The organism is Amycolatopsis jiangsuensis (genome assembly GCF_014204865.1).
Taxonomy (GTDB): Bacteria; Actinomycetota; Actinomycetes; order Mycobacteriales; family Pseudonocardiaceae; genus Amycolatopsis; species Amycolatopsis jiangsuensis.
Genome location: NZ_JACHMG010000001.1, coordinates 7,730,725 through 7,786,534, shown reverse-complemented (window position 1 = coordinate 7,786,534; position 55,810 = coordinate 7,730,725). Strand labels below are relative to the sequence as shown.

The window sequence follows — 55,810 nt, the reverse complement described above, 5'->3', positions numbered from 1 at the left end:
TCCAGACTCCGGCGGCCAGTCCGTAGACGGTGTCGTTGGCCTGACGGGCCAGGTCGTCGAGGTCGCTGAACGGCAGCGCGGCCAGCACGGGGCCGAAGATCTCCTCGCGCACCACCGGGTGGTCCGCGTGCGGCGCCGAGATAACCGTGGGCTCGACGAAATAGCCCGCGCGGTCCATCAGGTGCCCACCGGCGATCGTAGCGCCACCGCCCGCCTCACGGCCCAGACCGAGGTAGTGGCCGACGCGGTCGTGCTGCTCACGCGAAACCACTGGTCCCATCTCGGATTCCGGGTCCATCCCATAGCCGACCTTGATAGACCGCGCGTGCTGCGCGATTCCTTCGACCACACGGTCGAACTGCGACTCGTGCACGTACAGCCGGCTGCCCGCCGAGCACACCTCGCCCTGGTTGTAGAAGATCCCCAGCGAGGCACCCGCAATCGCCGCGTCGACGTCCGCGTCCGCCAGCACGATGTTCGGCGACTTGCCACCCAGCTCCAGTGAAACCCGCTTGAGGTTGCCCGACGCCGCTCGGACAATGGACTTGCCAACCTCGGTCGAGCCCGTGAACGCGATCTTGTCGACGCCTTCGTGTGCGGCCAAATGCGCGCCCGCGGCTTCGCCAAAGCCCGGGACGATGTTCACTACACCGTCCGGGAGACCGGCTTCGTGCAACAGCTCGCCTACCCGCAGCGCCGTGAGCGGTGTCTGCTCCGCCGGCTTGAGCACCACCGTGTTGCCCGTCGCGAGCGCCGGTGCGAGCTTCCAGGCGACCATCAGCAGCGGTACGTTCCACGGGATGATCTGGCCTACGACACCGACCGGCTCGCGCACGGTGTAGGCGTGGAACTCCTGCCCAGGCATGTAGGGCACCGACGGGGCCACCGAAGCCCCGTTGAGCCGCGTCGCGGCGCCCGCCATGTACCAGAACATGTCCGCGGACAACGGGACTTCGACGCCCAGCGCGGCGGTGTAGGGCTTGCCGTTGTCGAGCGACTCAAGCTCGGCGAGCTCCTCGGCGTGCTCGGAGATCAAGTCACCGATGCGGTGAACCAGCCGTCCACGCTCCGACGGGGACATCCGCCCCCACGGGCCGTCGAGCGCGCGGCGCGCCGCGGCGACGGCCAGATCGACGTCGTGTTCCCGGGCTTCGGCGACCTGGGCGAGTACCTCGCCGTTGCCGGGGTCCACGGAGGCGAACGTCTGCCCGCCTGCCGCGTCGACAAAGCGGCCGTCGATGAGCAGTTTGCCCGCCCGGGCCAGAAAACTCCGCGCCGCCGACGTGGGTGACGCAACCGGCTGCGACGTCGTTGTCATGACATTCCTCCTCGATCGGGACAGCACTGTGCCGTCGATCCGAGAAGTCAAGGGCAACCGAGGTTGGTGAAACGTTGGCGGCGGGCGTCAGATCTGGTCGGCCAGTGCCGCGTGGAGCTTCCCCGCGAGCACCGCGTGCTCGGGCGAGCTGGACGGAACGCGGGCACATCCGCGTTCCAGGACCTCGATGTCGTCCGGGAACGCCTCCGCGTAGCGCACGAGTTCAGCTGGGCTGCCCGACACCAGCACCGCGGTGCGCAGCGAGGTCTGCGCCTCGTCGCGCATAGTCCGGAGGAACGGGGCCTCGGAGGTGGCGAACAAGTCGCCGCGCTGCAAAGTCAGCGCTTCCCGCAGTCGCCCCCGGGCGAGGTGCCCGAGCTGGTCGGACAAGTCGCACCGGACGTCGGATTCCAGGCGGTACGGGTGGGACGCCAGAACACCCGGCCCGAGGGTGCGCCGCAGCTTGGACAGTTCGGCTCGCAGCGTGACTGCCGTCACGGGCTGGTCGCCGTAGAGATCGGCGTGCAGCCGGTGCAGGTCGACGCCGTCCGGGCGGAGGGCGAGGACCGTGAGGATCTCGAACTGGCGCGGAGACAACCGCACCTCCCGCCCATTCACCGCCGCGCGCGGATGCCCCAGCACTCTCAGCTCGAGGACAGCGCGCGCCACGGGAGCAGCAGGAAGCTCGGCCAGCCGCAGCTCGATCAGCGCCGCGAGCGTACGAGCCAGCGCCAGCCCTGTACCGGAGCGGTTCCGCCAGGGCGCCGAGATGTCCAGTGCTCCGGTGACGACGCCGGTGCGCGGGTCCTTGACCGGGAACGCCCAGCACGTCCACTCGTGCAGGACCTCGTTGGCGTGCTGTGCGGTGAAGACGTCGGAGGCCCGGCCGGAGCCCAGGGTCAGCGCGACAGCGTTCGTGCCCATGGCACCTTCGCTCCACAGCGTCCCGTCCACGACGTTGAGCCGCCTCGCGGCCTTCGCCATCCGGCCACCGGCGTGGACCGCCACGAGCCGCGCGTCAGGCCCCGCCAGTGCCACCAGGAACCCGGTGTCGTCGGCGACCTCACGCAGCGCCCGCTCCACCGGTTTCCGACAGTCGACAAGAGGGGAAGCGACCGGCGCACCCGTTGTCGCGCAGTCCTGCAGCTCGCCCCCGCGGGCCCGGCGCCAGCTCTCCCCGATCTCCGGCGGCAGCGACGCGTCGGGTTCCGTACCGCCGCCGAAGAACTTGTTCCACACGTCCGTCAATGAGCGGCGCCGCGACCAGAGCTCGTCTGTGGCGCCGTTCTGCACACCGCACCTCCGGTCGGGTGGGCCGGGCCTCCAGCAGTGAGTTCGCCGATCAGCCCGGACCCGCGACACTCCCCTTGCGAACACTACATCAAATGACGATGTTCACGCTGTATAGCAGGTCGAAGACACCGGCACAACGCGCCGAAAGCGGCCTCGAACCGGCGTTTCGCCTCACTCGCGGGATGACCCCGCGTCGATGTCCTGGAGTGCGTCGATGACTCGTTTGAACGCGGCGAGGTCAGCGGTCCCGACGCGTTCCTCGATCCTGGCTTCGATGCCCTCGTACAGATCGGCGACGACGTATCTCGAGGCGAGCCCGAATTTCGTCGGTTTGACGATGCGCATCCGGCGGTCGGTGTCGCTCGTCTCGATGACGACGTACCCGAGCCGCTCGAGCCCCTCGGCCTGCCGGCTGATCGCCTGCTTGCTGACACCGGCCGCGCGCGCGATCTCGACGATCGTGGACCCTTCCGGGCTGATGTTGCGCATGACGTTGCCGGCCCGGGCCGGCGAGATGTCGTAGCCCGCCTGCACGAGACCACGCTCGACGTAGGTGGTGATCGCGACGAACGCGCGTTGGAGCAGGCCGCCGATCGAACCCGGCATCGGGTCCGGTTCGGCCATGCCACCCGCCGCCGGCGGCGGACTCTCCGTTTTGGAAACAGCTGCCACGGCGACAGGGTAGGGACTGCCGTCGGGGGACACCGCACCGTGCGCGGTCACCAGTAGGCTGTGCAACACAGCCAGCACGGCGCCGTGGTGCCGTCGTGCTCGCAGAGGGCGCCGCGGGCGACCTCCGACTGGACGAAGTCGGCGCGCACGCCACGTAACCATTCACGCAGCGTCAGCCGCCGGAGACTCTGTTCCACCGGGCAATGGCCCTCTTGTTCGCGCCGCACCTTGACCTCCACCTCAGCGCCTCACCGGTCCGTCCCGGCACTGACGGGTTCGAACTCGATCGGCAACGTACGCAGCCCGAGGTGGATGCCGCCCTGCGTCGTCCCCGACTCGGGAGTCGCCGCAAGCCCGATGCGCGGCAGCGCGCAGAGCTTCTCGACCAGGAGCACCAGTTCCTGCCGCGCGAGAGCCGCGCCCACGCACTGGTGCACGCCCCAGCCGAAGGCGAGGTGCCCACGTGCGCTGCGGCCGAGATCCACCCGATCGGGTTCGGCGAAGCGGCTGGAATCGTGATTGGCGGCGGCGAACGACAGTAGAACCCGTTCACCTTCGGGGATGGTCCGGCCGCCGATCTCGACCTCGCACGTCGTCACCCGGCCGAGCTGCTGAGCCGGTGACCGCACGCGCAGGCATTCCTCGACAAAGCCCGGAATGAGCTCCGGCTCCGCGCGCAGGAGATCTTGCAATGCCGGATCCGCCGCGAGCGTGTGAATCACGCCGCCGAGCGCGTTCGTGGTGGTCTCGTGGCCGGCGGTGGCGAAGGACTGCAGAACGCGCACGAGCTCGTCGTGCTCGATCGGGCGCCCGTCGACCTCGGCGTCGAGCAACCGGCTCAGCTCGTCGACCACGTCCCCGGAGCGGTGCCGTTCGATCTCGGCTTCGACCAGGTTCCGGATTTCAGCGCGTGCCTCGTGGAGACTCATCGTGGCGATCTTCGTCCACGACGCGGTCGTGAGCGCCGGCAGTTGCGCCACCGTCTGCTCGGAGAAGCCGATCACCTCGGTCAGCACACGCAGCGGGAGCAGCACCGCGATGTCGGCGATTGCGTCCCCACCACCCTGTGCGAAGAACGCGTCGACGAGTTCGTCGACGCAGCCACGCAGGAACGGGCGCAGCTCGCGGACCCGGTCGGGCGTCAGTGCTTGCGTGAAGAGGCGGCGGTACTCGGTGTGCACCGGCGGATCGGTATCGAGAGGAATCGACTGCCCGCCCCCGATGTTGGGCACCCGCACACCTTGCGCCGACGAAAAGGCCTCGGTATCTCGCGCTGCTTTCTTCACGTCGTCGTAGCGCGTCAGGACCCAGAACCCACCGTGCTGGTCGCTGTGGGCGACCGGGCAGGTGTCCCGCATCTTCTCGTAGCGGGACCACACGTTCTCGTAAGTGTTGCTGTGGTGGTCGAAATCGGTGAAATCACCAGGGGAAGCCATCGGAACGACACCTCGTTGTCTCGTCTGGCGTTGTCTCGTCGGGAGTTCAGGGGCCGGCTCAGGAACGCGCGCTCCACGACGCCGGTCCGTCCATCACGGTCTGGCTCAGCCCGCAGTCCACGTTGAGTGCTTGCCCTGTGACCGCGGCGGCGCCGGGCGACAGCAGGTACAGCACGGCGTCCGCAATGTTCTGCGGCTCGGGAATGGATCCGAGCAGGCTCTGCGCTTCGCGGCGGGCTACGGCTCCCGGTGACTGTGTCGAGACCAGCAGCGGGGTCTTCGTCGGCCCCGGATTGACCACGTTCACCCGGATCCCGTCGCGACCCCATTCGGCCGCGAGCTGGTGAGTCAGCGCGATGAGCGCAGCCTTGCTGGGACCGTAAGCGCCTCCACCGGGGTAGGCTGAGGTGCCGCTCAGCGACCCGATGTTCACCATGGCGCTCACAGGGCTCGCCGACAGCCGAGGGTGCACGGCCCGGGCCACGTTCAGCACCCCTTGCACATTCAGCTCGAACACCGCGGCCCAGTCGACGGGGTTGAGTTCCGCCACCGCGGCCGCGCGAAGCATTCCCGCGCAGTTCACCACCTTGTCGACGCGGGCCTCGGCCTCCACGAACGCACTGACCGCCGCCGCGTCGGTCACATCGAGCGTCGCGGCTCGTGCCTTGCCGCCGCGCTCCCCGGCCTCTGCGGCGGTGTCGGCTGCGAGGTCGGCGTCGACATCCGCGACGACGACCTCGCAGCCCGCGGCCGCGAGACTCAGGGACACCGAACGGCCGATCCCCCGGCCGCCACCTGTCACGACGCCGACCTGACCGGCGAACACACCGGTATCGAGCCAGCCGGACCGTCCGTCCATCGGTTCCTCCCTGCTCACGATTCTCCCTCGTTACGGCACGTGCTGATCGATGCGCGGGTGGGAGATCTCGCTTTCGTCCCTGCGCCGCTGCGCTTCGCCCGTGTACTTCGGGCCGACCGAGCGGAAGTCGTCGTCGGTCACCGCGGCGTAGGTGTAGCCGCCGTCCGCGTAGAGCACGGATCCGGTGACGAAGTCCGACCCCGGACCCGCCAGGAACAGGGCAGGCCCGACGAGGTCGTCCTCCCCCGCCAAGCGGCCGAGCGTCATCCGCCGCAGCCGCTCGTTGCGCTCCGCGTCGGTGTACACGGTACTGTCGGTGGCGCCACGGGCCAGGCCCATGCACCGCACGCCGTACGGCCCCAGTGCCTGCGCCACCGACCGGGTGAGCCCGTCGATACCGGCACGGGAAGCGCTCCACGGGATGGCACTTCCGGCGCCCAGCACACCCATGATGGACGTGACATTGATGATTTTGCCGTACCCGCGCCGCGACATCCGCTCACCGACGGACTGACAGGTCAGGAAGTAGCTCTTCAGGCCGACCGCGAGGCTGCGGTCCCACTCCTGCTCGGAGATGTCGAAGATCCTGCCGTGTCCGCCCCACTTGGCAGTATTGATCAAGATGTCGACGTCGCCGATCTCGGCTTCGGCCGTCTCGGCCATCTCGTCGGCCGCGACCGCGGACGTGAGGTCCCATGCCCCGTGTCCCACCTTGCCGGACGTGCGCTTCGCGAGCTCATCGGCGTTGCGGGCCAGGTACTCCGACGAGTCCTCCCAGTCCTGGATATAGACCGAAGCGCCTTCGTCGGCGAACGCCTCCGCCAGCACGCGGCCGAAACTGGCGCCGGCGTGGGTGACGAGGACACCCTTGCCCTCGAACTGTCCCATTTTTTTCCTCCTGTAACGAATCCGGCCGCAAAGACCGGTACGATCAGACTCTTCGACCGTAGGTAAAGGGTGATCAAGAGCCGACAGCGGTCGGGTCCACCGGATTGTTCCAGCGGCCCTTTTCGATGTTGGCGGGCTTTCCCTCGTATGGAGCAGTGATGAACTCGAACAAATGCCCGTCGACGATGTCGCGGATGTAGCACCCGCGACCGCCGTAGAAGCTGTTCACACCGGGGTCCTCGTAGAACATGTCCTCGTAGGGCTGCACGTCATGGCGGCGCAGGCCCTCCAAGAGCACGTCCATCGCCTGCTCGTCGATCAGGAAGCAAAGGTGCTGCGGCGTGATGTGGTCGTTCCAGGCCGAATCCTCGATGTTCATGAACTCGATGTCGGTCTGCCCGGTGCGCACCCTGATGAAGGGGCCCCAGGCGTTCGTCTCGAGACCCAGTAGCTCGGACAGAAAATTCGCGGCCTTCACCTTGTCCTTGGACAGAACAATGGTGTGGTTCAGAGATACTGACACGTCTCCTCCGAATCGACAATGGCGTCGGTGCGTTCGATCGTAAGCAGGCAACATCCACTTCGTCAACCGGTTGACTACCACGGTTTTGCGAGTACCGTGAGATTTCTCCCGCCCGGCGACCGGGCCGGGCCCACCACACCATCAACGAAGAGGGTGACTCGTGGCGTACTCAGTCGAAATCGACGACAAGACCTGCAACGGCTACGGGAACTGCGTCGTCGCCGCACCGGACGTCTTCGACCTCGATCCCGAGACGAACATCGCCGTGCTCCAGCCCGGGCACCCGACGGACGAAGACGACGAGGCCGTCGAAGAAGCCGAAGCCGACTGCCCGGTTCGCGCGATCATCCTCCACCACCGGTGACCACCGAAGACGTGGTGGTCGTCGGCGCATCGGTGGCCGGTGTCCGGTTCGCGCAGACCCTGCGACGGCGGGATTTCCGCGGGCGCATCCGGCTCATGGACGCGGATCCCGGGCTGCCCTACGACAAGCCACCCCTGTCCAAGGAGGTCCTCACCGCGAATGGCAGCGTCGAGCCGGCCTCGCTCGTGGAAGCAGATCAACTGGCGGCGCTGCGCATCGAACTGATTCGCGGATGCCACGCGCAAGCGCTGGACATCGCGGGCCGCACGCTGCGAACCTCGTACGGCACGCTGGCGTTCGGCACGGCGGTGATCGCGACTGGAGCAACGGCCAGACGGCTGGACCTGTTCACCGGAATGGCCGGGGTCCACTACCTGCGCTCACGCACAGATGCGGCGAGCCTGCGGCGCACACTGGAAACCACCCGGCGCCTCGTCGTGGTGGGCGGCGGGTTCATCGGCGGCGAAGTCGCTTCCAGCGCCCGCAAACGCGGGATCGACGTGACCATCGTCGAAGCTGCGCCACGGTTGTTCTCCCGGGTGCTGCCCGTCAAGGTCGCTGACGAAGCCGCCGCACTCCACCAGGCAAACGGCGTGGCACTGCGCTTCGGGACAACCGTGGTCGAAGCCCACGGCAAGGGCCGCGTGGAACATCTCGTCCTATCCGACGGGAGCACGCTCGACGCGGATGCCGTCGTGGTCGGCGTCGGTACGCACCCGGCCACCGGCTGGCTCACCGGGTCGGGACTGCACCTCGACGACGGGGTGGTCTGCGAGCCCGACCTCAGCGCCCGGGGCGCTGAGGGTGTCTTCGCGATCGGCGACGTGGCGCGATGGCACGATCTGGTGACCGGCAGCCACCACCGGCTCGAGCACTGGACCGCCGCACGCGAACAAGCCGCACTCGTGGCGTCCAACCTCGCGTCCGGCAGGAGAAAGCCCTTCAGCACCGTCGGCTACGTCTGGTCCGACCAGCACGGCGTCCACATCCAGCACGCCGGTGGCAGCGGTTCCCGCACCACCGTCGAACGAGCAGGCGGACGAGGCCGGCTCTTCCTCCATCACGACGAGACCGGACCGGTCGGCGCGACCGGTTTCGACGCCCAGCACGCGTTCACCGCCATCCGACTCAAGCTCGCCCAGCGGCTCGCCGCCGCGAACTGACCGCCTCCATCACCGAAGAGGGATCGACCATGTTCAGGCACGTCTTCCTGCTCACCGTCCAGCCGTCCGCCTCCCCCGCCGAGATCGAGCGGCTGATCACCGAACTGCGAGCGCTGCCCGAACGAATCAGCGAAATTCGGCGGTACGAAGTCGTGCCGGACGCCGGGTTTCAGGATGGCAACGCCGCTCTCATGCTCATCGCGGACTTCGATTCGTTCGGCGATTACGAGACTTATCGCGATCATCCCGAGCACCTCGGCCTGATCGCCGAGTGCGTGAAGCCCATCAGCGCCGGCTTCAGCCGCCTGCAGTTCCACCTGGACGACGAGCGTCCGCAACTGCCCTGACCGCGACGACGAAGGCAGCAACGGTGTTCACCACCTACGAATCACTTTACGTCGGCGGGGCCTGGGTCGCCCCATCCTCTCCGGGGATGATCAAAGTCACCTCCCCCAACACCGGCACCTTGATCGGCCGAGTTCCGGAGGCCGTCGAATCCGATGTGGACGCTGCGGTGGCGGCGGCCCGGCAAGCGTTCGACGACCCACTGGGCTGGTCGCGGTGGGAACCGGCCAAGCGCGCGGACGCGATCGAGCGCTTCTGCACTGCCCTTGACGCGCGTACTGACGAAATGGCGGTGCGAGTTTCGGCGCAGAACGGGATGCCGATCGCGATCTCGAGACGGGTCGAGGGCCATCTGCCCCAAGCCATGCTGCGCTACTACGCGGAGCTGCTGCGCACGGGACAGCTCGAGTTCGACAGCGAGCGTGCAGGCGCACTCGGCGGACGGATCAAGGTGTCCCGCCGGCCCGTCGGTGTCGTGGGCGCGATCATCCCGTGGAACGTGCCGCAGACGATCGGTGCACACAAGTACGGCCCCGCTCTTGCAATGGGCTGTACCCTCGTGATCAAGCCCAGTCCTGAAACCGTCCTCGATGCCCAGCTCTTCGCCGAAGCCGCCGACGAAGCGCAGCTACCACCGGGGGTGATCAACGTCGTCCCAGGTGGTCCGCGCACCGGCGCGTACCTCGTCACGCACCCCGGTGTGGACAAGATCGCCTTCACCGGTTCGGAAAAGGTCGGGCGGTGGGTCGCCGAAACAGCCGGGCGCATGCTGCGCCCCGTGACCGCAGAGCTTGGCGGCAAGGGCGCGGCGATCGTCTTGGACGACGTCGATCTCGCCGGTGACCTGGCCAGCTTCTACTACGCGACCTTGCTCAACAACGGCCAGTCCTGCTACCTCGGAACCCGCATCCTCGCGCCGGCCTTGCGCTACGACGAGATCGTCGGCACCGTCACGGACTTCGTCGGCTCCCTGGAAGTCGGCAGTTCGCTCGATCCCGCCACGCGTGTCGGGCCACTGGCGACCGCGCAGCAGCGCGACCGAGTCGAGCAGTACATCGCCAAGGGGATCGCGGAAGGCGCCCACCTGACCACTGGTGGCGGACGCCCGCGCGGTCAGGCGCAGGGCTGGTTCGTCGAGCCCACCGTTTTCGCCGACGTCGACAACCGCTCCACCATCGGCCAGGAAGAGATCTTCGGGCCGGTGCTGTCGATCATCCGCTACCGCGACATCGACGAAGCCGTCCGCATCGCCAACGACTCGCCTTTCGGCCTGGGCGGCACAGTCTGGAGCCCCGACGTCGAGCGTGCGGCCGCGGTCGCCGAACGAGTCGACACCGGCGTGATCGGGATCAACGGTTTCCTGCCGGATCCCGCCGGCCCCTTCAGCGGCACCAAGAACTCGGGCATCGGACGCGAACTCGGCCCCGAAGGTCTTGACGCGTACCAAATCTTGAAGACCACTTACCTCCCCCGCTGACCACATCGGCGGTCCGGGACAGCCATCCGCATGGGAACAGTCAGGAGTGAAGCATGTCCGCAACGGAGCGAAACATGTCCGGATCCGGCACGAACCGCCCCGACGTGATCGTCGTCGGCGCTGGTTCGGCGGGCGCCGTCGTCACGCGGCGGCTGCTCGACGCGGGTCTCGAGGTGACCGTGCTCGAAGCTGGCCCGGCCGACGCCAGCGAGGACATCCACGATCCGCTGCGAGCGATCAGCCTGTGGGGCAGCGAGTTCGACTGGGGTTACCGGACAGTTCCGCAGACTGCCGCGCGCGGCGTCGAACTGCTGCAGCCCCGCGGACGCACGCTCGGCGGCACCAGCGCACTCAACGGCATGATCTACGTGCGCGGCGTACCGTCGGACTACGACGGCTGGGCTGCCCGCGGCGCCTACGGCTGGATGTGGCAGGACGTCGAGCCGTACTTCCGGAAGCTCGAGAACTACGAAGGCGGCCCGGACGGCGGCCGCGGTGTCGGCGGGCCGTTGAACGTGCAGCCGCTGCCCGACCCGCAGCCGGTCGTCAAGGCGTTCGTGGAGGCGGCCCAGCAGGCGGGTTACCCGTACAACGAGGACTACAACAGCGACGCGGGCGTCAGCGACGGTGTCGCCTACTTCCAGACGACGATCCGCAACGGCCGGCGCGCCAGCACCTGGAACGAGTACGTCCGCCCGGTCGAGAACTCCGTCGGCCTGTCCGTACTGACCGGGGTGACCGTAAGCCGCGTGCTCGTCGAAGGCGGACGTGCCACCGGCGTGGAATACCTCGCCGACGGGACCGTGCATCAGGTCCGCGCTGATCGCGTGATCCTCTCCGCGGGTGTCTTCGGTACGCCGCAGATCCTGCAGTTGTCCGGAATCGGCGACGCGGACGAGCTGAAACCACTCGGCATCCCGGTGCACGCGGATCTTCCCGGGGTCGGCCGCAACCTCCAGGATCACGTGAGCGCGCCGGTCATCTATACGACGGCCGAGCCGATCACGCCGAAGGTACAGGGGCTCGAGGCGACGGTGTTCGGCCGAACACGGCCCGGGCTGGTCGCCCCCAACGTACAGCCGATGCTGCTGACCTACGTCTACCCGTTCCTCGACGGTGCATTGCCGGAGAACGGGTTCTCCATCAGCGGGCAGGTCCTGCGCCCGTTGAGCCGCGGCACCGTGCGGTTGCGCTCTTCAGACCCGGCCGTCGCTCCGCTGATCGACCCCAGGTACTTCTCCGAACCCGACGACTTCGAGGTTCTGGTCGACAACATCGTGCAGATCAGGGAGATCGGCGAGCAGCCTGCGCTGAAGGCGCTCCACCTCGGCGAAGCGCGGCCGGGACCCGCCGTGCGCACCCACGACGACGTGCGCGAGTTCGTGCGCGCCTCGACGGTCTCGGGCCACCACCAGGTCGGCACGGCCAAGATGGGGGTGGACAGCGGGTCCGTCGTCGACCCGACCCTGAAGGTGCATGGGGTCACGGGCCTGTGGGTGGCCGACGCGTCGGTCATGCCCACGTTGACCACCGGCAACACCAACGCGCCGACGATCATGATCGGCGAGCGCGCGGCCGACTTCGTGCTCGCCGATACAACCGCGGGCTGACCGGACCGGGCCGGCGCCACCTCTCCCGGGGCGTGCGGGTCGGCCCGGTGGCCTGCCCTCGCGCTCACTCGCCCCGTTCGGCCGCGACCTTCTCCCGCACGAGCGGGGCGACTTCACGGCCGAAGACCATCAGGTCCTCGGGATCGTCGGACATGAGCACGAAGCCGGAGATCCCGTGGACGAGGGCGACGTCGGTGATCTGCTCAGCCCACTGGCCCGGCGGACCGGCGAAAAGCCCCTCCGAAGCCCGGGTGAAGCGGCCGCCGATGTTGAGGATTCGATCGAGCTCCGCCGGATCGCGTCCCGCCGCGGCGGCACCTTCGTCGATGCGCCTGCTCATCGGCGTGAGGGAAGCGAGCCCATCCGGGAGGTAGGTGAGCGAGGGTAGCCATCCGTTGGCGAGCCGCCCGGTCAGGCCCAGCATTCGCGGCTTGTAGGCGCCGACGCGGATCGGGATCGGGTGCGCGGGGGCGGGCCCGCGCTTCGCGCCGCGCACCTCGTGGATCGTGCCGTCGAACCGCAACCCGCCGGGTTCGTCCACGGCCCAGAGGCCACGCATCACCGGGATGGCCTCCTCGACCGAGCGCGCCGCCTCGCGGGGACTGAGCCGGCGCGCGCCCATGGCGACGATCCCGTCCCAGAACGCGCCCGCACCGAGACCGACCTCGACTCGCCCGTCGCTGAGCCGGTCGAGGCTCGCCGCCGCCCGCGCGAGCACCGCTGGTGGGCGAAGCGGGAGGCTGAGCACGTTGCCACTGATGCGGATCCGCTCGGTGCGGGCGGCTACGTAGGTCATCAGTGTCCACGTGTCGTGGAAGCTAGGCTGATAGGGGTGGTCCTGGAAGCTGACGAGGTCGAGCCCGGCCTGCTCCGACACCACGGCCAAGTCCACCGCGCGCTGCGGCGGCGAAGCGGCGGGAGTCAGGAAACTGCCGAACGTCAGGTCATGTCCGTAATCGGTCATCGTGCGCCTCTCCTGGAGCTGCTGTTCGGTGCGAGCGAGAAGTTGTCGTCGAAGACGCCGTCGCGGTCGTATTCCGCTTTGAGAGCGCGCAGGCGCGCGAGCGTGGGTGCCGGCCATGCGTCAGTGATGCGCCCGGGCCGGAGACTGCTGTCGAAGCTGAGGTAGAGCCCCTCGAAAAAGGGTTCCAGCTCGCTCCACAGGGTGTCGACAACGTCGTCGTCCCGGCCCATTACCACCACGGAGAAATTCGCTGCACGGTTGGCGTAGGCCGTCGCGTCGGCGGGGACATCGGACACGGCACCGCCCACCGAGCGGATCTGGAACCAGTGGATCCCACCGCTGTACAGCACCCGGGTCGCCGCGGCGGCGAACTCCGGTGTGATGTGCCGCAGCAAGCCACTGCGCGACACCGGCTCGCCGCGGGACTGCACCGGCTCCCCCGCGTTGGCCATCAGCGCCGCGTAGGACGTCATGGTCGCCTCCTGAGCGTACAGCGGGGCCAGCTCCGCCAGCGGCTGCAGCCGCGCGACCACGGTGTCCGGGTCGGCCGAGTCCACCACGGTCCGGCTCAGCGCGTAGGGCGGTTGACCCGGCCGGAACGGGACGACGATGAGAAAGCTCGTGAGGTCGCGCGGAGAGTCCTCCACGAACCGGCCCCAATCCTGGAGGAACCGCGGCGGGTCGTCCGTGCCGTGCGTCAGCTCGGCGTATCCGATCGGCCCGACCTCGTCGACTTCGAACTCGAATGACGTGACGATGCCGAAATTCGCGCCCGCGCCGCGCACGGCCCAGAACAGGTCGGTGTTCTCCGTGTCGCTCGCACGCACCACCGAACCGTCGGCGAGCACCATCTCGACCGCGCGGACGTGGTCGATCGTGAGACCGTGTTCGCGCGCGAGGTAGCCGATCCCGCCAGCGGTGGCGAGCCCGCCGACGCCGACCCCGCCGTAGTCCCCGGAACTCAGGGCCCAGCCGTGCGGGTGCAGTGCCGCGGCCACGTCCATCCAGCGCGCACCCGGCCCGATGCGGACCCGGCGGGTCGATTCATCGAGTATCTCGATCGAGTTCATCAGCGAGACGTCGATGACGATCCCGCCGTCGTTGGTCGAGCGGCCGGAGATCCCGTGACCGGCGCTGCGCCGGGACAGCGGCAGCGCGGGGTGCCGTCGCGCGAACGCGAGAGCGGCCACGACCTGGTCGGTGGTGGCCGCGCGCAGCACCAGGCCGGGCGCCCCACCCCGCAGGTACCCGGAACCGAAGCGGCTGTAGCCGAAGTCCCCCGGCTCCAGTGCGGCGGCCAGCTCGTCAGGCACGTGGTCGTAGTCGATACCCGCACGACGCAAGGCCAGCGCCGAGGACTTGCGGATGGGACGACCGGCGGCTCCATGTGGTAGGGCCGAATCGACGGCCGCACGCAACGACGGAATCACATCCTCGGCGAACTTCGTGACCGTCGCCACGTCGGCGGTTCCGAGCACCACGGTGCCTACCCCGTGCTCGACCACGAGTGGCAGCAAGTCCTGCACCCAGTCCGCGGCTCGGCCGGTGAACTCCCCGTCCCGTTCCCCGAAGTGGCCTTCGACGGTAATAATCCGCCGAATCTCACCAGGGGCCCGGCCTGCCGCGCATGCGGCGCCGTCGACGACGCGATTGCCGTCCGCGAGTGCATCGACACCGACATAACGCGAGGACCACCCGTCGGCCTTGCGCCCGGCAAGCTCGAGCACCGGCTTCTGCGCACCTTTGATCGAGATCGGCACATCGTGTATCGGGGCTGCCTTGCGCGCGCCGGCGACGTGGTGGAACCTTCCGCCCGCTCGCGCCAGCCCCCGCTCACCGACGTTCCATAGTGCGTGCACGATGTCGAGCGTCTCGTCGACCTCCCCGGCGGCCTCGGCGGACGTGGCACGCGCATCCGCTTCGACCGCGAGTTCCGCGCGGCCGCCGGAAAGACGATCGAGAGTGGCCACCGTCCGGGCGAGCATTGACGGTTCCGGCCCGGACATGGGTACCTCGGCGTGGACCCGGATCGTGCTGGTACGCGCAGCCACCCAGCCGGCCAGGGTCAGACCATGGAGTCCGGGCGCGTCCGACGCGCCGCTGACCATGACGAGGTCGTAACCGAGTTTTTCGGCGACTGCCGCGTCTTCGGGCGCCCGGTCACCGGCGCCCAGGAGTAATCCGAACTCGAGGGAATGCTCGTAGTTCATCTCGTCCCCCGCGCGTCACGCTCCGAGAAGCTGTTCATGATCCCAGCATCGCGCCGCCTCGCGAGTCCGGCAAAGGTGAGGTACGATACTTACCTTTGGTAAGTGACTGCTGGTAGATTCGAGGGGTGAGCGACGAACACGCCGGGCAGCAGGAGCCGTCGACCGTCCGGGCCATGCCCGGATTCGAACACATCGACGAGGAGCTGTGCCGCAGCTTCCGGGACTCCGCCGAACTCGTCGGTCGCAAGTGGACCGCGGGAATCCTGCTCGCCGGGATCCTCGGTGCGCGCCGCTTCGTCGAGTACCGCGCACACGTCGAAGGAATCTCCGACCGGCTGCTCGCCCAGCGCATGCGTGAACTCGAGGCCGAGGGACTCCTCGATCGCCACGTCACCCCGACCACACCCGTCCTCGTCACCTACCTGCCGAGCGAGCGGGCCGTCGGACTCATGCGCGCGCTCCACCCGTTGGTGAAGTGGAGCATCGCGGACCGGCGGTGCGAGTCGAAAGCAAGGCCGGCCGCGACTTGACGGCGCCGCCACATCAGGCGGTCCGCACGAGCTTCCAGTTGACGAACTCACCGATGCCGAGGTGCGAGAGCTCACGGCCGTACCCGGAGCGCTTGACGCCTCCCCACGGGAGATTCGGCGCCGTATCCACCATGTGGTTGATGAATACCATGCCAGAGTCCACCGCCGCGCCCACCCGCTCCGCTCGTGCGACGTCGGCCGAGATCACCGAACAGCCCAGCCCGTAGTCCGATGCGTTGGCCAGCGCGATGGCCTCCTCGTCGTTGCTCACTTCGAACACCATCGCCACCGGAGCGAAAAGCTCTTGGCCGAAAACAGGATTGTCCGGGGTGACTCCGCCCAGCAGGGTCGGTTCGATGAAATAGCCCTTCCGCTCGATCCGGCAGCCGCCGCCGAGCACCGTGGCGCCGTGGGAGACGGCGAGATCGATCTGCTCCCGGATATGGTTCAGTGCCCCTTCGCTCACGAGCGGCCCGACTCCCGTGCCGGGATCCATCGGGTCGCCCGGGACCATGGCCTCGAACTCACTCGACACTCGCTCCGTGAACTGCTGGTACAAGCTCGTGTGGACGATGAATCGCTTCGAACCACCGCACGCCTGTCCCGTGTTCATCGTGCGAGTATCCACCGCCAGGCGTACGGCGAGGTCGAGATCGGCGTCGTCGAGCACGATGAAGGGGTCGCTGCCGCCGAGCTCGAGAGTGACCTTCTTGAGCGCGCTGGCCGCGATCGCGCCGACCGCCTCGCCGGCCCGCTCACTGCCGGTGAGAGAAACCGCCCGCACCCGGTCATCTCGGATCACCGACGCGGCCTGGTCGTTCGATAGGAAAACGTTGGTGTACAAGCCCTCCGGTGCACCCGCGTCGACGAAGAGCCGTTCGAATGCGAGCGCACACTGCGGCACGTTCGGCGCGTGCTTCATCACCACCGTGTTGCCGGCCATGAGGATCGGCACCGACACCCGCGCCAGCTGGATGTAGGGAAAGTTCCACGGCTCGATGCAAAAGATCACCCCGAGCGGGCGGGCGTCGAGCCGGGCCGAGCCGTCGGGCACCTCGAGATCCCGGGAGGTGAGGATGGCCCCCGACTCGGCGGCGAAGTACCGGAACATCGCAACGCACGCCTGCACCTCATACAAGGCCTCGGGATACCGCTTGCCCATTTCCGTCGTCGCGAGCCGGGCGAGCTCCTCCGCGCGTTCCGCCATCAGCTCGCCGACGGCGGCGATCACCGCGCCCCGGTCATCGAAGGACCGGCCCGCCCAGTCACCGCGGTACGCCCGCTCGGCGCCCGCAAGGAGATCCTCGACCTGCGCGTCGGTGTGCTCGGGGTACTCGGCGAGCAGTTCTTCCGTAAAGGGGTTCACCGATCGGTAGGACATCGTCATTCCTCGCAATTCGTGGCGGCTGGGAAGCACGGGCGCTCGCGACCCCCGACGCCCGGGACGAGACCTTCTCCTCCGGCTGCCGCGGGCATCGCTGCCTTACGGTGCTCCCCAATTTAGAACGACATCACGATGTAGTCAACCTGTTGACTACATCGTTCGACGCGACAGCCGTTTCGGCGACATTTCAGATCTCGCGTCAACGCCAGGTCAAGGCTGGCGGCCGTAGCGTTCTTCCTCGACGTCCGCACCCGCGAGCTCCTGGCTCCAGCTCAGGAGGATGTTCAGGCGTTCCTCGGACGGCGACCCGACGTCGGCGGTATAGGTCGAAACGAACTGGCCGGCCGAATCGGCGATGTTCAGCGTCTCGTAGTTGAGCGTCATCACTCCCACGGTCGGGTGGTAGAGCCGCTTTTTGCCGTGACCGTGCTTGAACAGCCGATAGTCCGCCCAGTAGCGCGCGAACTCGTCGGAGGCCACCGACAGCTCGCCGACGAGCCGTTCCAGGGCCTCGTCGGGACGGAGTGGGTCGCGATTGGCCCTCAGCGCGGCGACGGTCGAAGTCGCGACCTCCTCCCAGTCGGGGTATCGCTCCCTCGTCGAGCGGTCGAGAAACAACCAGCGCGCGACGTTGCGATCTTCCGGTGCCATCGTGGCGAAGTCTGCCAGCAGGACCGACGCGGACCGGTTCCACGCGAGGATATCCATGCGCGGCCCCTGCAGCAGAGCCGGAACCGGGTCGACGGCCTCCACCAGCGCCCGCACCGAATCCCGCACGCGCGTCTTGATCGGACGGCTGCGCCGCGGCTTCGCCGGTCCGGAGCTGACGAGACCACGCAGATGCTCGCGCTCCAGCGGATCGAGACGCAACGCGTCCTCGATCGCGGTGAGGACCTGGTCGGAAACGTTCCCGATGCGCCCCTGCTCCAGCCGCGCGTAATAGTCCACGCTCACCCCCGCGAGCGCTGCGACCTCCTCGCGCCGCAGCCCCGGGCGTCGCCGCGGGACCGGGGAAGCCCGCAAACCCACCGACTCGGGTTCGATCTGCGCGCGGCGCGAGACAAGGAACTCGCGCAAGGGGTTCGACGAGGTCATGTCTTCGATTCTCCACGGTGCCCGGCGATTTCGCTCGTCCTAACGCGTACTCCGAGTACCAGTTACACGGGTGCGTGCTATCCCGTTCCACTCGGCCGTTCGCGCTGGTCTCATGGAGAGGAAGCCGAAACCGACCTGGAGGGAAATTCCCATGGCTGAGAACCTCACCGGCACCGTCGCGCTCGTCACCGGTGCCTCGAGCGGCATCGGCCGCGCGACCGTTCGCCGCCTCACCGACGCGGGTGCCGCCGTCGCACTGGCGGCACGCCGGGCCGACCGCCTCGAAGAGCTGGCCGCCGAGGTCCGAGCCGAGGGCGGAACGGCGATCGTGATCGCCGCCGACCTCACCGACGCGTCCGCCGCGACTCAGGCAATCGAGCGCACCGTCAGCGAGCTCGGCCGCCTGGACACGCTGGTCAACGCCGCTGGCCTGATGCTGAACGGCCCCTCGGACGAGTCGCCACTGGACGAGTGGGACCGCATGATCGACATCAATCTGCGTGGCCTGCTCTACATCACCAAGGCGGCGCTGCCCCACCTGCTGACCGCCGCACAGGACAGCCCGCGCCAAGTGACCGACGTCGTCAACATCTCCTCGGTCGCCGGCCGCTTCGCCGCGCCGACTGTCGCGGTCTACAACGCCACGAAGTTCGCCGTAACCGCCGCCACCGAAGCGTGGCGCCAGGAATACACGACTCGCAACATCCGGTTCTCCGTGATCGAGCCCGGCCGCACCGAGAGCGAGCTGTTCGACCAGAAAGACAATTCCGATTCGGACTTCACCGCCGCGTTCGGCAAGGTTGAAGCGCTCCACGCCGAAGACATCGCCGACGCCATCGGATACATCGTCACCAACCCGCGCCGGGTCGCCGTCAACGAGATCGTGATCCGCCCGACCGACCAGCCGTGACCGTGACCGGGTGTGCCTGCCCGTTCCGCACGGCTCGGCACACCCGGTCCGGCTGATACCTCAACGTCACTACTACTTTCACCACCCGACAGCCGCCACTGTTGCAGCAGCAGAAGGACCGATCCTGCGCACAATCCGTGGAGTTCTCCCGGTCCACCGGGAACGGCCCGTCTTCGACGGTCGGCACCCCGACAGCCCCTGGCCGCCAAAGACGGACTCCCCGTAGCCCGGCGGCACGTTAGCCGCCGGCGCGGGCGTGCCGATCGACCTCTGATGGTCCGGAACGAAGCGAACTCCTTCCCGGATGGGAGCCACTCGAAACTGGGCGCGGACCGTGGCGATGTGGAACCTTGCGCTCGACGGGCAGCACGGACCGTTGCTCGGCAACTGCGAAAACTGAACGGGTATCGCGAAGGTCTACGACGGCACCATCACCTACCACGCCGAGTACTACGTGCTCGGTCACCTGAGCAAGTTCGTGAAGCCGGGCGCGGTGCGCATCGACTCCCCGGAGGGCGGTAAATGCCTCGACGTCACCGGCAACGGCACGGCGGACCGCATCGTAGTGCAGCTGCGGACTGCTTCGGCGCCCTCAACCACCGGCGCAGACGGTTCCTCCTCAACGCCGGCACACCAAGCACCTGGGCATGAAGGACCGCGGCGCGACCAACCGGCACCAAGGTCCAGACCTGGACCTGCACCGTCCCGGTGCCACCCGCTCAGTCACGCCACGAACAAATCGACCTGTATTGGCGCTCCCGGAACGACTTCATATCGCGAGAAGTCGTCGACACCCGACGCTCGCAAGACATCTTCGTCGATCAGAAACTCCCCGGAACGCTTCGCCGCCGGCGACGTGACGATCTCGTAGGCTGCATCGGCCATGATCTCCTCGGTGCGGCACCCGGCCGCACCGATGTCGAACATCGCGGACGCGGCGGTGTAGATCATCGTCCTGGGCCACAACGCGTTGACGGCTACGCCGTTGTCGGCCAGCTCGGCGGCGAGGCCGGCGACGGTCATGCTCATCGCATACTTCGACATCGTGTACGCCGTCCTGCCGGCGAACCACCCCGGCGACAGGTCGATGGGCGGGGACAACGTCACGATGTGCGGGTTGTCCGAGTGGCGCAAGTACGGGATGCACTGCTGCGACACCAGGAACGTGCCGCGGACGTTGATGTCGAAAACCAGGTCGAACCGTTTGACCGGAGTGGATTCGACGTCTCCGAGGAACACTGCGCTGGCGTTGTTGACGAGAACGTCGATCCCGCCAAACCGCTCGGCCGCCGCTGCGACCGCATCCGCCACCCGGTCGCTGTCACGCACGTCGACCGCCAGCGGGAGCGCCTGACCGCCCGCCTCCTCGATCTCGGCCGCGACGGTGTGGATGGTGCCGCTGAGTGTCGGGTGAGGTTCGGCGGTCTTCGCTGCCAGGACGACGTTCGCGCCGTCACGCGCAGCCCGCAGGGCGATTGCGCGGCCGATGCCGCGGGATCCGCCGGTAATGAAGACCGTGCGGTCCTTCAAGCTGCTCATCGTGCTTCCCCGGTTCCGGCGGGCCGCTCCGCCAAGTAGGCGTCGCGAAGCGCGAATTTCTGAACCTTGCCCGAAGCGGTTTGCGGAAGCTGCGTGACGACCTGCCAGACTCGCGGAACCTTGTATGACGCCAGCCGAGAGCGCGACAGCGCTTCCAACTCCGCCTTGTCGAGGTCGACTCCGGGGCGGAGCTGGACGAAAGCGGCCACGGTCTCACCCCAGTGTTCGTCTGGCAGTCCGACAACGGCCACGTTCTCGACCGCCGGATGCTCGTACAGGACGTCTTCGACCTCGCGGGGGTAGATGTTCTCCCCACCGCGGATGATGAGGTCCTTGATCCGACCGCTGACCCGGAGGTAACCGTGCTCGTCCATCGAGCCCACGTCACCGGTGTGCAGCCAGCCGTCCGGGTCGATCGCCCGGGCCGTGGCCTCCTCGTCGTCGAAGTACCCAAGCATCACGCACCGCCCCCGCGTGCATATTTCGCCGGGGCCGCCGATCTGCGTGACTTCACCGGTGGCCTGGTCGGCGATCTTGACCTCGACTCCGGGAAGCGGGCGCCCGATGGTCTCGAACCACAAGGGGTGCGGATCGTCGGGCACCGTGTGCGTGATGTAGGGCGAGGACTCGGTCTGCCCGAACCCGATCAGCACTTCGACGCCGACGTCGCGCTGCGCTCGGCGAACGATCTCGGTCGGAACCGGTGCCCCGCCGAGGGCCGTCAGCCTCCATGTGGAGACATCACGGGGGCGTTCGCGTTGCGCGTCGAGGATGCGGATCAGCATCGTCGGCACCGACAGCATCACGGTGCCACTGTGTCGCTCGAACAAGTCGAGCATCACATCGGCGTCGAACGCCCGCGGAAGGACCTGGCACCCGCCGGTCTGCAACGCGCCCAGTGTGGCGAGTCCGCACCCGGCGGTGTGGAACAGCGGCATCGGGTTGATCCACGTGTCGTCGCGCCCGGCACCGATGGTTTCGGCGAAAACCCGGCCGTTGAGCGCCAATCCGTCGTGCGCGAGGAGAGCACCCTTGGGAAATCCGGTGGTGCCGGACGTGTACTGGATCTGCGCCGGGTCGCGAGGGTCGACTCGCGGCAGTTCGCGTGGACCGTCCGCGGCCATCATCGCGAACTCCTGCCAGTCGTCCAGTGAGACGATGGCGCGCAGCGTTGGCAGCTCGGCATTCACCCGCTTCGCGACTGCGAGCAGGTCGCGTGACCGTACCGATGGCTCGACGAAAAGTCCGTCCGCTCGGGATTGGCCCAGCACATAAGCGACTTCGCTGTCCTTGTAGGCCGGGTTGACCGTGACGAGAGTGAGGCCGGCGAGTGCCGCGCCGAACTGGAGCAGGATCCACTCCGGCCGGTTGGTCGACCACACGGCGACGCGCTCGCCGGGAGAAAACCTCGCCAGCAAGGCGCGTGCGACGTTCGCCGCGTCCTCGGCGAGCTCGGCGTAGGTCCACATCCGGGCGTCGTTCGAGCCGTCGCCGCTCACGCCCTCGACCAGGGCGGGGGAATCCGAATAGCGCGTCGCGGCATCGAGCAGCGCGACCCCGATCGTGGTCGGGGCGATCCGCACGCCGGAACTGTCCGTACGAATCGACTGCGTTGGTGAAAGCGTCATCGGCTTCCTTCGAAGTGCCGGGCAGAGGGTTCATGCACATTAGACCCTCCGATTCGGAGGGTTGTCAACGGACGGCTGTCTCCTGCGGAAGGGCGCCGCCTTGCCTGCCGGTTCCTTCGCCATCAAGGACAATGACCGGCATGGCTGCCGACGAGATACGCTTGAGCCCGACCTCCTACGTCGTCCTCGGGCTCATCCACCTCCGCGGTGCGTCGACGCCGTACGAGCTGGAGGCGGCCGTGCAGAAGTCCGTCGAGTTCTTCTGGAAGTTCCCGCATTCCCAGCTGTACCGCGAACCGGCCCGCCTGGCCGCGTCCGGGCACCTGGACGTCGAGGAAGAGGCCGGTGGACGGCGGCGGAAGTTCTTCACGCTCACCTCACTGGGACGAAGTGCGCTGCAGACCTGGCTCGCCAAGCCCGTGGACGATGTGTTCGAGATGCGGGACGAAGCCGTCCTTCGCTTGTTCTTCAGCGACTCCCTGCCACCGTCGGCGCTCGTCGAGCTGGCCGAACGCGAAATCTCACTCTACGAGCGGCGACTCGAGCGCTACCGGCAGATCGCGGCCCACGAACTGCCCCGGCACGGACACGACCGCCGGATGGCGCCGCTGCGCCTCGGCGTGAAACTGGCCGAAGCGTTCCGCGAGTTCTGGGAAGAGATCTCCCTGGATCCTCCACCTCCGAGCCCACCGCCCGACCGGCGGAATTGAAGTGACTGAAACGCCTCGCGCAGGTCCGCCGTTGTGGTCACAGCACCCTGTGGAGAAGTTCGACGATGGCGTGGGCCTCGTCGACCGGAATCAGGTTGGTCGGTTTTGTGAAGTCGGCGAGAGCGTCCCGCGCGACGCCCGGCAGGTCCGAATCGGGCGCACCGTAATCACTCAACCGCTTCCTGATCCCAGACGGGTGACGAGGTCCTGAAGCCACTGCACGACCACGCCGTCGGCCTCGTCGTCGGTCAAGCATTCGGTATCGATGCCCACCGCGGCGGCGAGCAGCCGTTGCCGACGGGCTGTCGCGGGGCGGTCGTAGCCATGATCTCGGGCAGCACAATTGCCAGCACGCGCCGTGCGGAAGCGCGCAGCGTGCGAGAGCCGTCCCAACAGACCCACGGCCGGGCGCAGGATTCCGAGCCGGGCGGAGCAGTGCCCGCCTTCGCCCGCGAAGGCCAAGGCGGGCCGCACCCCAACTCGCGCTGCGGACGTCGTCCCTATCACCAGTTACTTGCGGGCCGCGACAAGGAGGCCGGCGACCTCCGACAGGTCACGACCGACCCAGTCCGGTCGGGGGCCCAACGGACTCGGAACGGCGCCTGCCCGCGCAACGAAGGCAGCGCGCGCCCCGGCGGCGAGCGCGCCTGAGACGTCCCAGGCGTGTGCAGCGACGAGGCAAGTCTCTTCGATACCCACACCGCACCGCTGCGCGACCATCCGATACGGCTCGGCCGCAGGCTTGAGGACGCGCACCTCGCCGGCGGAGAAGACCGCTTCGAAGAACGACGTCAGGCCGGCGTGGTCGAGCTGCCGGCCGGCGACGTCGGGAGCGGAGTTCGTCAGCGCGACCAGCCGGAACCCCGCCGTCCCGAGCCGCCCGAGCACAGCGCCGACCTCGGGGTGTGGCGGCAGCAAGCGCATGGCATCCACCACTCGGTCCGGTGCCGACGCCGGGAGCGCCCGACCGGCCCGCGCCGCGGTCATGTGCAGCGCAGCCCGTTGACAAGCGGTGAAGTCGGCGTACCGGCCGGTCAGCCCACCGACGAACGCCAGCTGCAGGGCCGACCCGAACCAGGCCCCCCGCAACTCAGCGTCACCGACTAGCTCCTCGAACAACGGGTCGAGAACGCCGAGATCCAGCAGGGTCTCGTTGACGTCGAACGCCAGTACAGGTGGCGCTGCACCGTCAGACATCGCGCAGGTGCTCGACGAACCAGTCCACCGCGTGCCCGGAGGCCACTTCGAAACCGGGCCCACTGTAGGAATCGAAGTGCCCGCCCTCGACCAGTGCGAGCCGTTTGGGGTGCAGTGCGGTCTCGTACGCGCGAATCGCCTGCTGGCCGTCGGCGAGGCGATCGCGGGGCGCGACGACCATGAGCAACGGTGTCGGGGAGACGAGCGGGAGCCACGCGCCGGGCAGGTAACCGCGGAAGTACTCCATCGACAGCAGGGTGACCTCGTTGCGCCAGCTCGGGGCCCGTTCCGCCGCGGTCTCCGTGAACCACCGGTAGGTCTCCGGCGTGGGCAGCGCGGCTTCGCCGTCGGGTTCGTTGGTGGCCACCGGGATCGTGGTCGCCTCCTTGCCCGCGAACCGGGCCGCGTGCTCCGCGGCGAACAGCTCGTCGATGTGCGCCCAGCGGTCGATGCGGACGAGCTGTTGGAAGGCTGCGGCCCCGGACACGGGCATGAGCTGGGAGACCACAGCCTTGACCCGGCGGTCGGTCGCGGCGACCACGATCGCGTGTGCCCCGCCGTAGCTGGAGCCCCACAGGCCGACGCGCTCCGGGTCGACCTCGTGGCGACTCTGGGCGTAGGTGATCGCGTGCTGCATGAAGCGGATCTGCTGCCATGGATCGATTTCCTGACGTGGGTAGCCGGGTACGGCGTCACTTGCCCCGAAGCCGGGGTGGTCGTAAAGCACGCAGGCCAGCCCCGCGGCCTGGAACGCCTCGGCGTAGTGGTCTAGCCACATCTCCTTGACAGCCGACAGGCCGTGCTGCGCCACTACGCACGCCGTCGGCCCGTCCGTACCCGCCGCGGGATAGAACCACCCGCGGATGGTGGTGCCCTCCACCGTGAACTCGATGTCCTCGCGCGTCATTGCACAATCCTCCTCGGTCGATGACAACTTGGTCACCGTCTCAGGGCAAGGCGAGCGCAGGCTTGGACCTGACCGTCAGATGGCAGTCCGGGTCCGGCCATTCCCTGCCATCCGGGACGGGTGAACCAGGCGGGTCCCGCCGGTACCGCCGGCGAGCGGATCGGCTTGCACGTCGCGGGGGGCGCAGCCGTACTCACGGCGGAAGGCCCGAGCGAAGTGACTGGCGTCGGCGAAACCCCAGCGGTGCGCCGTCTCGGTGACCGATGCGTCCGTGGTCTCGAGCTCCTCACGTGCCCGGGTGAGGCGGCGGGTCCGTGCGGCGGCCGCAACCGTCTCCCCTGCGCGGGCGAAAGCGCGGTAGACCGTCCGCTCCGAAACGCCGTGCGCCTCCGCGAGGATCCGGGCGGTGATCGGGCGGTCCAGGTGCCCGTCGATCCACCAACACAACTGCTCGTGCAGTTCGGTGTCGTCCCCCGACGGCACGGACCCGCCCTGGGTTGCCGCCACGAGCAGGTCCAGGGCAAGGTTGCGAGCCGATTCCACGGTGCCCGGCGGGGAGGGGGACCCGGACAGCAGGTCGAGGTAGCCGCGCAGCATCCGCCATGCGGACGAGGCCGAGTCGACGACCACCCCGCCGCCGGCGAGCCGGGGCCCGCCCGCGGCCCGCCAAACCGGGTACGGCACTACGAGCGTGCGCTTGAGCAGCCGTTTCGGCACCTCGAACCAGGCCGGCTGGGCGCTGTCCCAGATCAGGGCGTCGCCGGGACGCAACTGCAGGCTGCCGACGCCAAGGCCGACCCGTTCGGTACCGCTTCGGGCAACGGTGACTGCGATCCGGCGTTGGTCCGCACGCCGGACGAGCATCTCGTCCCGCACACCGAGGCAGGCGTCGCAGCGAACGTCGACCAGGGCCAGGTCTTCGAGCCAGCGGCGGCGGACGGCGGCCCGAAACGACCGCGGCTCGGTCCCCTGCCTGAGCTGCACCGCCATGTCCAGGTGCGTACGCGAGAGCAGGTCCTGCCACTGCGCCTCGCGCTGGGGCGCCGCGATCCGCTGCAGGTCGACAAACTCGTCCGTCAGCGCCATAGGTCACCTGTCCTGTCGTCAAGAGCGCACGTCGGTGGTCCCACATAGAATCGCACTCGGAAAGACCGCCCCTCGTAGATCTCGCAGTCGAACCGCGTGTCGACCTCGCGCCGCCTGAGCCATGGATTCATCGGCGCCACGAGACCAACCTGGTCACCAGACCTTCCAGGTCTGCGGCGGCGGGGTGCGAAATTCCCGGCCGGGGTGGGAGCAGTGCGCGCCTTCGCCGGCGACAGCCAAGGCGGGGCGCACCTCAACTCGCGCTCCGCACCTCGTCCGCTTCAGCCGGCTGTTCAGCCTCGAGCTTCACAACCGCCGCCAGCAGCTCCAGCAGTTCGCCGGCCGCCCGGGCCGCGTCGGCCCGGGCGGCCGGCGGTCGATCAACAGCTGGAGGAAAACCATGGGTCAAGTGCGCCGTAAACTCGCCGCCGCGGTCGGAATGCAGGATCGTGCCGCGGCATCTGCCGCTGCGGTCGGCTGCGGCGTCGTCGACGGCGTCGGCGACCATCTCGACGCCGATGTGGTCGGAAACGCTGTAGCCCAGCACTTTCCGGGAATGGCCGTCTCGGATCGCGCACAGGAACATCTCGCCCTCACCGCACGTGAGGTAGACATCCCACGCTCACACGGCTTCCCCGGCGCAGGCGTGCTTCCGCCACGGGCTACGCCGGTCGATGGGCGCGACCGGGATCTGCTGGGACAACAGCCCGGCGGAGTCGTTCTGGTCGATGTTCAGTCGGGTAGCGGGGACGCATTGCTGCGTCCCCGCCCCCTCAGAACCGTACGTGCCGGTTGTCCCGGCATACGGCTCAAGCAAGCCCTGAAAGCGCTCGCGGGAGTGCGGAAACTGTTGTGTCCCTGCGTTGTCGAGCCCGCAGGGAGCGATAGCAGGAGGAGTGCACAAGACGGGTTCTGGTCTCGTCCGGCCGCCCGTGGTGGGTGAGGTGGTCAGCGGAGATGGCACGCCTGACGGTGGCCAGCCACCACCATTCCCAGTCCTCGGGCGATTCCGGCGGCTGATCGGCGGACAGCACCCGATCCCCGCACAGCGGGCAGCACCCGCCCTGCTCGGTGAGCAAGCGCAGGTTGTAACTGTCCAGAGCGGGCCGCACTTTCCGCCGCCGGGCCGCCCAGTAGTCCCGAAGCTCGGGATCGTCAGGCGACGCCCCCGCGGTGACCAGCTGGTGCCGGACGATGTTGATCCACGCGAACTTGACCAGGTAAGGACTCCCAATCAGGTTTGTCAAGGAGATCTGGTTGATCGGCGTGTGTGGCGCGGGTTCAGGCTGCGGCGGCCAGGCCGGCTCGGGGTGGTTCGGGCTGATAACATCTGCCGTCGCGCAGCAGCGCCCAGAGCACGTTGACCCGACGGCGTGCGAGGGCGAGCACGGCTTGGATATGACGCTTGCCCTCGGCCCGTTTTCGGTCGTAGTACTGGCGCGATTCGGGGCACCACCGGATGCTGATGAGTGCGGAAGTATAGAAGACCCGTTGCAGACCGCGGTGATAGCGCTTCGGCCGGCGCAGATTCCCGCTGACTCGGCCGGAATCCCGTGGCGCTGGAGCCAATCCAGCGAAGCCCGCCAACCGGTCGGGCGTTGCGAACTGCGCCATGTCCCCGCCGGTCGCCGCGAGCAGTTCCGCGCCGAGCAATGGCCCGAATCCGGACATGCTGAGGATCGGCGCAGCGTGCCGGTGCTCCCGGAACCTGCGCTCGACGAGCTTGTCGATTTCGCCAATCTTCTCGTTGAGCGCGGTCACCTCTGCGGCCAGATCGTGCACCATCTGGGCGGTGAGGGCTTCTGCGGGCAGAGTGGTGTGCTGCCGGTTTGCTGCGTCCACGGCCGCGGCCGCCAACGCGGCTGCGCCCCGCACTTTCCGGTTGCGCAACCATGCTTCCAGTCGGGCCTTACCGATCCGCCGGATCGAGGCAGGCGTCTGGTAGCCGGACAGCAAAACCAGCGGACCGGTGCGCGTCGGCTCCAGTGCTCGCTCCAGCGCTGGAAAGATCGATGTCAGCGCGTCGCGCAGCCGGTTGATACCCCTCGTGCGGTCAGCTGTCAGGTCAGCCCTGCGCGCGGTCAGCACCCCCAGCTCGACCGACACCGGGTCACCGGGCCGGAGCGGGCTCAGGTCGCGTCGTATCCGAGCCTGGTCGGCAATGATCGCGGCGTCGCGGGCGTCGGTCTTGCCCTCGCCTCGGTAGCCGCCCGCCGCGCGATTGACCGCCAACCCTGAGATATACATGACTTTCTGTCCATGGGCGTGCAGCAGCATCGCCAACAGGGCGACATTCCCGTTGGCCAGGTCCACTGCCCAGGTCACCTCCTCGGCCAGGGCTGCGACGTCGGCCGGCAACGCCAGCAGCTCGCCCTCGTCGTTGCCGACCCGCCGCGACAGCAACCGGCTCCCCTCGCCGTCGATCACCACGCAATGGTGATCGCGCTTGCCGACATCGACCCCAGCCCATACGCAGCCGTTCACACGCATCCTCCGGTACACAACAGACAGTGATCCGTAGACGACCTCGCCGGCGTGCCCTTACACAGCGATCGGATCGCAACTCCCAATGAGCGGCCGAGTCGTCAGTGGGGTGCCGGGCGGCCAGTCAGTTGCAGCCACACGATCGGCAGACCATTGAAAGCCACACCCGGCACCCCTGGACGCCCGACCCTACGACGGCCGGGCAGCTCCCGCGATCAAGGTAAGGACCATTGACACGCGGAGTTCAATACCGAGGAGCTATTGTCAATACCTGTGGATCAAGATCTTTAAGCGGCTTCCTCGTCGGGTCGTTCGACCAGGACGCCGTTGACGAACGTGGTACCAGCACGGACGAGGGCAACGAGGTGTGGTGCGTTCACCGCGCGCCAGCGAGTTTGTGCTGACTCGATGAGCTTGAACGCCATGGCCAGCCCGGCCGCTCGCGAGCCCGGCCCCTTGGTGACCTTCGTGCGATGCCGCACCGTGGCGAACGTCGACTCGATGGGATTCGTGGTGCGCAGGTGGATCCGGTGCTCGGCCGGGTAGTCGTAGAACGCCAGCAGCTCGTCGACGTCGTTGGTGATCTTCGCGGCCGCCTTGGGGAACTTCGCGCCGTAGGCGGCATCGAACGCTGTGACCGCGTCCAGGGCATGGCGGCGGTCTTCGGCGTTCCAGATCTCGGCGAGGGCCTTCTTCGCGCCGGGATGCGCGGATTTCGGTAGCGCGGCAAGAACATTCGCGATTTTGTGGAACCAGCACCGCTGCTCGCGGGTGCTGGGGAAGACCTCGCGTAGCGCGCCCCAAAACCCCAGCGCACCGTCGCCGACCGCGAGTACGGGCGCGCGCATCCCGCGCCGGTGGCAGTCCCTCAGCAGGTCGGCCCACGACTCGGTCGATTCGCGATAGCCGTCGGCCAGCGCGACCAGCTCCTTGCGGCCATCGGCGCGCACGCCGATCATGACCAGCAGGCAGAGTTTGTGTTCTTCCAGGCGGATGTTGACGTGGACGCCGTCCGCCCACAGGTAGACGTAGTCCACACCGGACAGATCCCGCTCGGCGAAGGCACGCTGGTCGGCCTTCCACTGCTCCGTCAGCTTCGTGATCACTGCCGCGGACAGGCCCTTCGCGGACCCGAGGAACTGTCCCAGTGCGGGCACGAAATCACCCGAGGACAGGCCGTGCAGGTAGAGCAGCGGCAGTACCTCGGTGATCTTCGGGGTCTTACGCGCCCACGCCGGCAGGATCGCCGAGGCGAACCGCTGACGCTGGCCTGTCTCCGGGTCGACGCGCTTGTCGTTGACCCGCGGCGCGGTCACCTCGACCGCGCCCGCGCTGGTGAGCACCTCACGAGGCTGGTGGGAGCCGTTGCGCACGACCAAGCGGCGGCCCCGCTCGTCCCGCTGGTCAGCGAACGCGGCGATGTAGGCGTCGACCTCAGCACGCAACGCTTCGGCCAGCATCCGGCAAGCACCCTCACGGACGATCTGGTCGATCAACGATGCTTCACCCGCAGCGGACTGGTCGTTGTCACCAGATGCGGGGTCAGGGACTACGGTGAGCATGGGCGTGCCTTCCCGACCGACGCGCCAACGTCGGCCTGCTTGAGACCTCTACTCGATCACCGGGAAGGTACGCCCTTCCTCGGCAGATCCACAGGTTTCAAGCATTGCTCAATACCGAGCCATTCGTTATACTGAGGTTTTCTCAGCAGGGCGGGTAGTCGTGTTCAAAATGGGTGAGCACGAGTGCGGCTTTGGCGATGGCGCCGGTCTTTCGTGGACTGGTCGTGACGTGTTGCAGAGCACGCCAGCGGCCGGTGAGGAGCGCGAACCCACGTTCGCCCAGGCAGCGGAGGCTGCGCAACAGGGCGTTGTAGCAGCGGTTGTCGGTGTCCAGAACCTGGCCGTCTGCGGGGTGCTTGATCGGGGTATGCACGCCGATGCCTGCGCCCTGGTATCCCGGGTCGGCCAGCGTGGGCAGATCCAGTTGGGACGCCGCCCAATACAACGCGCCCAGCACTCCTTCCCGGGCAGCGGTCAAGTCGTGGGTCGAGCCCGGCAGCGCATCGGAGATCCAGACGGGCAGTCCGTCGGGACGCATCACGGCCTGGACATTGCCGCCGAAGTTATGCGTTTTGCCCGCGTACCAAGCGTCGATGACCTCGCCGTGCGTGTTGAGGGTCTTCTCGGCGCACCGATCGGCGTCCACGACCTTGCCGTCCAGGATCACGTGCGACCAGCCCTCGGTGGCGACCCGCCGCAGCGCGGCGTGCAGGTCGGGTGCGCATGCGGCCAGCACGGTGATCGCCTCGTCGAGGTAGCGGTAGGAGGTGGCCTGGGAAATCCCGAATCCCCTGCCAGTCAACGGGATCGGCCGCCGCTCCCGGAACCACGCCAACGCGAACAGCGCCTGGCGAAAGCAGGACAGCGCCCGCGATCCCGGACGGGTGCCCAGGTCGCGGCGGTGGGCGGCCAACAGACGCGACAGGAACCACACCAGTTCGCGCGGCACGTCGAGCATGGCAGGATAGGCGATCACGGAGCCCCTTATGGGATGAAGCTGATCTTGGCAGACCGCTTCCTACCAGGGGCTCCGTCCTCTGCCGCGGCGCGACACACCCCTCCCCGCGCACCACCCGTCAGGCCAGCAGCCACTCAACACAATCCCGCTGAGAAAACCTCAATGTTCATTCCACTAGGCGCGTAAAAGAACGCAAGATCGCTCGGTCAGGCTTCTATCTGGTTTGCGAGTCACGTGCCAACGAACGAGTCGCCACCATCTGGTATGCCGAAGTCGTCGAAGCCCCAGTCGCCGTCGACGAATATCTGGACGTTGATCGGACGTAACTGTTCAGCTGGTTGGTGAAGGTGTTGGTGTCCAAGGGTTTCCGAGGATGGCTGCGAGGATCGCTTCGAAGGCGTTGAGTCCGTGTTTGCGTGCGGTGGAGACGTAGCCGCGGATGCGTGCCCAGGCTGTCGCGCTGGTCTCGGATCGGAAGGTGCCGGAGATCTTCATCTGGGTCTTGGTCGGCCGCAAGTCGCGCTCGGCGAGGTTGTTCGTGAACGGCGCGGTCAGATCGCGGGCGAAGCGCAGCACTGAGTCATCCCGGTCGCGTAAGCGCTCCAGGAGGTTGCGGGTCTTGGATTGTTTCCGGCCCGGTCTGCTGGGATTGTCCGCCAGCCCGACGAGAATCGCCTGCCGCCAGGCGTAGAGCAGTGGATCCGCGACCGGTGGTGGTATCACCGACCTGTGCTGCTCGCGGCGTCGTGCGCGGCGGCGTTCAACCCGAACAACGCATCCAGGGCCTGAGCAGGCCAGCGCTGACCCGGATGGGTCTCGCTCGCCGCGACCAGCTCTCGCGCGATGTGCGCGCCGCACAACGCGTGTTCACAGCCGGCATAGCCGTTGTAAGAGGCCCAGGCATCGTGCACCAGGGTCCCGGCGAAGCCGTCCAGGACTCCGAACTCGTCGATCGCGGCCCGGCCTCGGGACCGGCCGAGATGATACGAGGTCAGCGTCTCGGTGGCCGCGACGTGCAGCCACCAGCGGGCCCCGGTGACCTTCGCGCCGGTCTCGTCCACGTGCAGGATGTGCGCCGCGGTCAGCAGCGTCCGGATCAGCTTCTCCACCTGAACCAGGGCAGCGGCCGTGTCGCGCAGCACCTGGCACACCCAGCCGGTCGAAGGGCGGGCACCGGAGAGATCGGTGACGAGCTCGACGACCCGGGCGACCGGGATGTGCTGGAATACCAGCGCATACACCACCCACGTCCGCAGGTTCGGTCCATACGACGCCGGTGCCGCGATCCCTGCTGGGGCTTCGGCGGTGGTCACCTGCCCGCACCCGCAACGGCGTTTATGCAACCGGTGCTCGGTCACCGTGGCCACCGCCGGCGCGATGTCGGTGACCTGACGGCGAACCACACCCACCGCGACCGCTGTGCCGAGTCCGGTGCCGCAACCCCGGCAACACCCGGGCGTGTGATCAATGATCTCGTCGGGGTCCTCGACCAGCGCCAGGGAAAACCCCTGCGCCCCAGGCTGCTTCCCCGGCTTCCTGCCAGTCTTCCGCCGCAACGAACGCGGCGGCGGGGACTGCTCCAGACCATCCGCCGATGGCGGTTTCGACGAGTTACGGGAGTTCTGAGCCAACCGCCGCTTCAGCTCCGTGTTCTCACCCCTCAGCTCGGCGTTCTCACGCTCCAGCTCAACGTTACGTACTTCCAGCACAGCGACACGCGACTCCAGTTCCTCCAGGCGCGCAAGCAAACGCTCCAGCGACACACCCTCGGAACCCGGCACCCCAAGATCATCCCAGAGGAGTCGCCAGCGCTACGCGCACCCCTTCAAGACCTGAGTAGTTACGATCGGACGAGCTACAAACCGATGCTCCGGACCATCCTCGGCCCCATCGACGACGAGATCATCCGCTACCGGGTGACCTTCGATCCAGTGCTCGCTGTTGCGGGTCATGACGTTGGTGACAGCTGACGGGGCCTGAGAGGAAGGGACGGGTCTTTCGGCGGCAGGATGAGAAGTGCGACCAACTCGTCCTCCGAGCAGAAAGACCCGTCCGTGCACCACCGTAATGCCCCGCTATCGCTCGAGGGCCGCCGCCGGCTCGTCGCGCGCTGCCAGACCCGTCCGATTGCCCACGTCGCCGCCGAGATGGGCATCTCCCGCCAATGCGCCTCCACGTGGGTCAACCGCTGGCGTCGCTTCGGCGAGACCGGCCTGCTCGACCAGCCCAGCGTCCCGCGCCACCAGCGCACCGCCACCTCAGCCGAAGTGGTGGTCCGGATCGAGCAGCTGCGCCGGCAACGCAAGTACTCCGCCCGCCGGATCGCCACCGAACTGGCCGGCGAGGGCATCACCGTCTCGGTGCGCACCGTCGGGCGGCACCTGCTGCACCTGGGCCTGAACCGGCGTCGTTTCATCGACCCGACCGGCGCTACCAACCGGGCACCACGCAAGATCATCGCTCGCTGGCCCGGGCACATGGTCCACTTGGACGTGAAGAAGACAGGCCGGATTCCCGACGGCGGCGGCTGGCGCATCCACGGAAAAGGCAGTACCCAGGACAAACGCGCCCGCCGCAGCAAACGTCGTGGCGAACGCGCCCGCTACACCTACCTGCACTCCGCCGTCGACGGCTACTCCCGCCTGGCCTACACCGAAGCCCTGCCTGATGAGAAAGCCCGGACCGCGATCGGGTTCGTCCACCGGGCCCGGGCGTTCTTCGCCGCCCACGGCATCACCCACATCCACCGCCTGGTCACCGACAACGGCGCCTGCTACCGCGCAGGCGACTTCGCCACCGTCCTACGCGGTGCCCGCCACCAGCGCATCACGCCTTACACCCCGCGTCACAACGGCAAGGTCGAGCGCTATAACCGGATCCTGGCCGAAGAGTTTCTCTACGCCTTCGTCTGGACTAGTGAAGAACACCGCACAGCGGCCTTGGCCGTCTGGAACATCCACTACAACTACCATCGACCACACACTGCCGCTGGCAATCAGCCACCCGCGTCCCGGCTCCGCACCGGCGTCACCAACGTCATGGCCTCATACAGCTCGCACTCCTCCACCCGCCCAAGCTGCGACGACTTCGGGGCCGGAACTAGGCAGGATGCCACCGCAAATCACCTTAACTCCGCATCACGTCGGACACCGGAACTCACCTGGCAACCCGCCGTCATCCCCCATCGTGCACTCCCGATCTAGACGGACAGGCAAGATCAATCTGCGACCCTCCTAGTTGAGGATTTTCGCTCAGCGCCAACCAGGCGCTATACTGGTGTAGCACTGCGCTACGCCACTCCCGCTTTGGGAGCGGAGGTCGCAGGTTCAAATCCTGTCATCCCGACCACAGGGGCTGGACCTGCGGGTTCAGCCCCTTTTCGTGCCGCCGGACGCGGCGCGGGAGCCAGCACAGCGCTTGGTGACACTCCTATTTGAGGATTTTCCCATGCGCACCCAAGCACTGACCCTCGCTCCGCCGGCCCGGCAGACGCTGATCAACAAGTGGGCCACGTCACTCGAGGCCGAGAACAAAAGCCCCCGCACGATCCGCGGCTACTGCCGGCCTGGACGCTGAGGTCGGTGTGGCACAAACCGGCCGCGACCATCCGGGCGAGGACCTCGCCCGGTCGGAGATCGTCGAGGTCGACCCTCTGAATTCGGAACGGCTCGCCCGGTGCTTCCACTACTGCGGCGGTCGTGCTGAGCATGGTTGTCCTCGTCTGGCCGGCCGACGAAAGCTCGGGGCGGCGTGCTCGGTTCGGCGAGCAGCACCGTCACGCATCCCGTTCATCTCCGGAAATGCCGGGAAACTGCTTGGTCTCCAGCCGCTCTCCCCGGCCCCAGGTCCGGTAGCTGCCCACCCGGATGCGCGCGAACAAGTTGTCGCGCAGGTCGTAATGGACCATATCGGTGCACCGATGGGTCTCGCCGGCCAGCAGCGGGCCGAATGTGAACTGCTCCCGGTCCCGAAATGCCCGGAACCCGGTGTACAGCTCCAAGGCGAGATGGTCGTCGGCCGCCATGAGGAAGTCGACCGCGAGCAGCTCGCGCACGGACGAATGCAGTTCCTGCTAGAAGCCCTTGATCGCCCGCGGCCCGGCCAGCGTGTTCGGTTGAACGCCGCGAGATAATCGAGAAGGTCGCCTTCGGTCATTTCACACCTTGTTCCGTAAATGTCGGTCGCGGCCGTATCCGCCGATCACCACCGCGGCGAGGCTCTCGAACAGATAGGGGCTGCCCGCGTTCGGATCACCGCCGGCGAAGCCCGCGAGCGCGGTGCCGACCAGCACCGCCAATGCCGCACTCAGTCCGAACACCAAGACCCAGTAGCCGCGTACCCGTACCTGGTTCAAGGAAGCGGCACGGGGGTTGACGCCGACCGCGTAGAACCTGCGTCCGGCAGCCGTGCCTCGCCAGCTGACCGATATCACCGAACATCCCACCGCCGAGGACACGCTGTATATGTGTGCGGTCAAGGACTGCTACTCCACCGAAATCGTCGGATACTCCATCACCTCGCACATGCGGGCCTCGCTCGCCGTCAGCGCGCTGCGCAACGCGGTGGCGCACCAGGGAGGAGCTCCGGTTAGCGATCGTGTCCTGGAGCGAAACGAAGTATCACCGCAGCAGCAACCTGAAAACAGTTAACTCCGGTGTCAACCGACAGTCTGGGCAGACCCTGCGACCTTGCCATCGGGTGAGTGTCCGGCGCGCCGTGCCGGGTCGAGATCGTCTGTGGCGCCGTATCCCCTTAGGGTGGGGTTCCAGCGTGACCGATCTGGCCAGGTGAGGGATGCCGCGTAACCGACGCCCGCAGGACCGGGAAGAGAAGCGCGGTGAGATCGTCGCCGCGGCCACCCGGTTGTTCGTGGAAGAGGGCTACGACCCCACGACGGTGGCGCGGATCGGGCGTGCGGCGGGAGTGACCTCCAACACCGTCTACTGGTACTTCAAGGACAAGGACCAGGTACTGGTCGCTGCTCTGGACGCGCTGTTCGCGCAGTTCCTGGCCGGCGTGGCGGAACGCTCGGCCGAACCGCCGGTCGAGCAGCTGTTGTGGGCAGTCACCGAGTTGCGGCGGGTCGATCGGCTGATCACGACGGTGCACGCCAGAGTCGCGGCATCGGAGTCGCTGCGGGTATGGCACGACGGCTTCCACGAGCAGGTGGAGACGATCCTGCGGTGGCATCTGGCCGCATTGGGCGTGCCGGAGACCGAGCAGGCGGCGATGACCCGGATCGGGGTGTTCGTCGTCGAAGGGATGCTGACGCACGCAGGCGACGCCGCGGGCGATCGCGCCGTCGTCGAGACGTTGGTGCGCAGTGCCCGCGGCATCGCCACCGTCCCGAGCGCTCCCGACACCAAGTGACGCGCCGGGTCGGCTACCGGCCCGCCGCGGCCGTGAACCGGGCGGCGAGAAACTGAATCTGGTCTGCGACGGCGCGCTCGAACAGGTCACCGACGTAAATGTCGAAGTGGTCACCGTCGTAGTGCTTGACCTGGACGTGGTCCTGCCCGACCGCAAGACGGGCCGTGGTGCGTGCAGGGGCGGCGCGGTCGTCGCCGCACACGCACAACAGGGTCGCCGCGGCGATCTTGCGCATGTCCTTGCCTGGCCGGTACAGCGGCAACGGCAACGCAAGCCGGGCCGCGATCGCGTTGGCGCTGTCGCCGCGACCGTCCGGGCCCTTCATGACACCCCAGATCGTGTCGCGGCCGACAGTGGTGTCACCAGGGCCGAACGGCTGCCCACCCGTCTCGACGGTAGGAGACAGCCCCTTGCCCGCGGCTGGAATCCGGGCAAGGACCCCGGTGGTGCGAGGCGAGAGCCGAGACCCCGCCGGGATCAGCTTGGACGCCGCGGCGATCGCGGTCGGCGACACCAGGAAGGCAGGCATCCACCACACCCCGACCACCGGAGCCAGCACCGGCTTCACCCCGAACACCGACCCGGCGACATCGAGCACGGCGGCGATGATGAGCCCGACCATGCTCAACGGGCCGGACCGGAACCGGGACAGCAACGACGCCAGACCGTCGGTGAACGGACACTGGGCCACCACCGCGGCCACACCGTGGTCCTCGCTTGCGATCCGCAGCACATGCCCGCCGCCGAACGAGGTCCCCCACACCGCGATCCGGTCGGGATCGACCTCCGGCAGGGACCGGCCGTAGGCCAGTGCCGCCCGCCAGTCGTCGAGCTGGTCGCCGATGTCGAGCAGCTGCCGAGGAGATCCTTCGCTGGCGCCCAGACGCCGGTAGTCGAACACCAGCACCATCCACCCCTGCGCGGCGAACCGCTCCGCGAACGCGTCCAACCGCCACTCCCGCACCGCACCCAACCCGTGCGCCATGACCACCAGCGGCCGAGGCACGCCTTCGGCTGCCGGGATGTACAGCCAGGCCGCGCACCGCACGCCGCCTGACTCGAACCACACGTCCCGCCGCACCGGCGCGGTGCGGCTGTCCTCCTCTGCCGAAGTTTCCATCGCCTACCTTCTTCAGCTCACCTACCGCTCTTGACTAACGATCAAGAGCGAGTCGACGCGAAGGCTAGAACTCTCTTGATCGGAAGTCAAGAAAAGAGCTCTGCCGCTGCGCCGTCGTTGCTCATCGGCACCGCGGCGTATCGGTTCATCGCCGACGAGCTCGCTGCGCAGGGGTTCACCGCGTCGGAGAACCGGGTGTGGTGGATCTGCTCGATGCAGCAGATCCTCTCCTCGCATGCCACAGAGAACGGGCTCTCCCGCAAGGACGGACTCACGGGCTGACCGGGTCGATGGGCCGTGTCGGTGCCTGTGGCGACAACGCGGCGATGGAATCGTTCTTTCCTTGCTGCAAAAGAACAGCGGTGCTTCAGCCTCGGGCGGGGTCGGCGATCTTGAACAACGCGCGGATGACACGGGTTTTGAGTGCGCCGCGAAGGGCTGACGCGCGCCCGATCTGCGCGGGGGCCACGGTTTCCCGAGCGAGGCGGGGAAACAGGGCTGCGGCGTTGCCGTGATCGATGGCGGTGCTGATCGTGGTTCCGAAGGGGGTGTTGCGGAGGTGTTCCTCGAGACCGGTGGCGAAGTAGTGCACGGCCATGTCGGGGGCGAAGGGCCAGTCGCTGCCGAAGAGAATTCGTTCGGGCCGGGCGAAAGCCAGCAGTGCGGGCAGGGCGGTGGGGCTGGCCGACAGCGCGGTGTCGAAGTAGAACGTGCGCAGGTCGGTGAGCGTGTCGCGGATGCTGTGGCCGTCGTTGGCCAGGCCCATGGCCATCCGGTGCGCCGCGTAGGGCACGAATCCCCCGGCGTGCGACAGCACGAAACGGATCTTCGGGTACCGTCGCACGATTCCGTTGCGGACCAGCAGGTAGGCGGCGCGGGTGGTGTCGAGCAGGAAGTCCGCGGCGAAGGGCACGATGCCGGGTACGGCCGGGCCGGGTAGGTCGGCGGGGTGCACGAAGGCCAGCGCGTTGCGTTCGTCGAGTGCGGCGAAAAGCTTCTCCTGGCCTTCGGCGCCAAGGTAGGTTCCCCGGGAGTTGGCCAGCAGGACCACGCCGTCGGCGTGCAGTGTGTCGAGGGCATGTACGGCTTCGGCGGTGGCGGCGTCGACATCGGGCATCGGGACGGTGGCGAAATGCCCGAATCGGTGCGGGTTTTGCTCGACCAGTGCGGCGCCGTATTCGTTGACCTTGCGGGCAAGCGTGATCGCGGCGCCGGGATCGGGGAGGAACGTGGTTCCGGGCGCCGAGACCGAGAGCACGCCGGTGGCGATGCCGGTTTCGTCCATCAGCGCCAGGGCGCTTTCGGGACTCCAGTCCGGAAGGGCCCGTCCACCGACTTCGGTGAGGCCGGCTGCCCGCAGGGCGTCGCGGTAGGGCGGCGGGACGAGGTGCTGGTGAACGTCGATGCGAGCGGTCATCACTTCTCCGCGATGCGTAGGTTCGGGTAGCCGGCAGGTGCGGCCGGACAGGAACACCAACCGCGCCAGGAACTCGATGCAGTTTCTCCTCCTACTGTATTGCTCACTACGGCAACAAACTGCACAAGCCGCTCGTCCGGATGACGCGGGAGACGGACAACTGCCCGGCGAGGTCATCACGCCTTCCCGGCCGCCGAGAACACCGCGAGCTATTGTCAATACCTGTGGATCAAGATCTCTAAGCGGCTTCCTCGTCGGGTCGTTCGACCAGGACGCCGTTGACGAACGTGGTATCAGCACGGGCGAGGGCAACGAGGTGTGGTGCGTTCACCGCGCGCCAGCGAGTTTGTGCTGACTCGATGAGCTTGAACGCCATGGCCAGCCCGGCCGCTCGCGAGCCCGGCCCCTTGGTGACCTTCGTGCGATGCCGCACCGTGGCGAACGTCGACTCGATGGGATTCGTGGTGCGCAGGTGGATCCGGTGCTCGGCCGGGTAGTCGTAGAACGCCATCAGCTCGTCGACGTCGTTGGTGATCTTCGCGGCCGCCTTGGGGAACTTCGCGCCGTAGGCGGCATCGAATGCTGTGACCGCGTCCAGGGCGTGGCGGCGATGCTCCGGGTCGAAGAGGTCCACCTGACCACCGGGGCCTACGAGCTGATCGTCCTGGCGTCGTTCGACTCCGACAGCGACGCTCTCGAGTTCTACGTCCGCCACGTCGAGCAGGGGCCGGGGATCAAGGAGTCGCTCTCGACGCACGTCGTCGAGACGATGACCGGCAGCACCGCCACCCGCCCGGATCACTTCGAGCAGTTCGACAAGCAGGCGTCCACGGTCGGCAGCCTGGCGGGACTGCTCGACCTCGCCTGCGACGTCGCCACTACCTCACTCGGCGCCGACCGGGTCCACGTGGCCACCGGGAACGTCCGGACCGCCGATCCGACGCTCGCCCCGGCCACGATGCGCTGGCGGGGTCTCTCGTCCCGCTACGTCGAGGAAATCCTCGTCAAGGGCCGGGCCGAGGGGGTCGTCCTGCCGAACATCGTCAAGCACAACCAGCACGTATTCTCGGCCGACGCCCAGACCGACCCACTGTTCCGGTCCGCGACCGATCTCGTCGTGTCCGAAGGCTTCCACAGCTGGATGGGTATGCCGGTGTGCAGCGGGGACGTCCTGCGCGGCACCATCTGCCTGTACTGGGACAGCGTCATCACCTATCGCGAAGAGCTGGTCCACCAGGTCCAGGAACTGGCCGACACCCTCGGCAAGCACCTTCCGCGCCTCACGTCCGGGTCGGCGGACGCAGGCGTGCACTGAGGGTTCCGGAGGGCGGTGCCTCCCCCGGCCCGCGCCCACCCGTGCGATCCCTTGGTCATGACGAGCCGGCTCTTGCTTCCGAAGCTCGACTGATGCCGACCAAGTCCGGGCACGGCACCGCGTGGTCAGGAACCCTCGGCCGGTTTGGCGCGTCGTTGCACGACCACGCCGGCGACAACGAGAATCGCGGCGAGGGCGATCGACAGCCAGAGTTCGAGTCGCTGGCCGGGCAGGATCGCCATGGTGACGAGGACCGCCGCGATGCCGGCGATGGTGGCGACGGTCAGGTACGGGAAGGCCCACATCGGGGATTCGAGGCGGGATTCCGTGCCCTGGGCCCGCAGGGAGCGGCGGGTGGCGTACTGGGTGATGGCAATGACCAGGTACATCATCAGCGCGATTGCGCCGCTGGAGGCGAGAAGGTAGTCGAAGACGTCCGGGACGGCGTAATTGACGACCACGGCGACCGCACCGACGACGGTGGAGGCCAGGACCGCGCGGCGCGGGGTGCTGTTGCGGCCCGTGGTGCCGAGCAGCCGCGGCGCGTCGCCTCGTCGGGCGAGGGAGAACACCATGCGGGAGGCGGTGTAGATCGCGGAGTTGAGACAGCTGCAGACGGCGACGAGGACGACGATGTCCATGATGACCGGCGCTGCGGGGATGTTCATCCGTTGCAGGGCTGCCTGGTAGGAACCGACCGCCGCGAGATCGCCAGCGTTGTAAGGGACGAGGGCGACCACGACGAAGACCGACCCGACATAGAACAGTGCGAGCCGCCAGACGACCGCGCGGATCGCTTTCCGGATGTTGCGCTTCGGGTTCTCGGATTCGGCGGCGGCGATGGTGACGATTTCGCTGCCCTGGAAGGCGAACATCGCGGTGAGCAACCCGGCCAGGATCGCGATCCCGCCTTCGGGCAGGAATCCGCCGTCGGCCCAGAGGTGGGAGACGCCGTGCACGGTGGAGCCGGGCAGCACGCCGAGGATCGCCAGGACGCCGACGACGAGGAACCCGACGATCGACACGACCTTGATCAGCGCGAACCAGTACTCGAATTCGCCGTAGTTGCGCACCGCCAGCAGGTTCGATCCGGCGAGCAGGGCGATGACCGCGAACGCGGGGATCCAGCCCGGGACGGACAGCGCGGAGCCCAGGATCTTCCCCGCGACGATCGCCTCGATCGGGATGACCAGCACGTAGAACCACCAGTAGAGCCAGCCGATCGAGAAGCCCGCCCACCGGCCGAGCGCACGGTCCGCGTAGGTGGAGAACGAGCCGGTGTCCGGGTTGGCAATGGCCATTTCCCCGAGCATCTTCATCACGAGCACCACGAGCGTGGCGGCGATGAGAAACGACACGAGAACGGCGGGACCGGCTTCGGCGATCGCGGCCGAGGACCCGACGAACAGTCCCGCGCCGATGACACCGCCGATCGAGAGCATCGTGATCTGGCGGCTCTTGAGACCTGGGGTGAGGGCGGCGCCGGAGGCGGGCGGGGCGTCGTGGGACACGGAGGACTCCTGTCGGACGTGCCGTCGTGGGAACGTCCTCGGGCGGGCGCAGATCCGGTACGCCGCGGGGACGGGGTGGTGGTGGTGCCGGGGTGGGCCGGCAGGCCGGCCCACCCCGCACTCGGTCAGGCGCGGTCGGCGGCGGGGGTCCCGTCGAACGCGCCGGAGTGGCGGCCGATGTGCTCGATGCGGATGGTGGCGGTGGCCTCGTGCGCGGCCAGGCCTTCGAACGCGGAGATCCGTTCGACGGCGGGCGCCAGCGCCGCGGTGCCCTCCTTGGCCGCCCGCTGGTAGGTGAGCGGCTTGAGGAATCGCGAAACCGACAGACCGGCGTTGTAGCGGGAGGTCTTGCCGGTCGGAAGGACGTGGTTCGTGCCGGCGATGCCCTTGTCGGAATAGGCGACGGTGCTCCACCGGCCCAGGAACAGCGAGCCGTAGTTGGTGAGGTGCTTGAGGTAGTAGTCGTCGGCGGCGGTCTGGATTTCCAGGTGCTCGGGTCCCCAGACGTCGCTCACCGCGGCGGCCTGTGCGGTGTCGCGAGCGACCACGACCGAACCGAAGTCGCGCCACGCGGGCCCGGCGACCCCGCTGGTCGCGAGGGTCGCCAGCCGGCGGTCGACGGCGGCAACGACCTCGCGGCCGAACTCCTCGGACGTCGTGACCAGCGCTGCCGGGGAATTGGGGCCGTGTTCGGCCTGCCCGAGCAGGTCGGCGGCGACCCATTCGGGGTCGGCGGTCTCGTCGGCGATCACCGCGACCTCGGACGGTCCGGCGAGCAGATCGATGCCGACCTGGCCGAACAGCTGCCGCTTGGCTTCGGTGACGTAGGCGTTGCCCGCGCCGACGAGCATGTCGACCGGGGCCTCGTCCAGCAGCCCGAAGGCCATCGCGCCGAGTGCCTGCACTCCGCCGATGGTGAAGGCGCGATCGGCCCCGGAGAGGTAGGCACCGTAGAGCACCGCCGGGTGGGCACCGTATTCGCCGGAAGGCGGGGTGCACGCGAGCACTGCCGGCACCCCGGCGGCTTTGGCCACACCGACTGTCATGAAAGCGCTGGCCAGCAAGGGAAATCGGCCGGCGGGCAGGTACGCGCCGACCCGGCCGACCGGCACGTAGTGCTGGCCGCAGACGACCGAGTCGGCCAGTTCGATCTCGAAGTCGGTCAGGCGTTCGCGCTGGGCGGCGGCGAACCGGTGGGTACGCTCGTAGCCGAGTTCGAGGGCCTCGCGCAGGTCGGCGGGCAGCTCGTCGCCGGAGCGGCGCAGCTCGTCCTGGCTGAGCTCCAGCGAACCGGTCCAGCCGTCCAGGTCCGCGGAGTACTGGCGGACGGCGTCGAGGCCGCGGAGTTCGATGTCGCGCAGCATCTCGGTGACACGTTCGACGACGCGGGGATCCCGCTGCGCCGGAGGGCCGTCCACGGCGGGCTTCTTGAGCCAGGTCAACGGGCCGAGCTGAGCCGCTTCGGAGGGGGTGATCTGCATGGCACGAGACGGTAAGCACAACTCGGCCACCGGACCAGGGGGGATGCGCTTGGGCTACCCATAGGGCCGCCCCATGGCCCGTCGTTGCCGCAGGTCCGAGGCCCGCGTCGAGGCAGGCCCAAGGTCGCCCTATGGCTGCCCCAGCTTCGACTGGCTGGCCCTCGGCGGCGGGCCGCCCTAACGTTCTGCCCGGTGTTCCCGACCGGAAGGACTGCACGTGCCCGACTCGAACCCGAACGGTGCCCGGCCCGGCGGCGACCTTGTGCCGGAACGGATTTCCGGGCTGCCGCCGGGGCCCCAGCGGGTGTGGGTCGAGGTGCCGCGGCCAGACGGTTTTCCCGCCGCCTGGTGCTATTCCGATCGGCGTGCCTACCGGCCGGCCGACACGGTGCAGCTGTTCGTTTCCGCCACCGTGGCGGAGTTGAGCGTGCGGATCTACCGGGACGGCGCCGAAGAGACGACGGTGCACCAGGAGATCCTGACGGACGTCGGGTTCCAGCCCGTCCCGGACGACGCCTACGCGGCGGGTTGCGACTGGACGGTCACCGCGTCCTGGACCTTGCCCGCGGATCTGCGGCCGGGGCCGTACGTCGTGGAACTCACCGACCCGCACGCCGCTGCATCGGCGCGCCCGCTGGGACATCACTTCTTCGTGGTGCGGCCCGCGCGGCCCCGCCCGGGCGCGCTGGTGCAGGTGCTCGCCACCTGCACCTGGTCGGCCTACAACGACTGGGGAGGCGCCAGCCACTACTTCGGCGTGCACCCCGGCACCGCCCGAGGTCGTTCGCCGATTCTCTCGGAACGCCGCCCGTGGGCGCGCGGACAGGTCTGGCTGCCCGAGGGCGCGCCACGCATGGTCAACGCCGCGCGACCGGCCCGGCCCGGACCGCCGCGGTACGAGTTCGCCGAGTGGGCCTACCTCAACGGCTTTTCCAAGTACTACGCCGCCGCGGGCTGGGCCGGCTACGAACGGCACTTCTTCCGCTGGGCCGAAAGCCACGGCTACGAGGTGGACCTGCTGATCCAGGAAGACCTCCACGCCGACCCCGAGGCGCTCACGCCGTACCGGTGCGCGGTGTTCGCCGGGCACGACGAGTACTGGACCGCCCAGATGCGTGCCCGGGTCGACGCGTACACCTCCGCCGGCGGACGGGTGGCGCGCTTCGCCGGGAACTTCATGTGGCAGATCCGCCTGGACCTCGGCCAGGGCACGCAGACGGCCTACAAATACGACGCCGTCGACCGCGATCCGGTTGCCGGCACCGAGACCAGGCACCTGCTCACCAGTGCCTGGGAGGACCCGGCCGTGGGGAACCCCGGCGCGACCACGTTCGGGGTGAACGCGTTGCGTGGCATGTACGCCGGGTTCGGCGCGTTCGCCCCGCGTTCCTCGCGCGGCTACACCGTGTTCCGGCCCGAGCACTGGGCCATGGCCGGCACCGGCCTCGGCTACGCCGACACGTTTGGCGACCGGGCCGCGGTGTTCTCCTACGAAGTGGACGGTCTGGACTACCAGTTCCGCGACGGCCTGCCCCACCCGAGCGGCACCGACGGAGCGCCCGCGGGACTGCAGATCATCGCGATGAACTGGTCGACCGCCGCGGAGGACGGCCGCAGCGCCGACACCGGGTACTTCATGCTCGGCGACGGCGACGCCCGGTACCGGGCGAGCATCGCCGGCGAGGAGTACACCGAGCGGACCCGGCGCCGCTTCGCCCGGGGTGCCGGGATGGTCGTGTCGTTCGAGCGCGGCGCCGGCGAGGTGTTCACCGCCGGCACCTGCGAATGGGTCAACGGACTGCGCCTCGACGACCACGCCGTAACCACGATCACCCGCACTGTCCTGGACCGGTTTCTCACCGAGCACGCGCCTTCCTGAGCCGGATGCCGCCGCACTGCTGAGCGAAGGGTGCTACCCGCTCGGGCGGGCAGCCGGACCGCGGACGTCGCTGATCGCGTCTTGGGCCAGGCGCGCCAGTTCCCGCGTCGCGCGCGAGAGCGGCCGTCCGCGCTTGCGCGCCACCGCAATCGTGTCGAACAGGCGTTCCTGGAACGGGACAGCGTGCAGCCCGGGCGGCAATGCCGGGCTGCGGAGCACCGCCCCGCTGGCGATGGTGTCGCCGACCCCGTCGGCGACCAGCTTCAGCGCGGCCTCGACGTGTTCGATCTCGAAGATCGGCTCGATCCGGACGCCGGCCAGCTGCGCCCGGTCCGCGAGCTGCCGTCGCGTCGGGTCCCGCCATCCGTGGTGGGCGTCGTAGAGCACCAGCCGCGCGGCAGCGAATCGCTCGATGGTGACCGGCTCGGCCACCGCGGCCGGGTCGGCGCTGACGTAGAACACCTCGTCGCGCATCAGCGGGGTGATGTCCAGGCCGTCGTCGTCCACCGGGAGCACGATCAGGCCGGCCTCGATGTCCCCGGCCACGATCGAGGCCGCGGTCGCGGCGGAATTCAACCCGACCAGCCGGACCCGTACCGACGGATACCGCCGATGGAACGTCTGCGCGAGATTGCCGAGCAGATAGTAATCGGCGTTGCGCAGCACCCCGAACGTCGCCGTGCCCCCGCCCAGCGACCCCAGCGACTGCACCGCCCGGGCGCCCTCGTCGGCCGCATCGACCGTCCGCCGCGCATACGGCACCAGCTCCTGGCCCGCCGCCGTCAGCGACAACCGCCGCGCGCCACGGTGGAACAGGACCGCGTCGAGTTCTTCCTCCAGGCGGCGGATCAGCTCGGACACCGAGGCCTGTGACACCTCCAGCCGGGCGGCGGCCGCGGTGAACGAACCGTGCCGCTCGGCCACGACGAACGCCCGCAGCTGGTTCAACGTCACGCGGTCGCCGTCCCGCGACTCCTGATCCATAAGACAACCCTATGCCTGGTCTGCGGTCGGCACGCTACCGCGCCAGGCCCGCCATTCCGTACGGTTCCGGGAACGGCGCGACCAGTACGGAAGACCCGGTCCGGCGTCGGCGCCCCGGTACAGAGGAGTTTCCGTGCTATCACCACGCTCGCGCAAGGCGACGCTCGCCGGCGGGATCGGCAACTTCATCGAGTGGTTCGACTACGGCATCTACGGGTTCCTGGCCGTCACCATTTCCACGGTCTTCTTCCCCTCGGACGACCCGGCAGCGGCTCTGCTCGCCACCTTCGGGGTCTTCGCCCTGCCGGTGATCACGCGTCCGCTCGGCGGGATCGTGTTCGCCCGGTTCGGCGACCGGATCGGCCGCAAACGCGTCCTCGCGCTCGTCCTGATCCTCATGTCGCTCTCCACCGCCGCGCTGGGCGCGATCCCCGGCTACGCCACGATCGGCGTCACCGCCCCGATCCTGCTGATCCTCGCCCGAGTCGTGCAAGGGTTCTCCGCCGGCGGCGAGTACGCCGGCGGCGCGGCCCTGATCGCGGAAAGCGTCCCGGCGCCGCGCCGCGGCCTGCTGGTCAGTCTCATGCCTTCCAGCACCGGGTTCGGGCTCTTGGCCGGGTCGCTGTTCTCCTTCGTGCTGACCCAGCTCCTGACCCCCGCCCAGCTCGCGTCCTGGGGATGGCGGATCGGGTTCCTCGTCGCGCTGCCGCTCGGCATCGTCGGTCTCTACATCCGGCTGCGGCTCGAGGAGACCGATGCCTTCCGCGCGCTGGAAACCACGGACACGGTGGCCTCCTCCCCCGTCCGGGAAACCCTGCGCACCCAGCCGGGCAACGTGCTCCGGGTCGCCGCGATCGCCCTCGCCCAGACCGTCTGCTACTACGTCGTGCTCGTCTACACCCCGACCTATCTGCGCACCGAGCTCGGTTTCAGCGCGGGCGACTCGCTGCTGACCACTTCGCTCGCGATCGCCGCCTACGTGATCACGATTCCCGTCGCCGGCGCGATCTCCGATCGCATCGGCCGCAAACCACTGCTCTACACAGGGTGTGTGGCGATGCTGGTCCTGATCGTGCCCGCATTCCTCGTCATGCCCGGCAGCGCCGTCGGTGTCGCCGCCGTCGTCCAGGTGGCGGTCGGCGGGATCGCACTCGGCTGCTACACCGGGCCGATCGTGTGCACCTGGGTCGAGCTGTTCCCGACCCGCGTGCGCTACACCGGAGTCTCGCTCGGGTTCAACCTGTCGGTGATCGCGTCGGTGTCGTCCCCGTTCCTTCTCACCTGGCTGATCTCGTTCTCCGGCAACAAGCTCATGCCCGCCTGGTATGTCGTCGTGGCAGCGGTGATCTCCCTGGCCGTGCTGTTCACCGTGCCCGAAACCGCGCCCGGCAAAGCACGCACCGACCTGCTGGCCGCAGAACCCGAGCCACAGGACAGCGGAACATCCGCAGTGCACCCGTGACCCGAGGCGCGGCACCGGTTTCAGAAGGTGATCACGGTCTTGCCGATCGTCCGCCTGCTTTCGGCCATTTCGTGGGCCGCTCTCATCGTGTCCACGGTCAGGCCGTCGAGGATCGTCGTGGTGATGGAACGCAGCCGGCCCGCGACGGCATCCGCCGCCAGTTCGGCGAGGATTCCGCCTTGGGCGGCGAGGTTTCCTCCGGCGAGAAGCCTGCTGAACACGGTTTCGGTGTGCAGCGACACGGATTTGGCGACCAGCGGTCCGAGATCGACCGGACCGTTCAGATCGACGGCGGCGAGGTGCCCGAAGGGGCGCAGGATCTCGGCGATCCAGCCGACCTGGCCGCCGGTTCCCGCCGTGGACAACACCAGGTCGACCCGGTCGATCCCGGCCGCGCGTAGCTGTCCGGGCACGTCGCCGGTGTGGTCGACGACCAGGTCCGCACCCATCCTCGTGCACCACTCGCGGGTTTCCGGACGCGACGCAGTGCTCGCCACCAGGGCTGAGGTCCGGCTTTTCAGCAGCTGTGTCGCGAGCGTCCCCACACCACCGGCGCCGCCGATGACGAGCACTCGCTCGATTCCCACCGGCAACCTGTCCTGATCGCGGAACAGCGCCTCCCACGCCGTGCCGCCGCCGATGGGCAAGGACGCGGCGTCGGAGAAGGACAGCTGGTCCGGAATTCTCGCCACCACACGATGATCCACCGCGAGCCGCTCCGCCCATGCACCGTCGCGGGCCCAGTCTCCGGTGCCCATGACGCGATCTCCGACGGCGAAACCGGCGACTTCCGGCCCCACGGCTTCCACCACCCCGGCGAACTCCCACCCGAGGATGACTCGTCCGCCCGGTTCCGCACTGCGGATCTGCCGAATCGCCGCTTCCCCCGGATTGATGCCCACGGCCCGCACGCCGACGAGCAGATCCGCGTCCCGCGGTCGTGGTTCCGCGGTGTCGACGAGGTCGATCGCGAACGCGTCGAGCGGGTGGGCCTTCTCGTAGGCAAGGGCTTTCATGTCCTGCTCCGGTCCTGTTCAATGTCAGACGTCATCATAAGTTATGATGGTCATCAGCATCATTACTTGTCAAACCGTTGTCCGGCCGAGGAGGCCTCCGAGGTGCCACGCATCACCCAGGAGCAGAAGAAGCTCAACCGCGAAAAGATCGTCCGGGCGGCAGGCGAAGGATTCCGGCTGCACGGCATCGACGGGATCGGCATCGAGGAGCTGATGAAGACCGCCGGAATGACGCACGGCGGCTTCTACAACCACTTCTCCTCGAAGGAAGACCTGGCCCTCGAGGTCTACCGCCGGGGCTTCGCCGACTCACTCGGCGTGCTCGGCGCCATCCGCACGTCCCATCCCCGCTCCGCGCGGGCGGCCTGGCACGGCCTGGTCGACGAATACGTGACGGCCGATCACCGCGATCACCCGGAAACCGGCTGCGCCTCGGCCGCACTGGCCGTGGATGCCGGCCGCCACGGCGCCGCGTCTCAGACCGAGTACCGGCGCGGACTCGAGGGATACTTCAGCGCCATCACCGAGATGGTGCTGGATCGCGCGCGCCAAGCCGGCACCGCACTGACCGCGGCCGAAGGCCGCGAACAGGCAGTGGCGCTGTTCTCCCAGATGGTCGGCGCGCTGGTGGTCTCCCGTGCGGTCGCCGAGGCCGACCCAGGACTGTCCGACGAGGTGCTGACCGCCAATCGCAGGCAGCTCAAGCAGCGGTGACGGTGTGCCGGACCAGCCTTTCGTGCGGGAGGGACGTCCGCGACCGGTCCACTCGATCTTCAGCTCATTCGACAGCGGGGAAGATCACGGTGGCGACCGCGCCGCCGTCCGCCGCGTTCGAGAACGTCAACTCGGCGCCGATGACCTCCGCTTGGCCCGCCGCGATGGTCAGGCCGAGGCCCTGTCCCCTCCCGCGTTCCGCGGCGCCGGTGCGAAAGCGTTGGGGCCCTTCGCTGATCAGCGCTTCCGGGAAGCCGGGGCCGTGGTCGCGGACCCGCACCGCCGGGCCGGTCACGGTCACTTCGACCGGCGGGCCGCCGTGCCGGACCGCGTTGTGCACGAGGTTCGCCACGATCCGTTCGGCCCGGCGGGGATCGGTCCGGACCAGCCGGGCGCCGGTGGTCTCGGCCACAATCGGCAGGCCGGTCCGCGAAACCGCCTCCGCGACCAGCTCCCCGAGCGGCACCGGGGTCAGTTCGGCTCGTTCCACACCAGCGTCGAGGCGGGAGATTTCGAGCAGGTCTTCGACCAACGAGCGCAACACCGTCACCCGGTCCCGGACCAGTACGGTCGCTTCGCCCTCGGGCAGCAGCTCGGCCGAGGTGACCAGCCCGGTGAGGGGCGTACGCAGTTCGTGCGCGACGTCCGCGGTGAACCTCTGCTCGGTGAGCAGCCTCCGGTGCAACGCACCGGCCATCGAGTCGACGGCCGAACCGAGATCGGCGATCTCGTCCCCGGGGCGGGCGCCGATCCGCGCCGTCAGGTCTCCCTCGGCGATTCGCGACGCGGTGCGCGCGACGCGACGCAGCCGGCGGGTGATCAGCTCGCTCACCAACGCCACCGCGACGAACACCACGACGAGGGTGCCCACCGTCGCTTCGACAACGAACACGTCCTGGTCGTGGAGACGGTCGAAAGTCTCCTCCAGCTCGACCCGGACCGCGATCAGCCGGCCGTCGAGGTAGTGGCCCGCCCACATTCGTGGCCGGCCCGGCTGAGTCGTGTCGAACCACGTGCCGACCACATGGTCGGAGCCGTGGATGGCATCCAGCAGAGGGCGCGGCACCCCGGTCGAGACGACCGTTCCGGTGGCGGTGCTTCCGGCCGGCTGCCCGGTCGCCCGGTAAGTGCCCTCGGCGCTGTTGAGCGCCTCCCCGGCAAGGTATTCGCCTTCCAGCACGCTTCTGGCGTAGGACTGCTGGTGCACCACCACCCCGAGGACGACCGCGACGACGGTCGCCGAGGCCGCGGCGAGCGCGGCGATCCGCCAGCGCAACGACCGCCAGGCGAACGCGACGCGGAAGAAAGCACCGATCCGGTTGCGCATGTCACGTCCTCAGTTTGTACCCGAATCCGCGGACCGTCTCGATCCGCTCGGCGCCGATCTTCGTCCGCAGCCGCTGCACGCACGTGTCGACCACCCGGCTGTCCCCGTCCCAGCCGTAGTCCCAGACCGAGCGCAACAGCGTCGTACGGCTGAGCACCAGCCCGGGATGCTCGGCGAACTCGAGCAGCAGGCGCAGTTCCGTCGCGCTGAGCGCGACGGAACTGCCTCCCGCGGTCACTTCGAGCCCGCCGGGATCGATCACCAGATCGCCGAAGGTGAGCGGCCCGGTGCCGGTGCCGGCAGGTTCGCCGGAGCCGTGCTCGTGGTAGCCGGCCCGGCGCAGCACCGAGCGGATCCGCGCGACCAGCACGGACGTGTCGACGGGCTTCGTCACGTAGTCGTCCGCGCCTGCTTCGAGACCCGACACCACATCCAGCGCCTGGTCCCGTGCGGACATCATCACGATCGGGCTGGTGCTGGTCTCCCGGACCCGCCGGCACACCCCGATTCCGTCGAGGCCGGGCAGCATGACGTCGAGCAGGAGCAGATCCGGAGCGTCCCGCCGGAACATCTCCAGTCCGGTGAGGCCGTCGCCGGCCGTGCTCACCGTGTAACCGTACCGCGACAGCGTCGCGGCCAGCGCCTTCCGGATCACACTGTCGTCTTCGACCAGCAACACGGAAACCGGAGTCGTCATCGCCTGGACGCTACCGGATCCACGATCGTCCACTTCGGAGACCGAACGGGCTCGTGGATCACCTCATCGGGCCGTACACTGGATGTCCGGATCGGCTTCGGTGCCGGTCGCCGTGCACGCGACGAACTTGCCCGCAGCGGGGATGGCATAGGTGGCCACGGCAGGCCCTTCGCTGTCCTCCCCGACGGTGAACTTCAGCATCGTCGGCGTCCAGCCCCCGCCGCTCGGATGCAACGTCGTCCCCAGGTCCTGGGTGGTGTGCGGCGCGATCCCGGTCCCGAGTCCTTCTCCCTCGTCGTTCAGCGTGTGCAGCCACACGTAGTAATCGCCCGTGACGACGCTGCCCTGCGACTCTCCGTTCGCGTTGGCCGGTGCGCCGGACGTGGTGGCCTCCGGCATGTCAGAAGCATCACTCTGCGCGAATGCGACACTCGTTCCGCCGGCCGCCAGCAGTACCGCACCGGCGACGACGCCGGTGATCGTGCCCCGCTTCATCCGCATGACTCCCATTACTTCTCCTCGGCTCGCACTGTTGCTTGCGAAACCCACAGTGCCCGGCTCGCGTGACGAGGCGGCCGGAGCGAAGTGTCGGTCGTCCGGCGGCTCTGTCACAGCCGTGTGACAGAGCCGCCGGCGGAAGGTGTTTCAGCGACGCGCCAACGGGTAGCCGACGAGCACCCAACCGTACGACGACAGTGAGGAGAACGCCGTGGCTGACAACGCAGGCGGGCCGTCGGAAGGTGTCAAGGGCGCGGTCGAAGGCGTCAAGGGCAAGATGAAGGAGATGGCCGGCGCGGTCGGCGGGAACGATTCCCTGCATCGGGAAGGCAAGGCACAGCAGGACAAGGCCGATTCGCAGCGGGAAGTCGCGGAGAAGGAGGCCGCCGCCGAGCGGGCCCGCGCCGAAGCGAGGGCGGACGAGGCCAGGCAGCGCTCCGAGCAGGAGTGACAGCGGCCCCGCTGGAGCACCAAGGCACGACCGCCGCCGCGACCACGAGTCGCGGCGGCGGTTTCCGTCGGTTCACGACTGGCAGTCCCGGGAGCTGAGGCGCCGCGAATGGCCGTACCGCCCGGATCGGCCACGGCGGGTGCTTCGCCGAACGTGCGGTCCGTGCGGTGGCGCCGCCGGATGGGCAAGATTGACCGGGCCGGGCAACCAACGGTGACCTCCCAGTCCTGTGCCAGGGGACAGGACTGGCCTGCGAAGGGAAAGCGCGATGAGCGATCTGATCGGCTCGCCGGGAGAGCTGTCGATCGAGCGGGAAGACCGGTCACCGGCTGTGGTGCTGACCGTGCGCGGAGACATCGACGTGGTGACCGCGCCGAAGGTGACGGCGGCGGTCACCGAGGCGTGCACGCTCGGTCCGCCGGTGCTGGTGCTGGACCTGAGTGCGGTGGATTTCCTCGCCTCGGCGGGCCTGACCGCGCTGCTGTCGCTGTGTCAGGGGATGCCGAGTGGCACGTCGTTCCGGATCGTGGCGGCCGGCCGGGCGACGGTGCGGCCCATCGAGCTGACCGGCCTGGCACAGAGCTTGCCGCTGTACCGCACGCTCGAGACGGCATTGGACCGGGAGTGATCACCGGGTGCCGGCGACGCGGATCACCACCAGCGCGACGTCGTCCTGCGGGGGACGGGAGCCGACCAGCTTCGACATGAGCCGGGTGCAGGCGGGTTCGGGCTCTTCGACCCGGAGCAGCTCGGTGAGCAGTCGCATCCCGGTGTCGGCGAGCTGGTCGCGGCGCTCGACCAGGCCGTCGGTGTAGAAGGCCAGTACGGTGTCCGGCCGCAGGCCGACCACGGTGGTGCGCCGCTGGGCCGGCCTGGTCGTCAGGCCGATCGGCGGGTCGGCCGGCGCGTCCACCAGTTCCGCCGCTGTGCCGGGTGAAACCAGGGCCGGCGGCAAGTGCCCCGCGAGGGACAGCGCGAGCCGCGATCGCCCGGCATCGATGATTCCGTAGGCGACGGTCGCCATCACACCGTGTTCGAAGTGGTCGGCCTTGCGGTTCAGCTTGCCGAGCACCTCGGCCGGATCCGCACAGTCGAGCGCGTACGCGCGCAGTGCGCTGCGGAGCCGCCCCATGATCACCGCGGCGTCGAGGCCGTGTCCGGACACGTCGCCCATGACGATGCCGACCCGGTCACCGGGCAGCTCGAACAGGTCGTACCAGTCGCCGCCCAGCCCGGCACCGGCGCCCGGGACGTAGCGGCCGGCCAGTCGCAGTCCGTCGATCCGCGGCAGCGAGCCCGGCAGCAGGCTGCGCTGCAGCGCGAGCGTCGCCGACTGGTTCTGCCGCAACAGCTCCGCCTGCATCGCGGCCGCGAGGTGGCCGGCGAGCAGCCGGACGGTCTCGATGTCGGTGGCACTGAACGCGCGTTCCCGCACCGACCCGACGTGCAGGACGCCGACCAGCTCGTCCCCGGCGAGCATCGGCACGCCGAGCATGGTGTGCAGGCCGCGTTCCCACAGCAGGGCGTTCACCACCGTGGTCTCGTCGACGCGGTCGATCACGACCGGTTCCCGGCTCTGCGCCACGGCACCGGCGAACCCGCTGCCGACCGGCACCCGCGTCCCTTGGTAGACCTCCTCTTCGAGGCCGGCGGAGGCGACCGCGACGAGATGCTGCCACCGGGCTTCGTGGCGCAGCACCGTGGCGGTGTCGACCTCAAGGACGGCACATGCCCGGTCGAGCGTCTTCTCCAGCTCTTCGGCCAGACCGACGTGAGTCGTCCCGGTGCTGATGATCTCGCTCAGCAGGGTCCGGGACTCCGGCTCTGGCGTGCGCTGCGGCATAGCATGACCGTAGCCGGGCACACCCGGCTCGGCGACGAGCCGCTCCGTGCGTGTGGAACCTGCCCGCTCCGGGTACGCAGTCCTGCGTGAGCGGCCTGCGGGTGAAAGGGGCGAGGTGGCAGATCCCGACTGGGGGTACGACAGCGCGCCCTGGGTGATGGACTTGCGGGGAACCGGGCTCCCGGCACTCGGCAGGCTCCGCGGCTGGGCCCGCCGGTCACTGGCTCATCTGGGGCCCGATCACCTCGCCGACGTCCTCGTGGTGGTCGAGGAGATCACGGCCAACGCCTGCGAGCACACCGCCGGCCCCAGCTGGGCACGACTGACCGTCCTCTCCCACCCGTGTCTCGTGGTCATCGAGGTGGACGACCCGGAACGCCGTCGTCCCTTTCTCCGGCAGCCCGACCGGAGCAGTCTGCGCGGCCGCGGCATGCTGCTCGTCGACCGCCTCACCGACGCCTGGGGTGTCCACGACAACCCGGACGGGAAAACGGTGTGGGCGCGGCTCGGCTGCGGCACCGCGTTGCTGGATCCCTGCCACGACGCGCAGCACTCCTGACAACGCGGGCCCAGCCGAACCAGTGCGTGCGCTCAGGTGTCCGGAGGGCCACGACGCGGGCTGGCGGGCGGGTAGGTGTTCGCCGGCGGGGCCTGGTCCGGGTCGGCGGCCGGGTAGCCCGCCATGGCGCCCCGTTTGGGGCCGCGGCGCACCAGGCCCGCGAGACCCAGAAGGCCGACCAGGCCGAAGAGGCCCCACAACCCGTTGTCGCCGTTGTCGTTGTCGTTGTCTTGGTTGTCCTGGTTCTGGGCCGGTGCCGGGACCGCGTAGCTGACGGCGTGCGTGGAGCCGGGCGCCGGTGCGGCCGCCTCGGCAGAGCCGGCCGCGACCAACGGGACGGTGGCCGCTATGCCGAGCGCGCACGCCAGACGTCGGGATTTGCCGATCATGTGCTGTTCTCCTTTCGGAACATGCGGGCGATCTGCCCACGGCGGTGCTGGATCGTTGCCACGACCGAGGTGGCCAGCTGCTGCACCGGCTGGCGCCGCAGGCTTCGCACCCCCCGCTCCGGAGCGGGCGCTGAGCTGTCGGGCTTCTCGGAGCCGTCGGGCGTCTCGGAACGGTCGAGCGATTCCATGCGGTCGGGTATTTCCGCGTGCGTGGTCTTTTCGGAGTTGTCCGCCATTTCGGAGCGGACGGGCGACTCCGCGCGGGCGGGTGGTTCCGTGTGGTCAGAAATCGGTTTCGGTTCTTCGGGCCGTTTCGGAGGTTCCGCCGCCACGGGGGCGATGGTCGCGCTCCTGCCGGCGTCGCCGTCCGGAGGGGACGGCTGCGCGGTGAAGGGCTGCGTCGGAACGAGCGCAGGGCCCGGTTCCCACGACGTCGGGGGCTCGGGTGTGCCCGGGACGGACGCCGGGGCCGGCGGTTGTGCGGTGGGCGGAGTCTCCACGGAAGCCCGTGCGTCGGCCGGAGCCGAGCTGCCGCCCGGTGCCGGAGGTGTGCTCGGCGCCGAAGGTGCACCCGACACCGGGGGCAGGCTCGGCGTCGGGAAGCCACTCTGCACCGGGACCGCGCTCGGCTCCGGGGCCACGCTCGGCGCAGGGCTCGCACTCGG

At 68.5% G+C, this 55,810-nt stretch carries 58 protein-coding genes and 3 pseudogenes (2 of these 61 running past the window's edge); 21 read left to right on the top strand and 40 right to left on the bottom strand.

Annotated elements, in window-relative coordinates:
• The 8 genes from BJY18_RS34920 to BJY18_RS34885 form a co-directional block, all read right to left on the bottom strand.
• Positions 1-1,318, bottom strand: partial view of an aldehyde dehydrogenase family protein gene (locus BJY18_RS34920; RefSeq protein WP_184784092.1) — the 5' portion only. The gene continues 191 nt to the left of window position 1, outside the view; 1,318 of the gene's 1,509 nt are visible here — the first part of the coding sequence; the start codon lies at positions 1,316-1,318; its stop codon lies off the left edge, out of view.
• Between the two features lie 87 nt (positions 1,319-1,405).
• Positions 1,406-2,611, bottom strand: a complete 1,206-nt coding sequence (locus BJY18_RS34915; RefSeq protein ID WP_184784091.1) for a helix-turn-helix domain-containing protein — start codon at positions 2,609-2,611, stop codon at positions 1,406-1,408.
• 171 nt (positions 2,612-2,782) lie between these two features.
• Positions 2,783-3,283, bottom strand: coding sequence for a MarR family winged helix-turn-helix transcriptional regulator (locus BJY18_RS37890; protein ID WP_184784090.1), 501 nt, complete (start codon positions 3,281-3,283; stop codon positions 2,783-2,785).
• A gap of 47 nt (positions 3,284-3,330) precedes the next feature.
• Positions 3,331-3,522 (bottom strand): hypothetical protein, encoded by a 192-nt coding sequence (locus BJY18_RS34905; protein WP_184784089.1) that lies wholly within the window; start codon positions 3,520-3,522, stop codon positions 3,331-3,333.
• Between the two features lie 9 nt (positions 3,523-3,531).
• A complete protein-coding gene (locus tag BJY18_RS34900) occupies positions 3,532-4,719 on the bottom strand; it encodes a cytochrome P450 (RefSeq protein WP_184784088.1) in 1,188 nt (395 codons plus the stop codon).
• Between the two features lie 58 nt (positions 4,720-4,777).
• On the bottom strand, positions 4,778-5,596 hold the full coding sequence (locus BJY18_RS34895; protein ID WP_184784087.1) for an SDR family NAD(P)-dependent oxidoreductase: 819 nt from the start codon (positions 5,594-5,596) through the stop codon (positions 4,778-4,780).
• Between the two features lie 12 nt (positions 5,597-5,608).
• The gene (locus BJY18_RS34890; protein WP_184784086.1) at positions 5,609-6,466 is read right to left on the bottom strand and encodes an SDR family NAD(P)-dependent oxidoreductase; all 858 of its coding nucleotides are present in this window, start codon (positions 6,464-6,466) and stop codon (positions 5,609-5,611) included.
• 73 nt (positions 6,467-6,539) lie between these two features.
• The gene (locus BJY18_RS34885) at positions 6,540-6,989 is read right to left on the bottom strand and encodes a VOC family protein (protein WP_184784085.1); all 450 of its coding nucleotides are present in this window, start codon (positions 6,987-6,989) and stop codon (positions 6,540-6,542) included.
• Between the two features lie 160 nt (positions 6,990-7,149).
• On the opposite strand from BJY18_RS34885, the gene BJY18_RS34880 reads away from it, so the two are divergent.
• The 5 genes from BJY18_RS34880 to BJY18_RS34860 all read left to right on the top strand — a co-directional run bounded on the left by BJY18_RS34880 (position 7,150) and on the right by BJY18_RS34860 (position 11,948).
• On the top strand, positions 7,150-7,353 hold the full coding sequence (locus tag BJY18_RS34880; RefSeq protein ID WP_184784084.1) for a ferredoxin: 204 nt from the start codon (positions 7,150-7,152) through the stop codon (positions 7,351-7,353).
• Positions 7,350-8,516: an NAD(P)/FAD-dependent oxidoreductase gene (locus BJY18_RS34875; protein WP_184784083.1), complete on the top strand. Its 1,167-nt coding sequence runs from the start codon at positions 7,350-7,352 to the stop codon at positions 8,514-8,516. The genes BJY18_RS34880 and BJY18_RS34875 overlap by 4 nt, the downstream gene beginning before the upstream one ends.
• Positions 8,517-8,545: 29 nt before the next feature.
• Positions 8,546-8,863: a Dabb family protein gene (locus BJY18_RS34870; protein ID WP_184784082.1), complete on the top strand. Its 318-nt coding sequence runs from the start codon at positions 8,546-8,548 to the stop codon at positions 8,861-8,863.
• Positions 8,788-10,338 carry an aldehyde dehydrogenase gene (locus BJY18_RS34865; RefSeq protein ID WP_312874067.1) on the top strand — a complete coding sequence of 517 codons (1,551 nt, stop codon included), beginning with the start codon at positions 8,788-8,790 and terminating at the stop codon, positions 10,336-10,338. Before BJY18_RS34870 ends, BJY18_RS34865 begins: the two co-directional genes overlap by 76 nt.
• Before the next feature lie 74 nt (positions 10,339-10,412).
• The gene (locus tag BJY18_RS34860; protein WP_184784081.1) at positions 10,413-11,948 is read left to right on the top strand and encodes a GMC family oxidoreductase; all 1,536 of its coding nucleotides are present in this window, start codon (positions 10,413-10,415) and stop codon (positions 11,946-11,948) included.
• A 64-nt stretch (positions 11,949-12,012) separates the two neighbouring features.
• Here the strand turns inward: BJY18_RS34860 and BJY18_RS34855 are convergent, their stop codons facing one another.
• Positions 12,013-12,912 carry an LLM class flavin-dependent oxidoreductase gene (locus BJY18_RS34855; RefSeq protein WP_184784080.1) on the bottom strand — a complete coding sequence of 300 codons (900 nt, stop codon included), beginning with the start codon at positions 12,910-12,912 and terminating at the stop codon, positions 12,013-12,015.
• Positions 12,909-15,122 (bottom strand): LLM class flavin-dependent oxidoreductase, encoded by a 2,214-nt coding sequence (locus BJY18_RS34850; RefSeq protein WP_184784079.1) that lies wholly within the window; start codon positions 15,120-15,122, stop codon positions 12,909-12,911. Before BJY18_RS34850 ends, BJY18_RS34855 begins: the two co-directional genes overlap by 4 nt.
• A 125-nt stretch (positions 15,123-15,247) precedes the next feature.
• On the opposite strand from BJY18_RS34850, the gene BJY18_RS34845 reads away from it, so the two are divergent.
• The gene (locus BJY18_RS34845) at positions 15,248-15,652 is read left to right on the top strand and encodes a winged helix-turn-helix transcriptional regulator (protein WP_221458121.1); all 405 of its coding nucleotides are present in this window, start codon (positions 15,248-15,250) and stop codon (positions 15,650-15,652) included.
• 13 nt (positions 15,653-15,665) lie between these two features.
• On the opposite strand, the gene BJY18_RS34840 is transcribed toward BJY18_RS34845, so the two are convergent.
• Complete coding sequence (locus BJY18_RS34840) at positions 15,666-17,069, bottom strand: NAD-dependent succinate-semialdehyde dehydrogenase (protein ID WP_221458119.1); 1,404 nt, start codon at positions 17,067-17,069, stop codon at positions 15,666-15,668.
• 177 nt (positions 17,070-17,246) lie between these two features.
• A complete protein-coding gene (locus tag BJY18_RS34835; protein WP_184784078.1) occupies positions 17,247-18,131 on the bottom strand; it encodes a helix-turn-helix transcriptional regulator in 885 nt (294 codons plus the stop codon).
• Between the two features lie 151 nt (positions 18,132-18,282).
• On the opposite strand from BJY18_RS34835, the gene BJY18_RS34830 reads away from it, so the two are divergent.
• Positions 18,283-19,041: an SDR family NAD(P)-dependent oxidoreductase gene (locus BJY18_RS34830; RefSeq protein ID WP_184784077.1), complete on the top strand. Its 759-nt coding sequence runs from the start codon at positions 18,283-18,285 to the stop codon at positions 19,039-19,041.
• A 723-nt stretch (positions 19,042-19,764) separates the two neighbouring features.
• Here BJY18_RS34830 and BJY18_RS34825 read toward each other — a convergent pair.
• Both BJY18_RS34825 and BJY18_RS34820 read right to left on the bottom strand, forming a co-directional pair.
• On the bottom strand, positions 19,765-20,580 hold the full coding sequence (locus BJY18_RS34825; RefSeq protein WP_184784076.1) for an SDR family oxidoreductase: 816 nt from the start codon (positions 20,578-20,580) through the stop codon (positions 19,765-19,767).
• Positions 20,577-22,208, bottom strand: coding sequence for an AMP-binding protein (locus tag BJY18_RS34820; RefSeq protein WP_184784075.1), 1,632 nt, complete (start codon positions 22,206-22,208; stop codon positions 20,577-20,579). Before BJY18_RS34820 ends, BJY18_RS34825 begins: the two co-directional genes overlap by 4 nt.
• A 140-nt stretch (positions 22,209-22,348) precedes the next feature.
• On the opposite strand from BJY18_RS34820, the gene BJY18_RS34815 reads away from it, so the two are divergent.
• Positions 22,349-22,918 carry a PadR family transcriptional regulator gene (locus tag BJY18_RS34815; RefSeq protein ID WP_221458117.1) on the top strand — a complete coding sequence of 190 codons (570 nt, stop codon included), beginning with the start codon at positions 22,349-22,351 and terminating at the stop codon, positions 22,916-22,918.
• Positions 22,919-22,955: 37 nt separating this feature from the next.
• On the opposite strand, the gene BJY18_RS34810 is transcribed toward BJY18_RS34815, so the two are convergent.
• The 11 genes from BJY18_RS34810 to tnpC all read right to left on the bottom strand — a co-directional run bounded on the left by BJY18_RS34810 (position 22,956) and on the right by tnpC (position 32,893).
• Entirely contained in the window at positions 22,956-23,093 is a 138-nt protein-coding gene (locus BJY18_RS34810) for a hypothetical protein (RefSeq protein WP_184784073.1), read from the bottom strand.
• Complete coding sequence (locus BJY18_RS34805) at positions 23,090-23,380, bottom strand: hypothetical protein (RefSeq protein ID WP_184784072.1); 291 nt, start codon at positions 23,378-23,380, stop codon at positions 23,090-23,092. Before BJY18_RS34805 ends, BJY18_RS34810 begins: the two co-directional genes overlap by 4 nt.
• A gap of 48 nt (positions 23,381-23,428) precedes the next feature.
• On the bottom strand, positions 23,429-24,115 hold the full coding sequence (locus tag BJY18_RS34800; protein WP_184784071.1) for a haloacid dehalogenase type II: 687 nt from the start codon (positions 24,113-24,115) through the stop codon (positions 23,429-23,431).
• On the bottom strand, positions 24,108-25,022 hold the full coding sequence (locus tag BJY18_RS34795) for an alpha/beta hydrolase (protein ID WP_184784070.1): 915 nt from the start codon (positions 25,020-25,022) through the stop codon (positions 24,108-24,110). Before BJY18_RS34795 ends, BJY18_RS34800 begins: the two co-directional genes overlap by 8 nt.
• Before the next feature lie 75 nt (positions 25,023-25,097).
• Positions 25,098-26,108, bottom strand: a complete 1,011-nt coding sequence (locus BJY18_RS34790; protein WP_184784069.1) for an AraC family transcriptional regulator — start codon at positions 26,106-26,108, stop codon at positions 25,098-25,100.
• Positions 26,109-26,361: 253 nt separating this feature from the next.
• Entirely contained in the window at positions 26,362-26,694 is a 333-nt protein-coding gene (locus BJY18_RS34785; RefSeq protein WP_184784068.1) for a DDE-type integrase/transposase/recombinase, read from the bottom strand.
• 695 nt (positions 26,695-27,389) lie between these two features.
• Entirely contained in the window at positions 27,390-28,598 is a 1,209-nt protein-coding gene (locus tag BJY18_RS34780) for an IS110 family RNA-guided transposase (RefSeq protein ID WP_184784067.1), read from the bottom strand.
• Between the two features lie 281 nt (positions 28,599-28,879).
• Positions 28,880-30,154: an IS256 family transposase gene (locus BJY18_RS34775; RefSeq protein WP_184784066.1), complete on the bottom strand. Its 1,275-nt coding sequence runs from the start codon at positions 30,152-30,154 to the stop codon at positions 28,880-28,882.
• A gap of 142 nt (positions 30,155-30,296) precedes the next feature.
• Positions 30,297-31,130, bottom strand: coding sequence for a transposase family protein (locus BJY18_RS34770; RefSeq protein WP_184784065.1), 834 nt, complete (start codon positions 31,128-31,130; stop codon positions 30,297-30,299).
• Positions 31,131-31,442: 312 nt separating this feature from the next.
• Positions 31,443-31,835, bottom strand: a complete 393-nt coding sequence (locus BJY18_RS37625) for an IS66 family transposase (protein WP_184784064.1) — start codon at positions 31,833-31,835, stop codon at positions 31,443-31,445.
• Positions 31,832-32,893, bottom strand: a complete 1,062-nt coding sequence (gene tnpC, locus BJY18_RS34760) for an IS66 family transposase (RefSeq protein WP_184784063.1) — start codon at positions 32,891-32,893, stop codon at positions 31,832-31,834. The genes BJY18_RS37625 and tnpC overlap by 4 nt, the downstream gene beginning before the upstream one ends.
• Before the next feature lie 273 nt (positions 32,894-33,166).
• On the opposite strand from tnpC, the pseudogene BJY18_RS34755 reads away from it, so the two are divergent.
• Together BJY18_RS34755 and BJY18_RS37620 are read left to right on the top strand one after the other, a co-directional pair.
• Positions 33,167-34,165, top strand: a pseudogene (locus BJY18_RS34755) (IS481 family transposase); the annotation flags it as partial.
• Between the two features lie 394 nt (positions 34,166-34,559).
• Positions 34,560-34,688 carry a hypothetical protein gene (locus tag BJY18_RS37620; protein WP_281393734.1) on the top strand — a complete coding sequence of 43 codons (129 nt, stop codon included), beginning with the start codon at positions 34,560-34,562 and terminating at the stop codon, positions 34,686-34,688.
• 199 nt (positions 34,689-34,887) lie between these two features.
• Here BJY18_RS37620 and BJY18_RS34750 read toward each other — a convergent pair whose 3' ends face one another.
• Positions 34,888-35,166 (bottom strand): hypothetical protein, encoded by a 279-nt coding sequence (locus tag BJY18_RS34750; RefSeq protein ID WP_184784062.1) that lies wholly within the window; start codon positions 35,164-35,166, stop codon positions 34,888-34,890.
• A gap of 102 nt (positions 35,167-35,268) precedes the next feature.
• Positions 35,269-35,544, bottom strand: a complete 276-nt coding sequence (locus tag BJY18_RS34745) for an ABC transporter permease subunit (protein WP_184784061.1) — start codon at positions 35,542-35,544, stop codon at positions 35,269-35,271.
• Here BJY18_RS34745 and BJY18_RS37250 point away from each other — a divergent pair.
• Both BJY18_RS37250 and BJY18_RS34735 read left to right on the top strand, forming a co-directional pair.
• Positions 35,513-35,677: pseudogene (locus BJY18_RS37250) on the top strand (IS3 family transposase); the annotation flags it as partial. The gene BJY18_RS34745 and the pseudogene BJY18_RS37250 overlap by 32 nt on opposite strands.
• A gap of 229 nt (positions 35,678-35,906) precedes the next feature.
• Positions 35,907-36,482 (top strand): TetR/AcrR family transcriptional regulator, encoded by a 576-nt coding sequence (locus BJY18_RS34735; protein ID WP_184784059.1) that lies wholly within the window; start codon positions 35,907-35,909, stop codon positions 36,480-36,482.
• Between the two features lie 13 nt (positions 36,483-36,495).
• On the opposite strand, the gene BJY18_RS34730 is transcribed toward BJY18_RS34735, so the two are convergent.
• Positions 36,496-37,602, bottom strand: a complete 1,107-nt coding sequence (locus tag BJY18_RS34730) for an alpha/beta hydrolase (RefSeq protein ID WP_184784058.1) — start codon at positions 37,600-37,602, stop codon at positions 36,496-36,498.
• 75 nt (positions 37,603-37,677) lie between these two features.
• Between BJY18_RS34730 and BJY18_RS34725 the strand changes: the two genes are divergently transcribed.
• Entirely contained in the window at positions 37,678-37,884 is a 207-nt protein-coding gene (locus BJY18_RS34725) for a hypothetical protein (RefSeq protein WP_184785076.1), read from the top strand.
• Positions 37,885-37,969: 85 nt separating this feature from the next.
• On the opposite strand, the gene BJY18_RS34720 is transcribed toward BJY18_RS34725, so the two are convergent.
• Both BJY18_RS34720 and BJY18_RS34715 read right to left on the bottom strand, forming a co-directional pair.
• Entirely contained in the window at positions 37,970-39,019 is a 1,050-nt protein-coding gene (locus BJY18_RS34720) for an amidohydrolase family protein (protein ID WP_184784057.1), read from the bottom strand.
• A gap of 238 nt (positions 39,020-39,257) precedes the next feature.
• Positions 39,258-39,602, bottom strand: a pseudogene (locus BJY18_RS34715) (transposase); the annotation flags it as partial.
• A gap of 27 nt (positions 39,603-39,629) precedes the next feature.
• Between BJY18_RS34715 and BJY18_RS34710 the strand changes: the two are divergent.
• Entirely contained in the window at positions 39,630-40,334 is a 705-nt protein-coding gene (locus BJY18_RS34710) for a GAF domain-containing protein (protein ID WP_184784056.1), read from the top strand.
• Positions 40,335-40,459: 125 nt separating this feature from the next.
• Here the strand turns inward: BJY18_RS34710 and BJY18_RS34705 are convergent, their stop codons facing one another.
• Complete coding sequence (locus tag BJY18_RS34705) at positions 40,460-41,845, bottom strand: amino acid permease (protein ID WP_312874066.1); 1,386 nt, start codon at positions 41,843-41,845, stop codon at positions 40,460-40,462.
• Between the two features lie 125 nt (positions 41,846-41,970).
• Complete coding sequence (gene hisD, locus BJY18_RS34700; protein WP_184784055.1) at positions 41,971-43,326, bottom strand: histidinol dehydrogenase; 1,356 nt, start codon at positions 43,324-43,326, stop codon at positions 41,971-41,973.
• 217 nt (positions 43,327-43,543) lie between these two features.
• Between hisD and BJY18_RS34695 the strand changes: the two genes are divergently transcribed.
• A complete protein-coding gene (locus tag BJY18_RS34695; RefSeq protein WP_221458115.1) occupies positions 43,544-45,205 on the top strand; it encodes a N,N-dimethylformamidase beta subunit family domain-containing protein in 1,662 nt (553 codons plus the stop codon).
• Between the two features lie 33 nt (positions 45,206-45,238).
• On the opposite strand, the gene BJY18_RS34690 is transcribed toward BJY18_RS34695, so the two are convergent.
• Positions 45,239-46,189: a LysR family transcriptional regulator gene (locus BJY18_RS34690; RefSeq protein WP_184784054.1), complete on the bottom strand. Its 951-nt coding sequence runs from the start codon at positions 46,187-46,189 to the stop codon at positions 45,239-45,241.
• Between the two features lie 133 nt (positions 46,190-46,322).
• Between BJY18_RS34690 and BJY18_RS34685 the strand changes: the two genes are divergently transcribed.
• Positions 46,323-47,651: an MFS transporter gene (locus BJY18_RS34685; RefSeq protein WP_184784053.1), complete on the top strand. Its 1,329-nt coding sequence runs from the start codon at positions 46,323-46,325 to the stop codon at positions 47,649-47,651.
• 20 nt (positions 47,652-47,671) lie between these two features.
• Here BJY18_RS34685 and BJY18_RS34680 read toward each other — a convergent pair whose 3' ends face one another.
• Positions 47,672-48,667: an alcohol dehydrogenase catalytic domain-containing protein gene (locus BJY18_RS34680; RefSeq protein ID WP_184784052.1), complete on the bottom strand. Its 996-nt coding sequence runs from the start codon at positions 48,665-48,667 to the stop codon at positions 47,672-47,674.
• Between the two features lie 102 nt (positions 48,668-48,769).
• Here BJY18_RS34680 and BJY18_RS34675 point away from each other — a divergent pair, with 102 nt between their 5' ends.
• On the top strand, positions 48,770-49,381 hold the full coding sequence (locus BJY18_RS34675) for a TetR/AcrR family transcriptional regulator (protein WP_184784051.1): 612 nt from the start codon (positions 48,770-48,772) through the stop codon (positions 49,379-49,381).
• 64 nt (positions 49,382-49,445) lie between these two features.
• Here the strand turns inward: BJY18_RS34675 and BJY18_RS34670 are convergent, their stop codons facing one another.
• From BJY18_RS34670 to BJY18_RS34660, 3 genes are all read right to left on the bottom strand, one after another.
• Positions 49,446-50,708: an ATP-binding protein gene (locus BJY18_RS34670; RefSeq protein ID WP_184784050.1), complete on the bottom strand. Its 1,263-nt coding sequence runs from the start codon at positions 50,706-50,708 to the stop codon at positions 49,446-49,448.
• A 1-nt stretch (position 50,709) separates the two neighbouring features.
• The gene (gene cseB, locus BJY18_RS34665; RefSeq protein WP_184784049.1) at positions 50,710-51,405 is read right to left on the bottom strand and encodes a two-component system response regulator CseB; all 696 of its coding nucleotides are present in this window, start codon (positions 51,403-51,405) and stop codon (positions 50,710-50,712) included.
• 63 nt (positions 51,406-51,468) lie between these two features.
• Positions 51,469-51,915 carry a hypothetical protein gene (locus BJY18_RS34660; protein WP_184784048.1) on the bottom strand — a complete coding sequence of 149 codons (447 nt, stop codon included), beginning with the start codon at positions 51,913-51,915 and terminating at the stop codon, positions 51,469-51,471.
• A gap of 199 nt (positions 51,916-52,114) precedes the next feature.
• Between BJY18_RS34660 and mbp1 the strand changes: the two genes are divergently transcribed.
• Positions 52,115-52,354, top strand: coding sequence for a microaggregate-binding protein 1 (mbp1, locus tag BJY18_RS34655; RefSeq protein WP_184784047.1), 240 nt, complete (start codon positions 52,115-52,117; stop codon positions 52,352-52,354).
• A 268-nt stretch (positions 52,355-52,622) separates the two neighbouring features.
• Positions 52,623-52,982 (top strand): STAS domain-containing protein, encoded by a 360-nt coding sequence (locus BJY18_RS34650; protein WP_184784046.1) that lies wholly within the window; start codon positions 52,623-52,625, stop codon positions 52,980-52,982.
• On the opposite strand, the gene BJY18_RS34645 is transcribed toward BJY18_RS34650, so the two are convergent.
• Positions 52,983-54,197, bottom strand: a complete 1,215-nt coding sequence (locus BJY18_RS34645) for a PP2C family protein-serine/threonine phosphatase (RefSeq protein ID WP_184784045.1) — start codon at positions 54,195-54,197, stop codon at positions 52,983-52,985.
• Positions 54,198-54,312: 115 nt separating this feature from the next.
• Here BJY18_RS34645 and BJY18_RS34640 point away from each other — a divergent pair, with 115 nt between their 5' ends.
• Positions 54,313-54,756, top strand: a complete 444-nt coding sequence (locus BJY18_RS34640; protein ID WP_312874065.1) for an ATP-binding protein — start codon at positions 54,313-54,315, stop codon at positions 54,754-54,756.
• A gap of 32 nt (positions 54,757-54,788) precedes the next feature.
• Here BJY18_RS34640 and BJY18_RS34635 read toward each other — a convergent pair whose 3' ends face one another.
• A complete protein-coding gene (locus BJY18_RS34635; RefSeq protein WP_184784044.1) occupies positions 54,789-55,145 on the bottom strand; it encodes a WGxxGxxG family protein in 357 nt (118 codons plus the stop codon).
• Entirely contained in the window at positions 55,142-55,333 is a 192-nt protein-coding gene (locus tag BJY18_RS34630; protein WP_184784043.1) for a hypothetical protein, read from the bottom strand. Before BJY18_RS34630 ends, BJY18_RS34635 begins: the two co-directional genes overlap by 4 nt.
• A gap of 295 nt (positions 55,334-55,628) precedes the next feature.
• On the opposite strand from BJY18_RS34630, the gene BJY18_RS34625 reads away from it, so the two are divergent.
• Positions 55,629-55,810, top strand: partial view of a hypothetical protein gene (locus BJY18_RS34625; protein ID WP_184784042.1) — the beginning only. Its footprint extends 376 nt past the window's final position; only the first 182 of its 558 coding nucleotides appear in the window; the start codon lies at positions 55,629-55,631; the stop codon falls past the right edge of the window.

What these genes read in the sequence shown, in the direction of transcription:
- BJY18_RS34900 (WP_184784088.1), bottom strand. Translation starts at nt 4,719, where the DNA reads ATGGCTTCCCCTGGTGATTTCACCGATTTCGACCACCACAGCAACACT.
- BJY18_RS34890 (WP_184784086.1), bottom strand. Translation starts at nt 6,466, where the DNA reads ATGGGACAGTTCGAGGGCAAGGGTGTCCTCGTCACCCACGCCGGCGCC.
- BJY18_RS34870 (WP_184784082.1), top strand. Translation starts at nt 8,546, where the DNA reads ATGTTCAGGCACGTCTTCCTGCTCACCGTCCAGCCGTCCGCCTCCCCC.
- BJY18_RS34860 (WP_184784081.1), top strand. Translation starts at nt 10,413, where the DNA reads ATGTCCGGATCCGGCACGAACCGCCCCGACGTGATCGTCGTCGGCGCT.
- BJY18_RS34855 (WP_184784080.1), bottom strand. Translation starts at nt 12,912, where the DNA reads ATGACCGATTACGGACATGACCTGACGTTCGGCAGTTTCCTGACTCCC.
- BJY18_RS34850 (WP_184784079.1), bottom strand. Translation starts at nt 15,122, where the DNA reads ATGAACTACGAGCATTCCCTCGAGTTCGGATTACTCCTGGGCGCCGGT.
- BJY18_RS34835 (WP_184784078.1), bottom strand. Translation starts at nt 18,131, where the DNA reads ATGACCTCGTCGAACCCCTTGCGCGAGTTCCTTGTCTCGCGCCGCGCG.
- BJY18_RS34830 (WP_184784077.1), top strand. Translation starts at nt 18,283, where the DNA reads ATGGCTGAGAACCTCACCGGCACCGTCGCGCTCGTCACCGGTGCCTCG.
- BJY18_RS34825 (WP_184784076.1), bottom strand. Translation starts at nt 20,580, where the DNA reads ATGAGCAGCTTGAAGGACCGCACGGTCTTCATTACCGGCGGATCCCGC.
- BJY18_RS34820 (WP_184784075.1), bottom strand. Translation starts at nt 22,208, where the DNA reads ATGACGCTTTCACCAACGCAGTCGATTCGTACGGACAGTTCCGGCGTG.
- BJY18_RS34815 (WP_221458117.1), top strand. Translation starts at nt 22,349, where the DNA reads ATGGCTGCCGACGAGATACGCTTGAGCCCGACCTCCTACGTCGTCCTC.
- BJY18_RS34800 (WP_184784071.1), bottom strand. Translation starts at nt 24,115, where the DNA reads ATGTCTGACGGTGCAGCGCCACCTGTACTGGCGTTCGACGTCAACGAG.
- BJY18_RS34795 (WP_184784070.1), bottom strand. Translation starts at nt 25,022, where the DNA reads ATGACGCGCGAGGACATCGAGTTCACGGTGGAGGGCACCACCATCCGC.
- BJY18_RS34790 (WP_184784069.1), bottom strand. Translation starts at nt 26,108, where the DNA reads ATGGCGCTGACGGACGAGTTTGTCGACCTGCAGCGGATCGCGGCGCCC.
- BJY18_RS34785 (WP_184784068.1), bottom strand. Translation starts at nt 26,694, where the DNA reads ATGTTCCTGTGCGCGATCCGAGACGGCCATTCCCGGAAAGTGCTGGGC.
- BJY18_RS34780 (WP_184784067.1), bottom strand. Translation starts at nt 28,598, where the DNA reads ATGCGTGTGAACGGCTGCGTATGGGCTGGGGTCGATGTCGGCAAGCGC.
- BJY18_RS34775 (WP_184784066.1), bottom strand. Translation starts at nt 30,154, where the DNA reads ATGCTCACCGTAGTCCCTGACCCCGCATCTGGTGACAACGACCAGTCC.
- BJY18_RS37620 (WP_281393734.1), top strand. Translation starts at nt 34,560, where the DNA reads ATGCGCACCCAAGCACTGACCCTCGCTCCGCCGGCCCGGCAGACGCTG.
- BJY18_RS34735 (WP_184784059.1), top strand. Translation starts at nt 35,907, where the DNA reads ATGCCGCGTAACCGACGCCCGCAGGACCGGGAAGAGAAGCGCGGTGAG.
- BJY18_RS34730 (WP_184784058.1), bottom strand. Translation starts at nt 37,602, where the DNA reads ATGGAAACTTCGGCAGAGGAGGACAGCCGCACCGCGCCGGTGCGGCGG.
- BJY18_RS34720 (WP_184784057.1), bottom strand. Translation starts at nt 39,019, where the DNA reads ATGACCGCTCGCATCGACGTTCACCAGCACCTCGTCCCGCCGCCCTAC.
- BJY18_RS34710 (WP_184784056.1), top strand. Translation starts at nt 39,630, where the DNA reads ATGCTCCGGGTCGAAGAGGTCCACCTGACCACCGGGGCCTACGAGCTG.
- hisD (WP_184784055.1), bottom strand. Translation starts at nt 43,326, where the DNA reads ATGCAGATCACCCCCTCCGAAGCGGCTCAGCTCGGCCCGTTGACCTGG.
- BJY18_RS34690 (WP_184784054.1), bottom strand. Translation starts at nt 46,189, where the DNA reads ATGGATCAGGAGTCGCGGGACGGCGACCGCGTGACGTTGAACCAGCTG.
- BJY18_RS34680 (WP_184784052.1), bottom strand. Translation starts at nt 48,667, where the DNA reads ATGAAAGCCCTTGCCTACGAGAAGGCCCACCCGCTCGACGCGTTCGCG.
- BJY18_RS34670 (WP_184784050.1), bottom strand. Translation starts at nt 50,708, where the DNA reads ATGCGCAACCGGATCGGTGCTTTCTTCCGCGTCGCGTTCGCCTGGCGG.
- cseB (WP_184784049.1), bottom strand. Translation starts at nt 51,405, where the DNA reads ATGACGACTCCGGTTTCCGTGTTGCTGGTCGAAGACGACAGTGTGATC.
- BJY18_RS34660 (WP_184784048.1), bottom strand. Translation starts at nt 51,915, where the DNA reads ATGGGAGTCATGCGGATGAAGCGGGGCACGATCACCGGCGTCGTCGCC.
- BJY18_RS34650 (WP_184784046.1), top strand. Translation starts at nt 52,623, where the DNA reads ATGAGCGATCTGATCGGCTCGCCGGGAGAGCTGTCGATCGAGCGGGAA.
- BJY18_RS34645 (WP_184784045.1), bottom strand. Translation starts at nt 54,197, where the DNA reads ATGCCGCAGCGCACGCCAGAGCCGGAGTCCCGGACCCTGCTGAGCGAG.
- BJY18_RS34635 (WP_184784044.1), bottom strand. Translation starts at nt 55,145, where the DNA reads ATGATCGGCAAATCCCGACGTCTGGCGTGCGCGCTCGGCATAGCGGCC.
- BJY18_RS34630 (WP_184784043.1), bottom strand. Translation starts at nt 55,333, where the DNA reads ATGGAATCGCTCGACCGTTCCGAGACGCCCGACGGCTCCGAGAAGCCC.